This window comes from Calothrix sp. CBUCES-K 9914 (genome assembly GCF_059640475.1).
This window is the reverse complement of record NZ_JBXXZH010000053.1, coordinates 1-44329: the sequence shown is the minus strand read 5'-3', so window position 1 is coordinate 44329 and position 44329 is coordinate 1. Positions and strand designations below refer to the sequence as shown.

Genomic DNA, 44329 nt, shown 5'->3' with positions numbered 1-44329 from the left:
AATTTTATGGCAACCGCTACGCTGGAGTCCGGTATCGGGGAAGGTGGAATTTACAGCGGAATGCCTCTGCAAGACTTCTTATTTTACTTCAAGCGGGTAAATAATAACTTACAGTTCGTTGTTCGTAATGTTAATTTTCGCACCCGTGAAGGCGACCCACAAGCTCGCTCACTCGCGCGTTCGTTTAGCGATTCGGTTCTTTATAATATCTCACTTAAAAGTATTCATCCAGAACGCAAAACGCTTTTGATAGACTTGGGAGACATATTATTAACCGATGTATCGGGGTTATCGGCGAGCATAGGGGTTGCAGCTGGTGGCGACCAGTCGTATTTTGGAAATGCCAAAGCTTTTCCACAAAACCTGGAAATCGAATCAATTATGAACTTTGTTGGGGGTAGTGGTAATACTCGCGGTAAAGAACTCGGACTGCCAAATTTTGATACCCTAGCTGACAGTCGTGGGTTTACATTACGAGTTCACTACAGCTTATCGCAGCTACCTGAGAATAATTATCGTCCTCGTTTAGCTGACGAACGTGTTGGTTATTTCGTTACAGCGTACCAAGATTTATCCAGCGATGAGCGCAACGACCCATTTGTTCGCTATATCAACCGTTGGAACTTAGAAAAGCGAGACCCCAATGCTTTAATCTCACCACCCAAAAAGCCAATTGTTTTCTGGATAGATAACGCAGTTCCCCTTGAGTACCGTGATGCTATTCGGGACGGTGTTTTGATGTGGAACCAAGCGTTTGAGAAAGCAGGATTTAAGGATGCGATTCAGGTCAAGCAAATGCCTGATAATGCAACTTGGGACCCTGCTGATATTCGCTACAATACAATTCGCTGGATTAACACGGTTGATGGATATTTCGCAATGGGTCCATCTCGTGTCAACCCACTGAATGGTGAAATTTTGGATGCGGATATTCTAGTTGATGCTAGTTTTGTACGCGCGTTAAAAAACGACTATCGGCAAATCGTTCAACCCAACTCTGTACAAAACAGAACTTCGATATCAGCGTTGATGCAAAACCGTATGTTGTGTAGCAACGGACTCGAAGCTAGAGCTTTTGGAAATAAAACTACACCTCAAGACTCTTCCAGTTTTCTTAATCGCATTTCTCATCTTGCTGGTGAATACGATTTATGCTATGGAATGGAAGCAGTGAATCAGTTCGCTTTTGGCAAAATGGCAATGACGATGTTACCTGGCGCCATTTCAACGAGCGAACAAGTCAAGACGTATATTAATCAATATCTACGATTAATTATTGCTCATGAAGTTGGGCATACTTTAGGCTTGCGGCATAATTTTCGTGGCAGTACAATGCTGAAACCCGAAGAAATGAACGATACCGAAATTACCCACAAACGTGGTTTAACGACATCGCTAATGGATTATATTCCTCCAAATATAGCTCCTAAAGGCACCAAACAAGGCGATTACTTTCCCACTATGGTTGGACCCTATGACGAATGGGTTATTAAATATGGATATACGCCAATTCCAGCCACAACAACAACCACTGAAAAGCCATTTCTTGAGACAATAGCTAAAGAATCGAGCAAACCTGAGTATAGCTACGCAACCGACGAGGACATGTTCGACCTCGACCCAACAGTCAACGCTTGGGACAACAGTGGCAACGTACTGCTTTATTCACAATGGCAACTTGATAACTCTCGTCAACTATGGGATTTAATCAACAAGCGTTATCCTTCAGATGATGAAGGTTACAGCCAAATCAGCGAGCAGTTTGGTACTGTTTTGGGTAACTACTTCCAAAATATTTTCTTTACCACCAAATATATAGGTGGTCAATCTTTTTACCGTGTCCGTGCGAACGACGGTGATAAACGCTTACCATTCCAACCCGTTCCTGTTGAAAAACAGCGACAAGCTCTAGCAACTTTACAAAAATACGTTTTTGCCGAAGATGCTTTCAACTTCCCACCGGAACTTTTAAACAAACTAGCACCTTCTCGCTGGCGCCACTGGGGAACAAGAACGCGCGTAGGCAGATTAGATTATCCCATACACGATTTGGTACTGTTTATCCAAACATCGGTATTAGTTGACTTATTATCAGGAGACCGTCTCTCACGTCTTAAGGATATTGAACTCAAATCAGTATCCGATAAAGCACTGACAATACCTGAACTATTTGATACTTTACAGGATGGAATTTGGACAGAAGTAGTCAAGTCAAAAAATCGAGAAATCAAAATTTCAAGCTTACGACGCGGCATACAACGTCAATACTTGGAACTTCTAACCTCAATGGTACTGCGTAAAGAAAAAGACTCTGCAAGAGTTCCTGAAGACGCGCGCACCATAGCCTGGTATAAGTTAAAACAGCTTGATGAGAAACTCAAATCTGTTGACTCAAAAGACGAGTATACCAAAGCACACATCTTAGAAACGCGCGACAGAATCGAAAAAGTCCTCAGCGCGCGAATTCAATCAAACTAAAATAGTTAAAAGTGCGCTCGTGCGCACTCATTACTCAGCACTACTTACTCACTCTTCCACAAATAGACTCGCTTATCGAACCCACCTGTAGCAAGAGTTTGACCGTCGGGACTAAATGCGACTGCACTTACCCAATCTGTATGAGCATATAAACTAGTTACTAATTCACCTGTGCTTAAATTCCAAATTTTGACTCCATCACGTCCCGCACTAGCTAAAATTTCGCCATTTGGATGCAGCGCAACTGCGTTTACCCAGTCGTTATGTCCGGTTAATGTTCGCTCAAGTTTTGCTACGTTGAGGTTCCACAGTTTTACGGTACGGTCACGACTTGCGCTGATTAATGTTTGTCCGTTTTGACCGAATGTCAAGCTACTAACTGTATCAGAATGTGCAATATACGCGCGGATAACTTTACCTGTACTCAAATTCCATAGCTTGATAACTCCTTTGCTGTCACCACTTGCTAAAGTTTGACCGTCAGGACTAATTGCTAAGGAGAAAATTAAATTATCATATTTTACTAAAGTCGCTAATGGGCGCCGTTGTAATAAGTCCCATACACGAATACCATCAATCGCACCGCTAACCAGTAGTTTACTATCAGGTGTGACTGCAAGTGATAGGACATTAGTAGTGTGATCTACAAAAGAGCGTAAAAATTCGTTGTTTCTTAAGTTCCAAATATTAATACTCGCGTCATTACTACAGCTAATTAAATTTTGTCCATCTGGTGAAATTACTAGTGACTCTACCGCTGTTTTGTGCGCGCGGTCAATAATTCCCTTTTTCCTTCCTTTTAGAACATCCCATAGGTAGATATGACCATCGTCGTTGCCACCACCACTCGCTAAAACTCGACCCTCTGGACTAAAAGCAAGCGATTTAACGCTTCCTGAATGTGCCATGAGAGTATATAGTAATTGCGGATTGACAAATCTACCTGTTATTTGTGTTTGGGGAGTATTTATTATAGTAGGTGTAGCAGGAGCATTTTTGCTTGCCAATCCTTGTAATTGAGAAAAGTAAAGAATAATAGCCGTTACACAGCAAAGTATTATTAGTTTACTTAGTTTACGCTTGCTCCTCACTGTTGTTCCTCTTTCAATATACGTAGCCATAACTTCAAGTATATTTCTCATTTGAGCTATACTCATGCGTGCAAAAGTACTACATAGGTTGATATAGAGGTATTTATATTAATACTGCTTAACTTTAAAAATAAATTATAAACAAACACCCATTGAATACTGATTTCAAAAAATTATAAATTAATCGAATAAGTAATAGTAAAAAAATATCAAATTAATCAAAGATTTTATATTGCGATTCATGAGTGATGTTTTTTTATCATTGGGTTTGGAAAAAGTTGTTATGTCCCCCACAATCATCTCAAAATTAGGTAATGGTGTTAGCGATAGTCGGCACTTTGTTGAAATAGTTTATGTTGCACTCGTGCAATTTTTGGATCAACGTCCCACAGTTAATAATAATCCACCTGTGCTACGAACTGTTAGCATGGTTTTACGCGGCGCCATACCACTTAAAGAACCATATAAAGTAGGAGAAACTAAATCCGAGAAAAGAAAGTTGGAAGAAAAACGAAATGCAATTGAACTGGATGCTAGAATGGCAACCGAAGTTACTGAAATTATGCGCCGACTTTTAACAGAAGAACTCGTGCAAGCAAAGTCAGCATAATTGTTTCCATACAAAATAATGTAGAGACGCATTCACGGAGTGTACCGTAGGTCAATTTTGCGTCTCTACACAATGTGGTTACAGATTGTAAGTGTGTATTACACTAATTTCAAATCAGCGTATTCTGCCAGTAGGTCATCTGATGTTAGAGTGTCACCAGGCGCCTGGGGAGTCCACAGCACTTCAATAGCTAATAATCTGTCGCTACTCACGCTACCTATTTGACGTAGTGCTTGACGTAATTCATCGACACCATTAATAGCTGGCATCTCGTATTTACCAAGTGTAGCTGCCAAGAGTGTTACTATTATATATTCTCCAGGGCCTTCGCTAAATAAACGTGTGGGATTGTCAAGTTCACCGGAAGAAGGTAAAGCATCTTGACGCGCGATGTTTCCCTTGAGTTGGTTGTTGACGTTCGATAAAGTTTCTTCAGTAAACTTACTGCGTTCTGCTAATGCCAAACGGTTAAATTCTGCTTCTGCGGAGTTTAAACGTGCTTGTTGTGTACTGCCACCTGCATATACCCAATATTCAGGATGACGAAGTAATGCTAAACTTGCTTCTTGTAATACTTCTGCACGTCCTGCGTCTGTATTGGTGTCCGCTGTTTCCGCTATCCGGTTTAGTTCTGTTTGTAAACCACGCGCTGAAGCGAGTAATCCAACTTGTAATTTCGTTACTGATACGGTTGGGTTAGGAGTATTGACTTCTTCATAAGATGAGTCACCACCACTACCAACACGACGGAAAGCTTTAACTATAAAATTAGCAACGGCAAAGAATACCAAAATGCTTAGTAAAGAACCGAATCCTCCACCAATTCCCCAAAATGGTAACAGGAAGGGGAATCCAAATCCACCACCTGGATACGGTGCATAATAACCACCACCATATCCACCACCTGGAGGTGCATAAGTGCGAGAACCACCACTATAAGGACGACCGCTGCTTGGCATTCTAAAAGAACCACCACCAATTCTACCGCCACTACCTGCTGCATAGGCGCCATCGACTTGACTAAATGCCAAACCGAACACTAAACATAGCAAGAGTAAAGATTTTAAAAGTGGTTTAATAGTTTGCTGTACTTTTTTACGCATAACACATTCCTGATTTTTTGCTATCGGATTATTTCGTTATATTATTCCAACCGTTGGTAGGAGTGTTGCGCTTGTTTCAGAGGCGCCGACCGAGAACGAGTTGTTTAACTAGCCCGTCCTTTTATAATTTACCGTCTTTTACTAAGTGACAACAGCGAACTACAGACGGATTTCCGGAGCGAGATAACCGAACATATGTATATATAGTCAGCAATATAAGTTTCTAAATAAGGGGTCAAACCCCTTGGCATATCTAACTTCTTGAGCATACAATGATGCTTGCTTATAACCTGATAACACTTGGCGCCAGTTTTTGCACCGTATTCGCTGGCGCTTTTATTATATTTATTCCAAGTTAAGAATAGAGAAAGTTTTGGATAACGTACCTTAATTCTGCTGTGCGCTGTAGGTGTAAAACTTATCGAAGGCGCCTACCGTTTCAAATTTATAAGAAGGTACCCAGTCATTTACCTTCAATTCAGTACGGTAAATACTGAAAATCATAAAATCCTGTCTGTCGGTACTCGCAGCAATGAGATCACGTATTTGCGGACTAGCCGTATCCACAATCTTATCACATTGATTATGAATAAGTTTTTCTAATATGCCTAGACTTTTCTTACACACGTTAGACTTAAGATAGCTCGAAAGCTCTTTCACAGCATACTGTTGGTACAAAGTTTCGTTAGGGTTACTTTTTACCATCGCTGCTGCCAATAAAGATAGCGTTACAACTCCCACACCTGTAATAATCGCTGATTTCATGCTCTTAGATTAGTTATTAGCTATAATTATCAGACTTAGAATACAAGTAGTCCGTTCCTTTTGAACTTCTCTTGATCTTTTTATTATTTTTGTGTTATAGTGTCTTATGACATGGCGAGCGTGGCCAAGTGGTTAAGGCAGTGGTTTGTGGTACCACCATTCGTGGGTTCAAGTCCCATCGTTCGCCCTTAATTATACAACAAAACAAATAACAATGAACTGTATAGGATTACAAGTTTACAATTCTGTACAGCTTTATAGTTATATGTTGTTTTTTTTGCTGCAAGGTCATCTGTTGGTATAAAATCAATATAATCACGATTAGTATCTAAATAATACCTAGAAGATAAATCACCGTGATTCCGCAAAAGACCATTAATAATGTAGTAGATACGTTAGGAATATTATGGTCTTGAAAAATTGCTTTTTCTTCGTTATTAGTCATATCTATCCCCTTTAATATTTATCACTCAAATGCTGCAATTATAGTTACATCGGCGCCCGTCGTGGAACCTAAATTATTTAAAACTTGACTTAAGTTTACTATTGTTCAAATTGGTTGAAATCGGTTAATGCCTTACCTACGTATATTTCAAAAATCAAATAGAAACCCTATAGTTAATAAATCTTAATTAAATGTATATTAACTATATATATATTTTTTCTCAACAATACCTTTGAATTAATGAACCGCAAATCTTGTTGACGCTTCAATGATTTATCTCTTTAGTTAGAGTAAAAAGTAGTTTTAGTTATTGTAAGTATGATTTTGAGCGAAGCAATATAAACAAGAAACAAAGAAATAAAACTAATATTTTCTCGTGATTTTGCCAAAAATTGCTTCAATAAGGTCAATAATCAAATTTGTAGGTATATTATGTCAGAATTGTTGCAAGCAGTCCTTAACGGTGATGAAAAAAATGATTTGCGTTCGTTGATGAGTGAATTACGTTCGTATGATAAGCGTTATTTACTGCGGAACGACATATTAAGCTTATACGATACTTTTTGTCAAAAAAATCAAAAAAATATACATTATCAAAGTTCACATTTAAGTAAGTTAATTTACTACACTCAAGAAATTATTCAGGAAGACTCAAATCTTTGTTTTATCATTCGTTCCAAAATAGCGAGTCAGAAGGTTTACTTACTGACATCAGATTTGCGTATCGAAACAATGACCGTACAGCAACTTTTGGATATGCGTGACCGTTTGGTTAACCGCTATCATGCAAACGAAGGAGACTTATTAGAAATTGATTTTGGTCCATTTTACGATTATTCACCTACTATCCGCGACCCTAAGAATATTGGTAAAGGTGTTCAGTTTCTCAACCGTTACCTTTCGAGTAAACTTTTTGCCGACCCGAAACAATGGCAAGAAAGCTTGTTTAATTTCCTGCGTCTACATCAATATCGTGGTATCCAATTACTAATCAACGCGCGTATTCAGTCGCAGCAGCATCTCTCAGAAAAAATTAAAGCAGCTATTGCCTTTGTAAGCAACCTAAGTGAAGATGAACCATATGAGAATTTTAGTTTAGACTTGCAAACTATGGGGTTTGAACCAGGTTGGGGAAATACCGCTGCACGAGTTCTCGAAACACTTAACATTTTAGACGAATTGATCGACTCGCCGGCGCCTCAAACGCTGGAAACCTTCATTTCACGTATCCCAATAATATTCAATATTGTATTGGTATCACCTCATGGATGGTTTGGACAAGAAGGAGTATTGGGAAGACCAGATACAGGAGGTCAAGTTGTCTACGTACTCGACCAAGCTAAAACTCTGGAAACGCAACTCGAAGAAGATTGTTATTTAGCAGGACTAGGTACACTAAACGTACAACCAAAGGTAATTATCCTCTCACGTTTAATTCCCAATAACGACGGTACACTATGTAACCAGCGTCTCGAAAAAGTCTACGGTACTCAAAACGCTTGGATATTACGAGTCCCGTTCCGTGAATTTAACCCAAATATGACGCAAAATTGGATATCTCGGTTTGAAATTTGGTCGTATTTGGAAACTTACGCTATTGATGCAGAACGAGAATTATTAGCAGAATTTCAAGGTAGACCAGGTTTAATAGTCGGTAATTATTCGGATGGTAACTTGGTTGCTTTCTTACTTTCACGTCGGATGAAAGTGACTCAGTGTAATATTGCACACGCTTTAGAAAAGTCTAAATATCTGTTCAGTAATCTTTACTGGCAAGATTTAGAAGACAAGTATCATTTTTCAATGCAGTTCACAGCTGACTTACTGGCAATGAACGCTGCCGACTTTGTTATTAGCAGTACATATCAAGAAATTGTTGGTACTCCAGATAGCGTTGGTCAGTACGAGTCGTACAAATGTTTTACAATGCCAGAATTATATCATGTGGTAAACGGAATTGAATTATTTAGTCCTAAATTCAACGTTGTTCCACCAGGAGTAAACGAGAGTTACTACTTTCCTTATACTCGTGACTCTGAGAGAGTTGAAAATGATAGACAGCGACTCGAAGAAATGCTGTTTACTCTCGAAGACTCATCGCTTATATATGGAAAACTTGATGACCCTAATAAACGTCCTATTTTCTCAATGGCACGTCTCGACCGTATCAAAAATCTTGCAGGTTTGGCTGAATGTTTTGGAAAAAGTCAAGAATTGCAAGAACACTGTAATTTAATTTTAATTGCAGGTAAACTGCGGGTTGAAGAGTCGGGTGATAATGAAGAACGTGACGAGATAGTTAAACTTTATCAAATAATTGATGAATATAACCTTCATGGTAAAATTCGCTGGTTAGGTGTGCGACTTTCCAAGACTGACTCTGGCGAAATTTATCGTGTTATTGCCGACCATAAAGGCATTTTTGTTCAACCTGCGTTATTTGAAGCTTTTGGTCTGACAATATTAGAAGCAATGATTACAGGAATGCCAACTTTTGCAACGCAGTTTGGTGGACCTTTGGAAATCATTCAAGATAAAGTCAACGGTTTTTACATTAACCCGACTAACTTAGAGGAAACAGCGAGTAAAATTTACGATTTTGTCAGTAAATGCCAAATAAACCCTAATTATTGGGATGAAATCTCCACGCACGGTATTGAGCGAGTATACAGTACCTACACATGGAAAATCCATACTACTAAATTACTTTCTCTCGCGCGTATATATGGTTTCTGGAATTTTACATCTCAAGAAAACCGCGAAGACTTGCTACGTTATATCGAAGCTTTGTTTCACCTCATTTACAAACCTCGCGCGCAACAGTTGCTAGAGCAGCATAAATATAGGTAGATGGCAACGGATGATTTCAGGATGTAACGGATAGTTGATTTTAAACTGTAAGGTGGAATGGCACTGACTTAAGCATTTTGAGGCGCCAACGTGCATTGGGTAGGGTGCGTGAAAGCTATTACTATCAAGCAATTTAACGCCAAATACAGTGCTTTCACGCACCATTAATACGTTAAGTAAGCAACATTCAACTGTAGGGTGCGTGACGCTAGCAGCATTGCGCTTCGTTTTAAAATTTTAGTAGCGTCACGCACCCTACTTTTGTTTATAACCAATAATTTACCCGTTACATCTGTTGTATCCGTTGCAAACCAATTACTTAGTTAATTCATTCCAAGTGTTTTGTCCAACAATTCCATCCACAACTAGATTACGCCGATTTTGAAACGACTTGACGGCAACCTCAGTCAAGGCGCCAAAAAAACCATCTACCTCTATACTATAACCATTAGATGCTAGTAGTTTTTGTAAAACTCGCACTGTAATTCCGGAGTTGCCAAACTCAACTGTTGGAATTACATTACTTCTTCTTTGGTTTATTGTTCCTACCATAGAATTAGTGTCAGCATCTGCAATTATTTCTCTTTGTGCAATAAACACCGATGCTGACTGTAAGTCCGGTTCCAAATTACTTGATAATTTTTTAGAAACAACTTTAGCCAGAAAATCACTTAATATTTTTCTAACGTCTTTTTTAAGTGAAAATACAGGTAAAGCAAAAGTATCATCAAACTGCAAAAATTCAGGTGGAGTAACTTGAAGTGTTGCATTTGAATTAAGTAAATACGCTGATGATTTTTGATAGAAGTCGTTTTCGTGCTGAACCAAAAGCTGTTGTGGCAAATTTGAAGCAACTTTTTGCCCAACTTCTAATACGCTTGTCATCAGCAGCCCAATATCGCTCATTATATATTGTTTTACTACCTCACATTTCCATTGACATAAAAAAGTGTGTCAGTCCGGAAAAGTACGCACTCACAGTTAAAAATTCATATATACATCATAAAAGCCTACAAGATTACACTAATTCTGTAGTGATTATTACTTGAACAAAAAAAAGACGTATTAATTTACGCCTTTTCAATAAATATTTTCCAAATTTTACATTTGCCAGCTTAACTTTAAGTCATAACTTAAACTATGGGCGAGGAGAGAATCGAACTCTCACGCCTTTACAGGGCGGCAGATTTTGAGTCTGCTGCGTCTACCAGTTTCGCCACCCGCCCAGGTGTGCAACCTCATTATTATAATCTACCTTCGTATGATTTTGCAATAGTTTTTGATATTCTTTGCTAGAAGACCAGCGGTCGATTTCGCGAGCGCGCAGTACGGGAACTGGGTGAGTAAGTTGAGCGGTGCGAGCAGCTTTGACAGTTTCTCCGATTTCGGTTTTACTGATATCATCGTAGGCGCGCGCTTGAGCGATAAAAGCATCAAGATTAAGTTGTGGCGCCAACTTTGGGGAACCACCAGCAAGTTTCATCAGTACGGACATCACAACTTTAGGGTCACCTGTTGCTAACAATGCTGCACGGTCACAGGTAAATTCAGCACATCGTACCCACTCTAGAAGCTGCGCTTGTATCGCTTGGGCAAGAAAGGCGCCAACTGTAGGAACAACAGCAGCTGCTAGTATAAGTATATTAATGGGAGTTAAATAAACGCTGTGGTCACACTTAAGGTGTCCTAACTCGTGAGCTATAACTGCCTGAATTTCTTGAGGGGTAAGCATATCAATTAACGAAGTATGAACAACAATGAATGGTTGTTTACCTCGCATTGCAAAAGTATAAGCGTTTGGCGCCGGATGTTGTCGAATATAAAGTTGTGGTGGTTCGATATCGAGCATTTTGCAAGCGTCTACCAGGAGTTGATGCAATTCTGGGAGTTGGTTTTCTCCAACTAAGACGCTTGAGGCGATATTTTCAACATAGAAAACCTGTTCAGCCAGAGGTCCGAGAAGATTACGCACTATCATATCAAGTCCTGGTACTTGCTTCAGCGCTTTAGTTGCTTCCAGGTCAAGAGGATGGCGGAACGAGTCGGCTTTTAAACCAACTAATTGATTCTTTAATATAGACATAGCAAGCTAGATTTCTACAAGTAGAACTTTTATTATCTTTAATGTATGTAAATATTATAGCGACTGCTCAAGCACACTTACCCAGTAATCAATAGTAATAATTTTCTTATAGTTTAAGACGCGATAGGAAGCGTCTCTACAATTGTAAAGACGCGACAAATCGTATCTTTACACTTTTAATTCAACACCAGTTTCCGAGTTGACGGCATCAGCATCAGCATCAGCTTCTGACACGCGCTTGATTTTAGCCCCGACTGAAAGTAATTTCAAATCAAGACGGTCATAACCACGGTCTAAAAACTGTAATCCCTTAATAGTTGTTTTGCCGCTAGCAGCTAACCCAGCTACAACTAAAGCAGCAGCAGCACGTAAATCAGTACCAATTACTGGCGCCCCAGATAATACAGGTACTCCTCGCACAAAAGCAATATTACCTTTGACGCGAATATCAGCTCCTAAACGGTTTAATTCCGAAGCATGGCGCAAGCGATTTTCAAATACAGTCTCATTTATTAAACTATCGCCTTCTGCTACAGCTAGCAACGCCATAAATGGAGCTTGCATATCGGTCGGGAAACCTGGGTGTGGCAACGTTTCAATATCGGCAGCTTTGAGAGAATCTGCTGGCTTGATACGCAGGCAGTCAGGTGCTTCCTCAATAATAGGAACCCCCATTTCTCGCAGTTTAGCAATAACTGGTAATAAATGTTCGGGTGCTACTGGTGACAATAATAAATCTGAACGTGTAATTGCACCTGCGGTTAAAAACGTACCCGCTTCTATTCGGTCAGGAATTACAGTGTAATCGGTTGAGTGGAGTTTGTCTACACCAACTATAGTAATAGTGCTAGTACCAGCTCCAGTAATTTTGGCGCCCATTGAATTACAGAAGTTTGCTAAATCAACTACTTCTGGTTCACGAGCGGCATTCTCGATCAAAGTTTCGCCATCAGCTAGCGTCGCTGCCATCATTAAGGTTTCGGTGGCACCAACGCTAGGAGAGTCTAGATAAATCTTGGCGCCTTTAAGCCTACGATTAGTACCGGGTACATACGCATTACAAATACCATGTTCGATTTGTACTTCTGCTCCCATTGCTTGTAGACCCCGAACATGTAAGTCTACAGGTCTGGCACCGATAGCACAACCACCAGGTAAAGGCATTTGGGCAACACCCAACCGCGCTAAAATCGAACCAATTGCAAAAAAGCTAGCTCGCAACTGAGTGACAAGTTCATAAGGAGCTTTGGAAGTAGCAAAGTCTCTAGCGTTAATATCCAATACTTCGCCCGAGCGCTTAATACCAACACCCAAAGCCAATAAAACCTGGCTCATGCGCTCCACATCAGCCAGCATTGGCACATTGCGAATGCGGCAATCTTCAGAACAAAGTAAAGCACCAGCCATTAACACCAGCGCTGAATTTTTTGCCCCACTGATTTTGACATGACCCTGTAAAGGATGCCCTCCCCATATTTGCAAGACTGAGGAGTCTGCTTCGGGTGACGACTTGGCATCTGATAAGCCGCTAACTAAACTGATAAGCCTACCCTCCAAAAGAAGAAGTAATATTTAGACGTTGGAAGTTGGTTAAGATTCTACAGTAAACAATTAATTTGTCCACATTTTTAGATTACATCTAGTAAAAATAATTAGCTAAAAAAACAAATACGCGCCTGATTGACAAAAAATAGTAAGTAGGCGACAATTATAGACTGTGAGTAACAAACAAGCCAGCGGAACTGGCGGAATTGGCAGACGCGCATGATTCAGGTTCATGTGCCGCAAGGCTTTCGGGTTCAAGTCCCGAGTTCCGCATCTAAATAAGTAATGAGTGCTGAGTGCTGAGTAGAAAGTAAAACTCAGCACTCAGCACTCAGCACTTTACACTATTTATGTTGACAAGTTTACAAAATCCCTTAGTAAAGCAAATTCGCAAGCTACACTCTTCTAAAGAGCGTCACAGTCAGGACTTGCTATTACTCGAAGGAACGCATTTGCTTGAAGAAGCTGATGCCGTTGATTATCCTTTGATCACTTTATGCTGCACAGAAAAATGGCTTGCAACGCATTTTGAACTGTGGGAAAAAGCTTCCCAAAAATGCGCGCGTGTGGAGGTTGTCAGTGAAGAAGTATTGAATGCATTGGCAACAACAGTACAACCAGATGGGGTTGTTACGACAGCAAAGCGGAATTATCAAAAGGAAATACCATTTTCTGGTTTAGTACTAGCATTGGAAACAGTACAAGACCCAGGAAACTTGGGTACAATTATTCGCACCGCAGCAGCAGCAGGCGCCTCTGGGTTATGGCTTAGTAAAGGAAGTGTCGATTTAGACAATCCGAAAGTCATGAGAGCAACAGCGGGGCAATGGTTCAGAGTACCAATGGCAGTAAGCGAAGATTTAAAGAACACTGTTGCAACCGCCAAAAACGCTGGTATGCAAATAGCAGCAACATTACCAGGTGCCACACAAACTTATTGGGAAATAGACTGGCGCCGCGATAGTTTAATTTTATTAGGTAACGAAGGTGCAGGGTTATCAGAAGAACTAGCGGCAATGGCGGATATACAAGTAAATATACCCCTAAGTCCAAACGTCGAATCATTAAACGTTGCCATTGCATCAGCATTACTGCTATACGAAGCAATGCGGCAGAAAAGTTTGAGAATCAGTTAAAGATAAGCTGAAATTTAGCTATACTCATCTTTTTTTTGCTTGCTCTCAAAGTATTGTTCAATGTCAGCAACAGCATCCTCCCAGGCAGCCAAGTCGATGTTGAGTTCGTCTGGGTCAGGAGTGGATGGTTGCTTTTCTTCGTGCAGCACAACTTCCTCCTCCACAAGAGAATTTTCTTGGAGAATATCCTCTAGTTCGTGAAGGGCTTTAAGAAATTCTTGGTCGGCAGCGACTCGCTGTTCTTGCTGATTTGGCTCCATCGTCTTTAAATGAGAATGGTTATAAATAAATAATTAACTACTAATTTCCTTAATTATTATTCCCACTTATACCAAAAAAGTATCAACATACATCAAAATTGACAGTGTTATTACCATTATTCCTCAATACGATACCCAAGTTCAGCTAATCGAATCCGCGACTGGCGCCATTTTGGCTGCACTTTGACAAATAGTTCGAGGTATACTTTGCCTGCAATCAGTTTTTGAATTTGTTCACGCGCGGCACTACCGATAGATTTGAGCATTGTTCCACCTTTACCAATCAAGATACCTTTTTGAGAATCACGCTCAACGTTGATTGTAGCGATAACGCGCGTAATTGCGGGTGTCTCTTCAACCTTTTCAATGGCAACAGCTACAGAGTGAGGAACTTCTTCGCGCGTTAGCAAAAGTATTTGTTCGCGAATTAATTCACCCATAATAAACCGTTCAGGCTGGTCGGTAACTAAATCAGGTGGATAGTAATAAGGTCCAGGTTCTAACTGTGCAACCAATTTTTCTTCGAGTTCTGATAGTCCTTGACCATTTTGGGCTGAAAATTTCACAGTTTGCCACCCATGTAACTCAGCCAACCGCATATAGCTTGTATCAATTGCTTCAAATGCTACGGGTTGTTCATCGATTTTGTTCAATCCTAGAATCACAGGTGTTTGACTGCGACTAACTAAGTCAGCAATATAAATATCACCAGTACCGCAACTTGTTGAAGCATCGACAACAAATAATACAACATCAACCGATTCAATGGCTATTTTGGCATTTTGTACTAAAACTTCCCCTAATTGATGATGCGGTTTATGAATTCCTGGGGTATCGACGAATATTAACTGCGCTTTGGGTGTAGTTAATATTCCCCGTAAACGATTCCGTGTTGTTTGCGCTACGGGTGAAGTTATAGCAATTTTTTGACCTACTAATTGATTCATCAAAGTAGATTTACCGACATTGGGACGACCAATAATACCGATAAATCCAGACTTAAAATCAGGAGGTGCCTGGGGAATCATCACCTCTTCTGATAATAAATACATGTCACTTTCAATACTGCTCACCGATAACTCCACCCTATTTATATTTAGATTTTTCTTGCTTCTTGGTAAACACTACTATACAATTTTAGCCTATTATTATCGTTTATATAGGCGCCTGCGTGAGGTGCTTACTTCGACAAAACCTGTCCTACCCCAATCACAAATTCACCTTCGTTAACCGCTTCATTAATAGAAATATCATAAACTAACCCCGAAGCTTGCGCGCGTATGTCTATAATTGTGGGTAACTGACCCTGCTTATTAAAACTTAATACTTTATAAATAATTTCTCCAGCCTTGACAAAACTACCCAATTTGACTCTATGTTGAATCATACCACCTGTAGGTGAATAATATTTGATAATATTACCGCGTTTTATCAACAGCATTTGATTATTTAATGTTATATTCTCAAGTAAAGCAGGCAAAACGCTACTACTGATACAGCCTTTTTGTATCAAATAATTTTGAACACCCTTAACACCTTGGGTTACAGATTCAGAAATCATTTGCATTCCTGTACCAAGTTCAAGAGTCCAAGCTTCAATATCAAACTTAATTTCTCTTCCTAAAGATTCTAAGCACCGTTCCAAAGCTAGCCAAGGTTTAATAAAAGCTTCATCAAACGCATCTCCATCGTACTCGTCTAGTAAGATGCCAAAATTTAGTAAGAAATATTCAGCACTTGGTTCACGATTATGAAAATAATAGAGGTAATTCAATCCTTGATTAGTCGAACTATGTAAATCAATTACATAATCAGCATCTAAACTCAGCGACTGTAGCAGATAGCGAAACTTTTGAGTAAAGGGAACACTACTGGAAGAATTAATTTTTTCTAAAAGTTGGGAGAATTTTTCCTTAATGATGGTTAGATAATTATGTCTGACGACCTCTATTTCCAGTAGAAGTTGAGATTCAGCAAAAGCTGCTAAATCATCAGCTTCTTTCTCATAGTCCCAGAAGATTCGGTTCCAGTCCTTAGCTTCATAGCTGCAGTAACGTCCCGGAGAGAAGTGCTGCGCGCGTTCGTTTGTTCCCATCGGGTTACAAACTGGAACCAGCCAAATTTCCCCAACCAAGTCAGTAGAATTTATTTTTAACAAAAATTCTATCAACTGGTGAATTACTGCATTACCGGAAATTTCTGCACCATGTAAGTTCGATTGAATATAAACTTTTTTACCAGATTGGGCGCCGATAAACTTATAAACTTGTAGCGACAATATATCACCTGAAGCCATATGTCGCAAAGGAATAGTCTCTATAATTGGCAGCATTAAAGATTTTTGATTACTATCAACGTGAACTAGGATATCCTGGGGCGCGAAACTCGACGGAAAAAGGTTCTACTGGTGCTTTAGATGGTGCCTGCGTATTAGGTGATTTACGATTATTATGAGCGGCGCCTTGCTTTTTGAGTTTAGTATTTGGTTTAGCCTTGGGTCGATAGCTAGAACGATGTTTAACCTTACGCTTAGACGCACGATTATAAGGATACTCCTTAAAGATGCTAGGACGAGGATTAAGTTGAGCTTCTACAGGCATATTAATTGATACACTAACACTAGTAGCTATTGTTAGCGTTGTTAGTGAAGCTAGCTTTTTAATCCAAGTTGTGCAATCAAGTACATTCATAGACATATTATGGCTTCAAGCATTCGTACACATTTATGCAAAGTCTTATTATAATTTGATATCTCATGCCTCTAGAAGTTTTTTAGGAACCCACTACTCAAACCCCATATAAAGAAAAGCCTCGCAAGAAAAACTACGAGGCTCTCAATATATCAAAAGTTAGAAGCTGGAACAGAAAAGCCAGCCTGCACTAGTACAAGTTGGCAAAAGTAAAAAGTAAAAAGCCAAAAGAAAGCCTATTTCAATACTTTTCTAACTATTTTAAATGGTAGTTTCGATTTCTGCGCCCCCTGTACTAGTTTGATCATCCATACGGCAGTTGCCTTCCGGTGCTACGCTTGGGGTTGAGTTAACTGGCAGTGGTGTGATTTGTCCACCTGTTGATGGTGATGAGGTGGGTGTTACTGGTGGTAAAGCACAAGAAGGAATAGGCAGGATTTTGAATTTACGTTTCTGATACTGATAAACTTGAATTATTAGAGAACAAACAGCACGATTTTTATCGATTGCACATCGCTAAAAACTCTGATATGGTCACTGTCTTCTTTGATGCGGTCGTAGAATTCAATTAGCGTTTTCGCTGTGAGTTATGCCTCCAATTTTAATTTTTTCTTGAGAGTCGAGCTTGCACCAAATGCACCAACAGCAAGTAATCCTAACATAGAAGCGGGTTCAGGGACTGATTTAGAATCCACCAAAAACGAAACTTGGTCTATGTGTGGTGATTTGACACTATCATTTTGATCTCCTTGGAATGCTACGGTGATATCTTCACCCCCTATAATGCTCAAATTAAATAAATTCTTAGTCCAATTTTGTCCATTCATGGCGATTTCTTGATTCAAGAGGTTGCCAGATTTTGACCCAACAACAGAAACTTTACCAGTACCACCGTCGCGACTCCATGCGTCAAAAGAAAATACCGCAGAGGTTTGAATATTGTCTAAAAGTTTAAAAGTCTGGAAAACTTTTTCGTTTTTGTCTAAGTTTGTTTCCAAGTGTTTACCAGTTCCCAGACCATCGCTGCCAATTGCAGGAGAGCCAATTTTTCCCTGATTCCACAATTCAAATTGACCATTACCAGTTGTTTGCCAGCCAGGGACATCAGTGGTTCTAGCCCAGTCGCTGCTAAAATCTGTTTGCTCAAACTCGCCATTAGTTACCATTTGCATGGATGCAGCATTCGCAGATTGCATTCCGCTAAAGCCCAAAGCAGCACCAGCCGCAGCAGCAACAACCAATTTGCCAAGTAGTTTCACGCTCTTATCTTCCTTCTATATAAAAATTGCTCGATTAAGCTAAAGGCATCTGCTTGGTAAGCATTTCGCCTCTATATCTCAGTGATAATTCAAAACTCTCATAAGAGCAATAGATATTTTGATACCAGTGCAAAAACTTCAATAAACTTTATTTGCTAAGTAAAAAAACGATGCAGTTATAATCACGTCATGAATATAAAGTATTATTTATTACTAGTTTTTTAAAAAAAAATAAGTAATAAGACGTATTGATAAAGTAATTTAAATGAAGTTTAGGCTAGGCTCTGTAGTAGCATTGCAACAGAAAACCGATTTAAGCACTGTCACACGAATACTACAAAAGTATTTATGTGCTGAAACCTTTAATCTTTCGTCAAGAGGTTACTCGGCGATTTCATTCATTGAGCTACTATAACCATCAATAAAATCCTTATAAAATAAGACTTTTAAGCTTAACCTAGTTTTCTGTTCTAATGATGCTCCTACCCCTTAAAACATTTTTGCTTGTTGTTCGGGTGTCACTCGCTTCGCTCAAATTGTTAGGGTCGATGGGGAGTATTATCTCCCCATCGACCCTAACAATTCTGAATTTTGAATTGTTGAGGCCATACCCATACCAGTATCGCTAACACGAAAAATAGTACTAGTATTCTGACGTATTTAGAACCATTGTACCAATAAACCAATCAAATATAGCCTGATTAACTATAGGTATCACAATAAGGCAATTATGCAGCGACTACCAAAAATACCTAAGTTCCAGGCAAGTTTCGCAAACGCTCGCTTTGGTGAGTACGGTCAGCTAATGTTTTTAGAAGCGGGCCATGCGATGTAAATTCGATAACACTAACTGAACCGACTGGACAACCTAAACGATAACGAAAACGGCCAACATCAATACCCATGAGGCTACATAAGATGATGCGAATAGTAGCTTTATGCGAAACAATTAATACATCACCATCTGTGTAACGCTGCTTAATTTCCTCAACAACCTGCATCGCGCGTGAAGCGATAGCTATCGCCATTTCTCCACCAGTCGGTGCATACCAAGCAGGGTCAGCAAGCCAGCGAATATAATCATCATGAAATTCAACGCTGACTATATCTGGTGTTTTTCCTTCCCACTGACCATAATTTATTTCTTTTAAACCATCGCGAAGTTCGGGCTGTAGATTAACAGCATCGCACAAAGGCTTTGCCGTCGCAATCGTTCGCCGCATTGGACTGCAAAAAATTGCTTTCCAATGGGTAGAACTGTAAGCTTCAGCAAAAACCTGTGCCATTTCGGTTCCATCAGGTGTAAGTTCTGCGTCAATGGAACCACAGTAAGAGTTACTGCGACTGCATTCAGTTTGTCCGTGACGAAGAAAGTAAAGCGTTAAAGCCATGTTATGAGTTAGGATTTATGAGTTAGGGGTTAATCCTAACGCATAGTACCATTCCCTTACTTAATTCTTCGTGTTCCGGTAAGGACAATTTTATAGTTAATTTGTTCTGGCTTTGCTTTTTGATAACAGGTATCAATTGGTATATCAGCAGCACATTTTACTTCTTTTGCTAAACTCGATTGAATGTGCTGCGAAACCTATAAGACAAGTTAAAGTAAAAGATGCTGACAAGGTAAAACAAGCCAGTAAAAACACATTGGTATTTTTGTTAAACATAATACTTTGTCACGGAATTAGGATGAAGAAAAAGTATTCCAGTTATATTTGCCACCGTCAAGTGACTTATATGACAGTTTGCATATCTTTTTCTCGTCCTTGCTTCTAAACAGGGTTTATATTATTGATATTTGGAGTATATTTATTTACCACAGAGGCGCAGAGAACACAGAGAAGAGAATAAAAGCGTAATTACTAGATTTAAGATTGATGTCAACTCAAAATCTATAAGTCAGAATATACAGAGTTTACACATCTGACTTACACACATAAATATGACAGTAACCGCAGCAAATCCTTATCTCGACGGAAATTTTGCCCCAGTAAGCGATGAAATTACTGCCGACACATTAAAAGTAATTGGTGCAATACCCCCTGAGTTATCAGGGATGTTTGTCCGCAATGGTCCTAACCCCCAATGGGCACCTATTGGTCAATATCATTGGTTTGATGGTGATGGGATGCTGCACGGTGTCCATATTAATAATGGTAAAGCGACATATCGTAACCGCTATGTCAAAACGCGCGGTTGGAAAATCGAAAATCAAGTAGGCAAAGCTGTATGGAGTGGAATGTTGGAACCTCCACAACCAAATAATCCACATGGTCCTGGTAAGAATACAGCAAATACTGCACTTGTATGGCACGCAGGTCAGCTACTTGCAACATGGGAAGGTGGGGCGCCGCACGCGATTGAGACACCTTCGTTAGATACAATTGGTGAGTATACCTATAACGGTAAGTTAGCATCTGCTTTTACGGCACATCCAAAAGTTGACCCAGTAACGGGTGAAATGATGTTTTTCGGTTATGGGTTTGCACCGCCTTACATAAAGTACAGTGTAGTATCTGCAACAGGCGAACTTTTAAGAACTGTACCCATAGATATACCAATGGCGGTAATGATGCATGATTTTGCAATTACTGAGAACTATACAATATTTATGGACTTGCCGTTAACGTTCAGTATGCAGCGAATGCAGCAAGGTCTACCTGGACTAATGTTTGAACGTGATAAACCTAGTCGCTTTGGTATTGTTCCGCGTCATGGAGATAACAGTAATATTCGTTGGTTTGAAGCTCCTGCTTGCTATATTTTTCATACCCTCAACGCTTATGAAGAAGGAGACGAAGTAGTACTTATTGCTTGTCGCATGAGTTATACAAATGTTTTAATGTCAGAAAAGACAGAGGGAGATGGAGGTGTTCCCCGCTTATATCGCTGGAAATTTAACTTAAAAACTGGAAGCGCGCGTGAGGAAATGCTCGACGATACACCAGCAGAATTTCCTCGCATTAACGAAGACCTACAAGGACGAAAAACTCGCTATGGATATAGTGGAAAATTGACTCCAAGTTCTGTACCTTTATTCGATGGTGTAGTAAAATACGATTTGGAGAAACAAACATCGCAAATACACCAATTTAAAAAAGGTTGTTACGGTGGCGAAGCAGCATTTGCACCTTCCCAAAATGACATTAAAGAAGATGAAGATAAAGGGTGGTTAATTACTTTTGTATTTGATACTAATACAGAAACTTCAGAGCTTTTAATTATCAATGCTCAAGATGTAAATAGTACACCTGTGGCGTGCGTTCTTATTCCTCAGCGCGTACCTTACGGTTTCCACGGCGCCTGGGTTTCATTGTAATATTTAGGAGGTAGGGTGTGTGAAGGCTATAAAAATTACGAAATAAAACAAAAGATATGGTAGCCTTCACGCACCGGAACAAGGAGCTAGATATTTTGAAGCGGAATAAGGAAATTATTTATAAATTAAATTAAATTAAATTAAATTAAATATGGTGCGTGACGCTACTAGATTATTCTTTTTGTTCATAATTTTTATAGCGTCACGCACCCTACGGTATAATTCTCCAAAGTTTAATCGTCCCATCTTCGCTACCACTAGCAAGTGTTTTACCATCTGTTGTGAAAGCAATAGACCAAACACGGCTGTTATGACCTTGGAGAGTACGAATTTCTTCACCTGTAAAAGGGTTCCATAATTTAATCGTTGTGTCACTACTCGCACTAGCAAGCATTGTAGAGTCAAAACTAAAGGCAACAGACCAAATTATATCGGTGTGACCTCGAAGCATTCGGTACTCTTGACCGTTTGATACACTCCAGAGTCTGATGATTTTATCTGCACCTGCTGAAGCTATCTGATTTCCATCAGGACTAAAAGCAATTTGGGTTACAGTATCGTTATGACCTTTTAAGGTACGAAACTCTTCTCCAGTAGAAACATTCCATAGCTTAATGGTTTTATCGCTACTTCCTGCTGCAATTGTTTTACCGTCAGGACTAAATGCAACTGAAGTAACTCTACTAACATGACCCCGAAGTGTACGAATTTCTTCTCCTGTGGCTATATTCCAGAGTTTAAGTGTTTTATCAGCACTACCAGTAGCAAGTGTTTTTCGGTCTGGACTAAAAGCTAGGTCTGCAATAGCGTCACTATGACCTACAAACGTGCGAATTTGTTGTCCGGTTTCAAGGTTCCACAGTTTTGCTGTTCTGTCACTGCTACCACTGGCAAGAGTTTTACCATCAGCACTGAAGGCAACTTTCATCACGCTTTGACTATGACCTTTTAGCGCGCGAATTTCTTCACCAGTATCGATACTCCACAGTTTGATAGTTTTGTCAGTACTACCGCTGGCCAAAATCTTTCTATCTTGGCTAATTGCAACAGACATTACATAACCAGAATGCGCTGGAATTGTTTGCTGCAAAAAAACGCTGCTGGGTAAACTACTAATTAAGAATGTTGGCGCCGTTGGAAATATTCTATACCGCATGTAGCCGTATACTTGTGTACCAATTAAACTTACCAGTAATACTACACTACCTAGAAATAAAGATTTTGTTCGTTTAGAATTTTGCTCAAACGCTATACGTATAGATGTAAATTTACCGACAAGTTGTGCGAACGGTGAAGGTTTGGATAATCGTCGTGATGAAAATGGACGTTGATTATTTTTTGCAGTAAATTGTGAAGAAGGCAGAGGAATTTGTGCTGATGATGAAGTGGCGCCTGTAGCGAATGAATCTAAATCCCTTTGTACTTCTTCAGCAGACTGATAGCGTTGATTGATATCTTTTTTAAGTAGTTTATCAAAAACCTCTCCTAATTCATCCGAGACTTGATAGCGAAGATACTGGCGCCATGAATTCACCCACCCATATCCGTATTCAGTCCACAACTGGAACGGTGAAACACCCGTGAGTAAATGAAAACACGTGGCGCCGAAACTAAACAAATCACTAGCTGGATACGCTTCGCCACCGTTAATTTGTTCAATCGGACTGTATCCAAACGAACCAATTGTTGTTCCAGGTTTAGATTGAACTGTAGCAGTCAACTGCTTTGAGGCGCCGAAGTCAATCAAAACTATATCACCACCACGTTTGTGTATTCCAGATGTTGAGGAGTATCCTGATGCAGATGATGCAGAACGAAAAGTAGTGTATTGAAGCAAACGACGCATGATATTTTGAGGCTTAATATCGCGGTGAATAACACCATGTTCGTGAATAAAACTGAGTACAGGTAACACGTACATAAATAATTCACGAATTTGAGCTTCACTAAAATAAGTGCGCTGTTGCAGTTCTTTAAATAAATTCTGACCCTCAATAAATTCTTGGACGAGATACAAATAATTATCTTGCTCAAAGTAAGCAAGTAACGTTGGGATTTGTGAATGTCTCCCAAGTTCTTGCAAACGTTTAGCTTCTTCCTTGAAAAGCTCAATAGCCTTATTCAAAGCCCACGTACCTTGGACTTTGGGTGCTAGTTGCTTGACGACACAGCGTTCATTCAGCTTATCAGCATCTTCTGCCAAATAGGTTTTGCCAAAACCTCCCTCATCGGAAAGTACTTTAGTAACGCGATAGTGACCTCGAAGCAATGTGGTCAGAGGTGCGCTACAACTCTGGCAATACTGATGAGTGTCAGGATTGATGGGACTAGGGCAATCTGGGTTGAGGCAGCAGAGCATCTTCACATCAACTAAGTGACATTATAGATGTTAATGATAGCGCTGCCAAACAAATATCTCTGCTATTTTGGCTAATTTTTAATTATTTAATTTATTGCTCTTGCAGGCGCCAGACTTTGATTTGATTATTAAAGCTGCTACTTGCTAGATTTTTGCTGTCCGGACTAAAAGCAACAGACCAAATACGGTTATTGTAGCCAGTAAATGTTGTTATTTCCTTGCCTGTTTGTAAATTCCAAAGTTTTATGGTTTTATCTGTACTTCCACTTGCAAGTGTCTTACTGTCTGGACTAAATGCAACAGACCAAACACTATCAGTATGTCCTTTGAAAGTGCGTATTTCTTCACTAGTTTCAAGATTCCAAACTCTTACAGTTTGATCCCATCCAGATGAAGCGAGAGTTTTACCATCAGGACTAATAGCAAGCGAAGTAACTGCACTATCATCATGACCTGCTAGCGTCTGAACTCGCTGCCCTGTGTTCAAATCCCAAATTTTTATTTTGCCGTCAAATTGAGTACCTGTAGCAATTATCGCTTGATGACCCCGTTTGCTCAAAGCAAAATCTGAGGGTAGAACTGTAATCACAAGACTATTAATAACATCACAGTTACCCTTTATTGTCCTGATTAATATTCCTTTCGTTACATCCCACACTTTAACGTTTTGATCCCAACTGCCGCTAGCAATAATGGCGCCATCAGGACTGAAGGCAACAGACTGTACCGACGCAGAATGACCTTTCAGGATATGAACTAGTTTTCCTGTAGTGGCATCCCATAATCTTACAGTTCCGTCCAAGCTACCACTCGCCAGTGTCTTACCATTAGGGCTAAATACAATTGTATTAATTTCTTGAGCATGTCCAACGAGTGTGTTTTTGAGTTTTCCTGTAACTGCGTCCCAAAGCTTAACAGTTTTATCATTGCTAGCACTGGCAATTGTCATACCATCAGAACTGTAAGCTACTGCCGAAACTAAGTCTAAATGTCCTGCTAGTGTTAGAACTGGTGTAACCCCTGTTGCATGAGCATGTAGAACAACGCGCGAGGAGATATTTGTTAAGGGTTGCCAGTACCATACTGCTCCAAATCCCAACAAAGCTATACTCCAAGTGAGAAGTTTATTGGAAGCAATACAGCTTGTAAAGTTTACAACACTTATTCGGGATGAAGACTTGTTGAGAGGCATAGTAAATACACTGTTGATAGCTGTGGTCAGTATTTGTACTAGGTTAAACTGTAAATTTAATAGGGCTAATTACGTATAATTAGTGAACACAACACAAAATACATAAAAATTTAAAGGCAATTTTACGTATTTTTCTATCTTAAATATAAAATTATCAATTATTAGAAGTTTATTTAGTTACATACCCTTACTGAATGTATAAATGCAAGCATCGCGCTAATAGCCCAAAAAGCTTTTAATAACTGCAATGCAAGAATAATTCAATATATGGGTACTATCGTTTTAGAGATTTTTGGTTTACGCAATCTTTAAAAATCTAGATGGACTTTGCATAATCTTTAAGAAAACTGGCAACGGATGATAAACGGATGTAACGGATAGGTAATTTTAAATAACAATTGTAGGGTGCGTGACGCTACAAGTCTTATATCTACGTTGAAGTTTTCTTATAGCGTCACGCACCAACTCATAATTATAACAGTAATGATTGTGAATATTTGTAACAAATGACTTATATAAAATTTCGCACCCATAGTACTACTGGTTAACTTGAAGCTACAGTTTTTAATTTTCCAATCGGTTCAAATCGTTATATTTGGTACTACTGGTTGAGTGAACCAGTAGTACTTCGCTCCTTGATTTGCTTTATCGTTGGCGCCCAAGCTCGTACTACTTGTTCACAATTCTTAAAGCGCTTTTAAGACGTTTTTAATCTGTCCCAACCTGAACGCACGGTTTATCCTGATGTTACCATTAGCGGATTACACAAAGCTTCAACTATTAGATTAGACCATTTAATAACACTGCGTCGGTCAATAGTGATGCGTAAACTGGGAAAATTGTCTTTAGAGACACAAGAACAAATTATAGAGAAGTTGTACAGTTTATTACGAGTATGAATTAAAGATTAATTCACGTTAACTACTGTAATTTATTTGGATACTTTTCTTTTCTAATTTGACTGGCGCCATATTCGCAGTGTTCTATCGGCGCCACCACTAATGATTATTTTACCGTCTTTACTAAATGCGAATGTTTCTACACTATCTCCATGTTTTGCTAAGGTACGGATATTCTTTGCTGTAATATAGTTCCAAATTTTAATGGTTTTATCCCTACTGCTACTAACTAAGGTCATTCCATCAGGACTAAAATTGACTGCGGTTACTTCTGCTGTGTGTCCTTCTAAACTACGGGCAAATGTTCGAGTTTGAACGTTCCAAAGATTTATCGTTTTATCGCTGCCACTTGCTAGGTATCTACCATTGGTGCTAAAAGCAAGCGAGTTTATCTCAGCACTTCCTGTGAATGCGTGAACTAGGCGCCCGGTTTCTGTGTTCCAGAGTTTGATACTTCCATCAAAACCACCGCTAGCTAAAATTTTACCATCTGGACTAAAAGTAACTGCCCGCACTGCTCCCGTATGTCCTTTTATGGTGCGAATTAATTCACGTGTGTATAAGTTCCAAAGCTTGATAGTTTTATCATCGCTTCCTGAAGCTAGTATTTTTCCATCTGGACTAATAGATAAAGTGTGAACTGGAGCAGTATGTCCAGTTAATGTATTGATTTCCTGACCGTTGGCTAAATTCCAAAGTTTAATGGTGTTATCATCACTGCCAGTAGCTAAAATTTGACCTTCAGGATTAATTTGGATTACGTTGACACGGTTGTTATGTCCAAAAAGCGTTGAAATTGCCTGTCCTGTTGCTAAACTCCAAAGTTGAACTGTGTTGTTGTTAGTACTGGCAATTGTATTTCCATCTGGTGTTATTGCTATTGATACAACGCTGCTTTCATAACCCCTAACTGTAACAGCTAAATTAAAATTGGGCATGACGCTACTCATTGAATTAAGCTGTTCTGCTTCGACTGATTCTTGGTCTGGCTGACTGCGGTTATATGGATTAAGTGCATTAAAATGAAACTGCTTATACCAAAATTGTCCTAGTACTAAAAGTAATACGCCTGCAACGCTGATACAAGCAACTTGAACCTTTATGTTACGACTCAACGAAAAGTAAGACGAAGTTGGTTTGAATTTAGGTAATTCTTGGTGCAAGTCTTGAATAACTTCATCAGCAGATTGGTAACGCTGATGTATATCTTTTTTCAAGAGCTTATCTAAGACCTTCGCAAAATCATTGCTGACGCTCACCTTTAAATAATCATGCCAACGGCTTACCCAAGCATAACCATGTTCTGTCCACAACTTAAAAGGAGAAATTCCTGTTAATAAGTGAAAAGCTGTTGCACCTAAGCTAAATAAATCACTTGCTGGATGTGCTGTTCCATCGCGAATTTGCTCTATAGGGGAATATCCATGTGAACCTATTGAAGTTCCTGTTTTAGAATATACCCTCGCAGTCAATTGTTTAGAAGAGCCAAAATCTATCAATATTAACTTTCCATCGCTTTGACGACGCACTATATTTTGTGGTTTAATATCGCGGTGAATTACACCACGTTCGTGAATAAATTTGAGAATCGGTAACAAATCGAGTAATAACTTACGTATATCCTCTTCGTGATAAGGCGGATGTAACGACTGGACTTGGCGCCGCGATTGCAATTCACGTAATAAATTTTGCCCGTCTATAAATTGCTGAACTAAATATAAATAGCTATTTTCTTCAAAGTAAGCTATTAAAGTAGGGATTTGTGCATGTTCTCCCAACTCCTGTAAACGCTGTGCTTCTTGTTGAAATAATTCTATTGCTTTCTTTAGTGCCCAACTGCTATCAGCTTTGGGTGCTAATTGCTTGATAACACACAGTTCATTTAATTTATCAATATCCTCTGCTAAATAAGTTCGACCAAAACCACCTTCATTACTAAGTACCCGCAGCACACGGTAACGATAGCGCAATAATTCTACAAGCGGGGCGCCGCAAGTTAAACAGAACTTCTCACCATTAGGATTGAGCGGGTTTGGACAATCGGGATTTAAGCAGCAGATTGTCATTTGAATTAATTAAAATTGTGCGATGGGCAACTAAAATTTGGTAATGGGAATCAAAAATTAGGCGTTGAGTAGAAAGAATCTTTTTAATCATTCTCTGTTCCCCATTCCTATTCCTTGTTTCCAAATTAACTTTATACATGTCGTATTTAGAACAACGACATTTATTCAGTAAGATAATTTATCCTTGTATTATACAAAAACATTTTAAAAAACAAGCATTTTTCTTTGTACAACTTTCACAATTAAATATTCATATTTTTGAAATAATTTTGTATCTATTTCGACAGTTTTTTGTCATCTTATAAATTATTACTATGCTAATAAAACAATATATTCTTTTCTAGGTTAGTTGTTTTGCAACCGCAATTTTTTAATTAAGAAAATATAAATTTTAGAAGGTGATCCCCCCTAACCCCCCTTATTAAGGGGGGAACATGAGTTAATTGTTAACTTTCTTTATTAAGTGGGGGGAAATGAGTCTATTCTTAGCCCCCCTTATTAAGGGGGGTTGGGGGGATCAACTCTGTATTTTGTATTATTGAGGCGCCATCATCATTAATAATATAGACCATGAGTCTTGATTTAAACTCAGTAATAGTAGTAGTTATGACATAGAATTAATATCCATCCACTGAATATTACTAGGCTGTTCTATTACTCTAATGTCTTGCCATTGAATTTCTTCAGAATGGGGCAGTTCATAGGTATTAGCCGCCTCTTGAGTTATTGCAAATTCTATCTCGTTCCTGTCCTCTGTTATGCTAGCTTGTATATCTAATAGCATTTCTGGCTCAAGCCAGGATTTTCCCGCACTAGAAAAATCTTCTAAAGTTCCAATTTCAAAATCTAGAATACGACACTTTCTAATAACTTCAGGAGATGAGGTTACAAAAATTACCTTGGACTCTAATATTTGTGAAATTTTTAGCAAACTTAGCAAATAGCGTTCTAACAAATTATTGCTATCAAGAGGGTATTGACTCTTATTTATATAATAAATAGCTTCATCAACAAAATGAACGCTTCCATCGTAAGAAGTGTAAAATAACAAATTATTTGACTCTATTGGTTTAATTAAGGAATTTATAACTACGTTTGCTGCTTCCGTAGCCACTTGATAATTGCCTTGGCTAAGATGGATAAGTTGAAGATAAAAATATCTTGGCAATATAACATCTTTACTAAAAAATGTAAAAATATTAGTGTTATTAATGCATAAATCTGGTTCAATACCATATAAAATTTTCATTAATCCATACTCCTTAATTGCAAGGTATTACTTATAATTATACAAGATTGATTTTTTTTGTTTAAGCTCACTCTTCCGGAAATAACTACATTTCTTTCCAAATAAAAAGTTGGATTTTTAAATTGGTGAAAACTGTTTGTAGATACATAGGCATAAAATCCTTTTAAACTTTTTCGCCTGCACGAAATATTTCTTGACTAACTCTGTCTTTTTGACCAATTATATTTGTTAATTGGTTGTCTATAGGTAATTGTTCATTTCTATCAAATAATAAATCTTCATTAGAAACTAAATTTGCAGCTTGTTCTTGTGTTGAGATATCTGTCCATTGTATATTTTGTGAACTATTAGTAGTTGATGATTGAGAATTATTTGATTGATTTTACGATTACTTTTCTTGCTCAATTAAGTTTCCAATAATTCCAATAATTATAAATATTCCAATAATAACCCAAAACAAAGGTTGAGAATGAAACTGTATAAAAATGGTTCTATCGTACATAGCGTGCTAAATTTTAATTAAAATCTATAAATATGCTTGATTTACAAGGCTTACAGACGCTTTTAGTTTTAATTTTGGACAAGAATACCGTTCTGAAGGTAATAATAGCTGTAAGATAAGCCCAGCAAGAGTTTTAAGCTTATTTTTCCCTAAATTAGCACGCTAAGTACGCAAGAGCCCCGTTTTTATATGAAGACGCATATAATTAGCCTACGCTCGTCTGGCTTTGTATCAATAGCCCCAGGCATACTGCCTGTGGGCGTTATATGCAGCCTCACATAAAATTGGTATTACACTTGAACAGTTATGTCTGTCTCCTCTTACAACTTTATTTTAGAAGCACTTTTCTATGCAGCTTCATATTAAATTGGTATTATGCTAAATCTATTTATAAAAAGCTTTAAATGCTTGCTTTACAATTATTGTAAAGTTTAGCTAAAATTTAATAGCTTTTATAAAACATAAAAGGTATTGAATAGCCAAAATTTTTGTTTACATGCTTTTACTTGACTAAGACCATAATCTTTTCGCTTAATTTGATTGAGCTTTTACTGTCTGCTTAAATTTCACAGGTTTCACTTTTTTCGCTTCTATACCTAAAAAATAGTCAATATCTTTTCTTACTGGGTCATAAACAATTGACACACACCAAGGATGATAAAAAAACGCGCGCTGTGTTCTCATGTCTGTTCCTGACATAAACACTCCTAAATTAGGGTGAGAATGATACCATCCCACTATATTTGCTTCTGGGTGAGTTTGTTTGGCATGGTTCATAATCCCTTGCCAAGTTTCTGGTGTAAATTCTAAGTGTACTCCTGTGCCTATTGTTCTCGGTGCTGCAACTGCTGCCGTAATTTCTACGTATATTCCATGCTTAGAATCAGTATAAGCTTGACCAAATAGAATACCACCATGTTCAACACTTACATCTGCTTCTAAATGTTCAGTTAGGCGGTCATATGCTTCTTCTAAAATGTAAACTTTAGGCAATGGGAGATTGATTTCTCGTTCTTTGATAAATTCCTCAATAGATTTTGGGGTTGGTTTATAAACATCTTCGCATTCTACCCAGCTAATCTGATTTAATTGAGGTAAAACAACCGTATTTTCCGCTGTTTGATTACTCTCTTGTGGTAGATTTTCAACTTCTGATGTATCTTGTGTTTCTTTGGGATAAATCAGGTAATTAATAAGTTCAAAAATTTTATCCAATGGTTTCAAAATTGTTTTAAAAATCATTCCAAATAATTGTTGTTGAGGTTTGTTTTGCTGCTTTGAAAGTTTGCTTATCTACTGGAAAACGGCGCCTATTATTTTCTGCCCATGCTTTAGCTTCAGCATTTGCTGGGCTTTTCAAATTCGTTACGTCGTCTGAATATTGAATAATTTTGCCTATGCGGATGACTAACTCGCAAAGATTTTCTGCCATCGTCCAGTAGTTGCCCAGGCAGACTTTCATACTTCCATACACGTTAGGATGAAATATTGGTGTAAGAAATTTAGCTGAAGGCTTATCTTTTGGATAAGTATTGCCCAGAGTTATCTCTACTTGATGACTTGTGCGGAATATAGGCTCACTTCCGTTTAAACGTTCTATTCCTTTACAGTGATATTCGATAATATACTGATGCGGTGGTTTTCCTTGAGTTGAAATAATAGCAAGCGTACCTCCCGACCCAGAAACTAGTTGAGATAATTCTTTAAAGTCGTTTTCTAAACGTTTTTCTCTAATACCCATAATCAACCTGCTTCCAAAATTGGATAAACTTCAAGCACATCATTTTGCTGAACTCCCACTCCTCCAAGGGTTGTTCCAGGGTCTAACTGTTGTCCTGTGCGCTCCAGACGTACTGCGTAGTTTGTAGTTGTTGGTAAATTCCATTTTTGCTGAGTAGCTTCAAGTAGTTTTTCGACGCTAAAAGCAGTAGGTAATGAAACAGATGCTTTGCGTGTTTGGTCTGCTGAACGAACAATTAAGGATACTGAGTCTGACATTGTTACTCCTATGTTTGGCAAAATTGAATTGCTATTTGACCTTTCGTTGTTTCGCAGTGCAATATCTCGTTCTTGGGTAGACATAATTCTTTGAGTGTCATGTTTAACCCAGAACTACTAAGGGAAAAATTTCTGATGACTTGAAAATCCCTTTCGTGGCTACACTTTGGGCAAGTGAGTTTGGATTCTGGAAATTTGCGTAGGGGAGTATTTACTCGCTCTTGATAACCGCAGTCTGGGTTTAGACACTGCATTGAGTCAATAACTTCGTTTCTTAGCCAAAGTAATGGTTCTGTAAAACCGTCTTTTTCGAGATTTTCCAAAATTTCTTGGACACTGAGATTTTCGTTATAGTTGACGTTTATTGTTGGTGCAATATTTATCTCATGAGCAATACAAGCTTCTTGACGTCGAATTTGCACTTTGAAAGCCATCCAAGGATTTAAGCCGAGAAAAACTTTTTCACCTGGATTGAGCAAACCTGGTTTACCATGCAAGAATAAAAGAGCTTGTTGCACTTGCATGGCGCCTACAATCGAAGCAATTGGCGCCGTTGTTGGCATTGCTACTTCTGGGATATTGCGTTTTAAACCCTGACATGAGTAGCGCTGGTTACGTCGCTCCCACATTTGGTTAAAAATGCTGCACTCGTAACAAGCTGCTTCTGTATTGGGGTCAAAGAAACTTACTTCTCCTTCAGCTACACCAATACCCCCATTTATCCAAGGAATCCCCGCGCGGTAAGCTAGTTGATTAATGCAATAGCGAGCGTTGACGCTATCGAGACAAGCAATAATTACATCATGCGCGCACATCTCCAATACCCAAACCAAACTCTAAATCACTGTGGATAGCTTGAATTTGTATTTCTGGGTTAATTTCTAGCACCCGCTGACGAGCAACCTCTACTTTTGGCAAACCAATATCAGACTCGCGAAACAAAACAGAGCGCGTCAGGTTAGTAACAGAAACCGTATCAAAATCAATTACGGTAATATTACCGACACCCAGCAAAGCTAGATTCTTTAATACTTCATTGCCTAAAGCACCTGCTCCTGCAACTAATACCTTTGAACCTTTAAGCGTGTTTTGCTCCCACCAGTCAATTAAATGATGCCTATCGTAGCGGCTCTCTTGAACTTCTGTTATTACAAAAGAGTCCATATTCGCATCCGGAAACTTCTATTTATACAGTTCCCACAATCAAATAAGAAAATTACAATAAATATACTGAAATTTTATATAATTTTAAGATATATTTCCAAAAAATATTAAGTAAATATGCTTAAACCGTGTGTTTATTAATTTAGAGAATATAGCATTCCTAGATGAATTGTAAAAAATTCCTAAATGTAGAGACGCGACATGTCGCGTCTCTACAATGCGCGGATTTTACGAATAATTTAGGACTGCTATATTTGATTGTGTCGTACTTTGGCATCATTAATATTTATACGCCAAGGTTTATTTCCTGTAGTTATTACACAAAACGACCGTCAAGAGTATATCCTGACCTCAGAGGCAGCTGATGCAGGTAATTTAAGGTGCCTAATAACCCTTTTCTCTCGTTTACAAGAGAAAATATTGATTAAAGGACTAGGATTACCCACGTAATTTATTATAAAAAAGCGAGGGAAGTATGGTACAAGCTACTTATATTTGGCAGCCAATTGAGGATTTACCAGAAAATTGGGCAGAATTTGCTTCTCCTGAGTTAGAAAGTCTTGCAGAAATTTAGAAATCTCACTCTAGTAAGCTTCAAAAATCTAATGCGTTAAATAGTTTTAATGAAAAGCTTAGTAGGGAGTGGGCTATTGAGACTGGCATCATTGAAAATATTTATTATATTGATGAACCAACAACACAGCTTTTAATTGAAAAAGGAATTAATGGTGATTTGATTCCTTTTTGTACAACGGATAAACCAGCACTTGAGATTATTTCAGTTTTGAATGCTCATCAAGTAGCTTTAGAAGCGTTGTTTGATTTAGTACAACAAAAGCGTAAACTTTCGCTTTTTTACATTAGAGAATTACACCAAATTATAACACAGCATCAAGAAACGGTTAATTCTGTCGATGCTTTTGGACGTAAAACACAGGTTGCTTTATTACAAGGACAATGGAAAAAACATCCTAATAATCCAACTCGAAAAGACGGGACATCTCATGAGTACTGTCCTCCTTTACAAGTACCAACTGAAATGGAACGTTTAATCAATATGCATTTAGAACATATTAAACAACAAGTTCCACCAGAAATTGAAGCTGCTTTGTTACATCACCGTTTTACACAAATTCACTCTTTTCAAGATGGAAATGGAAGAGTCGCGCGCGCATTGGCATCGCTAGTTTTTATTCAAGCAGGTTGGTTTCCTTTAGTTATTACTCGCAATGTGAGAGACGAATATATTGATGCTTTAGAAGCAGCAGACAAGGGAAATTTATCTAATTTAGTTAATTTCTTTGCAAAATTATAAAAGAAAGTATTTACTAAAGCTTTAAGCCTTTCTGAAAATAGTATTACTGAAAATGAAGTTATTCAACAAGCTATTATAGCTGCTCGTCTATACATAATCATAATATTAATATAATGTTGGGTTGGCGGAGCGTACACCAACCTACTAAACTCTATCCGTTACATCCGTTGTATCCGTTGCAAGGTATATCTTATTTTTTAAATGTATTATATTAAGCAAGGAGTTAATGTTTAAAATCAAGCGGTATTGATGCAATTTACGGTAATGGGTTGCGCTTTCGCATGGCTTGTTTTTGCTTTAGCTTTTCTCGCCATTCACGAATTGCTATTGCTGTTCTAGTAATGTGTGTTTTATATCCTTCCGGAATTTCTACACTGTTACTACCACTGCTACTACTGGCGCCAAGACGTTGGCTAGTCATACAGTTATTCAAAGTTGGCAAATATGACTCCATCCCCAAGTCCCACATTACGTCTTCAGCATTTTTGTAACGCTCTTCAAGAGGAATTTTTATCATTTTGGATAAAACTTTGCCGAAGTGGTCGCTTATTTGCACTTCTTTTTGCCAAGCGATTTCTCCATTATGCGGGTCGTAATCAAATTCTAAAGGCGCCTTACCTGTCAGCATAAACAAACAAGTTACTCCAACTGCATAAATGTCGCTTGCATAAACTGGACGCAGCGAAAATTGCTCTGGAGGTGCAAAACCCATTGTTCCAACAAAATTTGTTGTAGCACTTTTTGAATTACCGTCGCTAGTTTTGGCAAGCTCTTCTTTAACGGCACCAAAATCAATTAGTACTAGTCTACCATCATCGTCGCATCGCAGTAAATTATGTGGTTTAATATCGCGATGAATAACCCGATGCTTGTGGATATATTGCAGTACAGGCAGCAATGAGCGCAAAAATTGTTTTACAACTCCCTCGCTCTTTGACCCTGTTTTGCGAATTTCACGCGCGAGTGTCGAACCACGTATATACTCTTGCACAAGGAAAAACTCACCATTCATATCAAAATAGTCCAATAACATTGGTATTTGAGAATGATTACCAAGTTTACCAAGAGTTTTAGCTTCTTTTTCAAACCGAACACAAGCGCGTTGCAAGCTTTTTGGTTTTGTGACTTTCGGACAAAGTTGCTTAATTACGCAAAGTGGATTTCCGGGTAGAATCATATTTTTAGCCAAAAATGTGACTCCAAAACCACCTCTACCTAAGACTCGATGAATTTCGTAACGGTCGCGGAACAGTTGCTTAGAACCGCACAACTGTCCAAGCTGGGTTTCGTGCAAAATATCATCGTGAAAATCAGACACTTTGTAAGATAAACGATTCATTATTGAATTGCTGGTGTTAAATTAACAGCTGCTTTGCAATGTCTTTAATTTATCCACAAATAGAGCTATATGCCAGTAGCATTACCGTATCTTTGCAAAAACCTAATGTTTTATGGAAGTATCCGGAATTAAACACTGATTGAATGTAAATTATGTCACAAATGAGTGCTGAGTAATGAGTGCTGAGTGCTGAGTAGGAACTCATAACTCATAACTTCTACTTCTTAACTTACTTAGCACTCAGCACTCAGCACTTTCTACTTCTTAACTTACTTAGCACTCAGCACTCAGCACTTTCTACTTCTTAACTTACTCAGCACTCAGCACTCAGCACTTTCTACTTCTTAACTTACTCAGCACTCAGCACTTTCTACTTCTTAAGGGACTTCAATTGGAATTAAACCATTTTCTGGCAGGTAGCTTTGGAATATGCCTTCATCGCTAAATACTAATACTAGCCTTACAGGATAGTCGGGGGGTACTTGTAAATCCGCCCAAGGTACTGCGATTTCTAGACAATTATCTATGGCTACTTGCGCGCGACTGCTGCGACATTGCCAATGAAAGTTTTCTCCTGCTTGCTGAAACTGAACAGATTGGGTAATTAAATTTATTTCTAAGTGGTGATGGTAGTGGTAATTTAATGGCGCCGTATCTGGAAGCGATGCTAAAGGTACTGGACTGTTGTGCATTGTGCGGTCTGGGTAAAACCATAGTAAGTTTAACTCAGCAGGAATATCTTTTCCTGGCTCTACTCCAACTTTAAAGTCTAAGCGTAAGTAAAAATTGAGGTGGTCTACACCATACCACAATCTTTGTATGGCACTGCTGTTGTGCATTGTACCTCTGGCGCCGCCAATTTCAATACGTCCAGCTTTATCCCAGTCTTGTTCGTCACCTTTACCATTAATAACTGGATGGATAAAGCTTTTTGGACGAGAGTCTCCACGCGCTGCGTGACTTTCTAGGGGTTGGCGTAAATAAGAAGGTATTGGTTCATTAAGCGCTTTATAAATACCGTATAAATGCTCACGAAATAACTGGTCGAAAATTTCGTCTTGGTTCGAGGAATGTCCCTCTCCAAACCACCAGAACCAGTCTGACCCCTCGGCAGCATACAGTGCTTCCCAAGCTTCTGGGTTATTTTCCTCGGTTGCTTCTGGGTGACTTGCTAAAACTGCGCGCGCTTCTTTAAGATAATCCCACGCCCGGTTTTTTACTGGGTCGCCTATCCAAGTAGTAAAACTACCGTCAACCCACGAACCGCTATGAAGTTGCTCACCCGGTATCGTCGCATTTGCGGGATATTGCTCTAAAAATTCAGCAACAGTTACAAGTTTAATATGAGGTTCGTTACTCAAACTTCTATACAAAGCTTCTAAAAAGGGCTTACCATCCTGCTGGTAATATTCCCAACAATTTTCACCATCTAGAGCAATTGTAACTAACCAAGGCTGTTCAGGTTGCCGTTCACGCTGCATTTTCGCAATAGCTTCGAGGTGTCCTACTAAATCTGCTGCAGCTTGTTTGGCAGGCATTGAACCATAAGTAAAACCTATCAAATCTGATAACCTGTGGTCACGAAAAACTATTGATAAATCACCTGCTGGTGTTTGTAAGCGATATGGTCGATATAGCAATTCTGGTTCTAAAACGTTTCCTGCGGCGTTACGGTTGAAAAATCGCCTTAAAGTCCACCCTAACACAGCTTCATCCGAACATATCCACTGAAATCCCTGTTTAATAATATACGGTAACACTGCCGGACTAACCGATTGTTCTGAAGGCCATAGTCCGCGCGGTTCGCATCCAAATCTATCTAAATATAAATCCCACGCTTTACGCAAATGCCTTGGAATATCTTCTGCCCACTGAAACCGAGACTGTGGAAGTGTCATATTTGGCACTGCTACACGTCCTGAATTTGTATCAGCAAGTAAAGGCATTATTGGGTGAGTGTAAGGAGTTGTCGTAACTTCCAACTGTCCCGTCTCTTGCATTTTACGATGCTGAGGAATAATGTCAGCCAAAATCGCGCGCTGTTTCGAGTAAATGCGCTGACGGTCACTCAATGTAAACCCTTGACCCTGCTTCAACCAACCTGCTATTTCTGGGTCATCCCAAAACAAAGGATCAATCCACGCCAAATTGTGCCAAGCTAACAAATCACTATAATCGTCTAATTGCCAATTTTGCAAACACCAACTTGCACCATTTTTCTGACGCTGCTCGTACAACTGAGAATAACGAGGGTGTGGGTCAATTAACGTATGGTGATTAGCATCAAAAAAATGTTCAATAATAAACGCGCGTTGTTCGCGACTCAGATTTTCTGTAGGTGTTAGAGTCGCTTCTAAATAAGGGTCAAACGCAGTTCCCGCAATGTAATCTTCGAGTTGCAATATTAATGACGGTACTAAGTTCACAGTTTGGCGTAACTTTGGATACTTTTCTAAAAGTAACACTAAATCTAAATAGTCTTTTGTACCGTGTAATCGTACCCAAGGTAAGCGGTATTTTTGACTACTTGTACTCGTAATACCAATTTGAGGAGATTTATACAATGGCTGATGCTGATGCCAGATAAAAGCTACGTAGAGAGGATGAGACATAGAGGTAGGGTGCGTGACGCTACTAACAATTTAGAACGAAGCTAACCATCAGGTGGCGTCACGCACCAGCGTTAGTACGTGACGCTACTTTTGACTCGTTGATAAGGTGCGTGACGCTACTAGATCGCGATTATCAGTTTCAGATTTTTGGTAGCGTCACACACCCTACATGACTTGTTCAACTTCGGCAATTTCGGGAATCATTTCTCGAAGACGGCGCTCTAAACCCATACGTAGGGTCATTGTTGAACTGGGGCAACTACCGCAGGCACCTTGTAGCCGCAGTTTCACAATCGGACCGTCGAGTTCTACAAGTTCTACATTACCACCGTCCGACATCAGGTAGGGACGCATTTCATCTAATACTGTTTCAACGTTGTCAACTGTGAGTTCCATGAGTTTTAGACCTGGTAAGTTAATTGTGGTGATTCTTGAAAATTACCTTTTTAGGGATTTATGACAAAAAATATTTCATACTCCATCTCTCATTCTAGGAAAATCTTGCCCATATAGGGCGCCCCAAGTACCGGGTAAGGAATGAGGGATATCTCTACATCTTATCTAGTTATTAGCTATTATCAGTTGAACTTAATACAGGCTGCTGATACAGGGGAACTGTAAACGTTACCGTGGAACCTAGTCCTTCACCAAGACTATAAAAGTGAACCTCACCACCCATCGCTTCAACGAGTTTCTGAGATATGGCAAGTCCTAAACCAGTACCTCCATACTGACGGGTACGCGAACCATCGACTTGTGAGAAAGATTGAAATAGTTTGTCTTGTTTATCCAACGATACTCCAATGCCTGTATCAGCGACGCGCACTTTCACCATGCCTGGAAATTCTCGGTCTTGGAATCGCATTTTTTTACGCACAACATCTGCACTCAGCGTAATACCACCTTCATGGGTAAATTTAATCGCGTTTCCTACCAAATTTATCATTACCTGCTTTAAGCGCAGATAATCTCCGAAAACAACAATTTTATCTGCGGTATCAGGTAAAAGCATCTGGAAGCTCAGATTTTTCTGCTCTGCTTGCAACCGCATCGAATTATTCACGTCTACAAACAATTCGTCCAGAGTCACTGAACTTAGCTCTAAATCGTTTTTTCCTGCCTCAATTTTGGCAAAATCAAGAATATCTTGAATTATGCTGAACAAATGTATTGATAACTTGTGAGATTCTTGTAAATACTCGCGTTCTTCTTCAACGCTATCAGTCATATCGTCCAAGATGAGCTTGAGAAAACCCATTATTCCATTTAGGGGAGTTCTAATTTCATGAGAGACATTAGCAAGAAACTCGCTTTTGCGACGGGTTGCTTCTTCAGCCTGAAATCTGGCGGCGCCTAATTCTTTATACAATGTAGCGTGTGCGATTGCTGTTCCCAATTGGTTAGAAACTTCTTTGGCAAGTTCGAGTTCTTCGGCAGTTAAAGATGTACACTCATCGCATAAAGTTATTGCAACAATTGCATTTGGCTGGTCTTGATGTGATGTCACGACGGACAGAATGTGTTCTTGCTGGAAGTATGGGTGTTGAGATTTTACGACAACTGGCTTCAGGGTAAACAGTGCCTCTGCTAACCCAGGTTCAGAATTGATGTCTATCTCCAAGCCCAACATTGAGGTTTTATTGGGTTTATAATATTCGGCTATGACTTTAACACTCTTGGCGCCAGGTTTGTAAGGACAAATAATACACCTGTCTAAACGCAACGCTTTACCTAAACTATCGACAGTTTGCTGCCATATCACGTCTAAATCGAGTGTGCGACGGATACTACTTGTAATCCGGTTAACTATTTTCTGGTGCTGCTGCGAGCGCAATGCCAAATCTGTAGTAGTTGTTAGTGATGGCGCCACTGTTTCATGGGTTCTGTCAGCCACCTGCAAAAGCCTTCCCATTATCAAAACAGTAGTTGCTGCATTACCCAATGATGGCATCACAGGAGTAAAAGCTAACTCCAACTCATATAAATACTGATGATAGCCAAACCAACACTGACATCGCTCAGGGTTCAATGTCGTCATAACCCTTTGTACCCTCTGCAAATAAGCAACTTTATCAACAGGGGCAAACGAATCATCCTGATTTAAAGAAGCAATTATTTGCTCAGTATTAATACTTAAACTTTCTGAGTTATGCCAATAAAAACTTAAAAAACGTCCCGCCCAATCTTGGGTGTAAACCAGTTCGGCTCCTAAATTTGCCCATGAGCCATCAGTGTTACTAGCAATAGATTCCAAATTTCTTGACAATAATATTTGTGGCAGTTGGGAATTGACAGTAATGCTCATGGCTCAAGTTCAATAGATTAATAGCAACCAAAAGGTGATTTAGCTAGCTAGCTCCCTAAAGTTTGGCATAAATTTTTACAGGTGAGGTAGAGTCAGCTGAAAAATTTTTGGTTGCTCTTGAATCCAGCATTACGCAGCTTAAATGTAAATAATATTCTCCTTAAAATGAAAAGTAAAGTTGGCTAATCATTCCACTCACCTCTTGGGGGCATTGTTCGACGTACAGGGTTGCGCGTCAATTCATCGTCTCTTGGTACATCTCCCCGCAACCACTGGCGAATAGCCACTTCTATGACCTTACTAGGGTCGTTGGTAAGATGCTGAATTTGTTGAAGCAATTCTGAGTCAAGACGAATTGCTATCTCGACTTTATCAGCGACCACACGGTCAGCATCAGTTGTTCTATCTTTCATATTCATAGGTTGATGTACCTGAAACTGGTTTCTATATAATTGCTGTTTTTACCTGTTCGTGCTTCTACATATGAGAATAAACAATTCGGGCAACACCCTCGTTCAACACAAATCGAAGCGGACATTCACTGTTTATTGTACGCTTCTAATTGGCAAATGCCAGAGTCCACAATCGTTTAAATAAGTAGCAGGCGCCTACTCTTCATGAATCCTACCGCTTATTTTGTAACTTTTGCTACAGTTTAAAAAAAATTAACTTTATTTAAACTCTTATAACCAGAGGAGTATAGGTGAGGAATATGTTAAATTTTCTACTTAAGGTTTTTTTATATAAAAATATTGAGTGCTAGTAAAGGTTAAAACCTAGGACTATCGAGCAATAACAGCGTTTAGACAAATAAAGCATTAAAATACGTTAAGTATCTTCTTTCTTGGTTGCTAAAAACGGCAAATAAAAGTATATGACTGACGTTCCCGCAGCGCGCATTCGCAATTTTTGCATTATTGCTCACATCGACCACGGGAAATCAACCCTTGCCGACCGCTTACTACAAGCCACCGGGACTGTAGAACAGCGGCAAATGAAGGAGCAATTTCTCGACAACATGGACTTGGAACGGGAGCGCGGCATTACAATTAAGCTGCAAGCTGCCCGGATGAACTACAAGGCAAAAGACGGTCAGGAGTATGTACTCAACTTGATTGATACTCCCGGACACGTGGATTTTTCGTATGAAGTATCCCGCAGTCTTGCCGCTTGTGAGGGGGCTTTATTAGTTGTAGATGCTTCTCAAGGTGTTGAAGCGCAAACCTTGGCAAACGTTTACTTAGCCCTAGAACATAATTTAGAAATCATTCCAGTCCTTAATAAAATTGATTTACCAGGCGCCGAACCGAGTCGGGTAGCTGGAGAAATTGAGGAAATTATTGGTTTAGATTGTAGTGGCGCCATTCTCGCTTCTGCAAAAGAGGGTATTGGTATTGATGAAATACTCGAAACGATTGTAGAACGAGTACCACCGCCAAAAAATACTGTTGATGACAAATTGCGCGCGCTAATTTTCGACAGTTATTACGACAGTTACCGAGGAGTAATTGTATACTTCCGGGTTATGGATGGTACTGTCAAGAAGAAAGACAAAATTTACCTAATGGCATCGGGTAAAGAGTTTGAAATTGACGAATTGGGTGTTTTATCACCTAGTCAAAAACCCGTTGATGAACTTCATGCTGGGGAAGTAGGTTATGTATCTGCCTCAATTAAAGCTGTTGGTGACGCGCGCGTTGGGGATACAATTACTCTTTCCAATGCAAAGGCGCCGGAAGCGTTACCAGGTTACACCGAAGCTAACCCAATGGTATTTTGCGGGATGTTCCCTATTGATGCCGACCAATTTGAGGATTTACGCGAAGCTTTAGATAAGCTAAGTCTTAACGATGCAGCCCTACACTTTGAGCCAGAAACTTCGAGTGCAATGGGTTTTGGTTTCCGTTGTGGGTTTTTAGGACTACTGCATATGGAAATTGTGCAGGAACGTTTAGAGCGGGAATATAATCTTGATTTGATTATCACGGCGCCTTCGGTGGTTTACAAAGTGATAACTATCAAAGGCGAGGAGTTATATATAGATAACCCCAGCCACTTACCGGCACCTAACGAACGGCAACACATTGAAGAACCCTACGTTCAAGTGGAAATGATAACCCCAGAAGTTTATGTTGGCACACTTATGGAGTTATCACAAAACCGTCGGGGTGTATTTAAAGATATGAAGTATCTTACACAAGGACGGACGACTTTAACTTATGAGTTACCTTTGGCGGAAGTTGTTACGGACTTTTTTGACCAAATGAAATCAAGGTCGCGCGGTTATGCAAGTATGGAATATCACCTAATTGGCTACCGTGAAAACCCACTGGTTAAGTTGGATATAATGATTAACGGCGACCCTGTAGATTCACTGGCAATGATTGTTCACCGTGATAAAGCTTACGGTGTGGGACGGTCAATGGCTGAAAAGCTTAAAGAATTAATTCCACGTCACCAATTTAAAGTACCTATTCAGGCTTCGATTGGTAGTAAGGTTATAGCCAGTGAACATATTCCAGCATTGCGGAAGGACGTACTTGCTAAATGTTACGGTGGTGACATTAGCCGGAAGAAGAAACTTTTGCAGAAGCAAGCTAAGGGTAAGAAGCGGATGAAATCTGTTGGTACTGTAGATGTACCACAGGAAGCTTTTATGGCTGTGTTGCGGTTAGATCAATCTTCTTAGGATTTTAGATTGGGCAATTCTTGCAATAATAAAAAATCTTGTAGGGTGGGCATCCTTGCCCGCCCTTTGTTGTATTATTTTTTATTTCCCTCATTTCCCTCACCCTCAAGGATACTGCTGGCGAATCAGGGGTAACACCCATCATTTTATAAAAACAGACGTGTAGAGACGCGACATGTCGCGTCTCTACATTCGCGGTTCAGGACGTAAAATCGTGATGCTGAGGGGTCAGACCTACAATTCGCCGATGGCATCCTTGTAGGAGCGCAAAGTGGGCGGTGTCGGTTTCCGTCCCGCCCAACTTTGCAAGAGAGAGGGGTTGGGGGAGAGGTAAGATAAATCATTGTTTAGTAGGTATTTTGATTTCAAAGCAGGCGCCATTTCCAGGCTGAGAAATACATTTTAAACTTCCCTTATGATTGATCTTATATTTAGAACTTATATTTATGTCTCTTCTTTTACACAATTTTTTAATAAGGGCTGGGTGGGCACTGCCCACTTTACACCTGCACTTAGAAGTATGGTTTATCCAAGAGAACGATTGTGATTTGGTCGATTGCTTTGAGAGCTTGTTGATAAGATTGAATTTTATTTTGCTGCAAAAATAGTTCTGCTGCTATTTGCAAATCAGCTCTGGTGCCTTTTTTATCTCCCAAGAATTCGCGAGTAGTAGCGCGAAGTTGGTACGCTTCAGCATATCTAGGGTTAATTCGCACAGCTTGATTGAAATCAACTATACTTCGTTTCAAGTCTCCTTGGCTACGGCGAGCAACACCTTGGTTTAGATAAGCTTCGGCGTATTGGGGGTTAATTCGTAGGGCAGTTTGGAAACTAGCAATTGCATTTTGATATTGTTGTTTTTGGCGAAGGTAAGCAATACCCTGATTGCGGCGGTAGAAGATAAGGAAGCGAAGATGCTTAATGCGGCAATGGTTGTTTTTAACAATACCTTCGCCAAAATAAAGAGGGCCTTCTGTAGTAGAGTTATGTTTACTAAGACTACAAC

General features: G+C 39.2%; 35 protein-coding genes and 3 tRNA genes. 10 read left to right on the top strand and 28 right to left on the bottom strand.

Features of this window, described 5'->3' with window-relative positions; all coding sequences use genetic code 11:
• Positions 1-2478, top strand: a 2478-nt coding sequence (locus AC2JBO_RS14685; RefSeq protein ID WP_496954389.1) for a zinc-dependent metalloprotease, incomplete at its 5' end; no start/stop codon positions are given.
• Positions 2479-2522: 44 nt separating this feature from the next.
• Here the strand turns inward: AC2JBO_RS14685 and AC2JBO_RS14680 are convergent.
• Positions 2523-3620, bottom strand: a complete 1098-nt coding sequence (locus tag AC2JBO_RS14680) for a WD40 repeat domain-containing protein (protein WP_496954388.1) — start codon at positions 3618-3620, stop codon at positions 2523-2525.
• A 190-nt stretch (positions 3621-3810) separates the two neighbouring features.
• Between AC2JBO_RS14680 and AC2JBO_RS14675 the strand changes: the two genes are divergently transcribed.
• A complete protein-coding gene (locus tag AC2JBO_RS14675) occupies positions 3811-4179 on the top strand; it encodes a hypothetical protein (RefSeq protein ID WP_496954387.1) in 369 nt (122 codons plus the stop codon).
• Positions 4180-4277: 98 nt separating this feature from the next.
• Here the strand turns inward: AC2JBO_RS14675 and AC2JBO_RS14670 are convergent, their stop codons facing one another.
• Both AC2JBO_RS14670 and AC2JBO_RS14665 read right to left on the bottom strand, forming a co-directional pair.
• Complete coding sequence (locus AC2JBO_RS14670) at positions 4278-5282, bottom strand: DUF1517 domain-containing protein (protein WP_496954386.1); 1005 nt, start codon at positions 5280-5282, stop codon at positions 4278-4280.
• A gap of 387 nt (positions 5283-5669) precedes the next feature.
• A complete protein-coding gene (locus AC2JBO_RS14665) occupies positions 5670-6047 on the bottom strand; it encodes a DUF4359 domain-containing protein (protein WP_496954385.1) in 378 nt (125 codons plus the stop codon).
• Between the two features lie 114 nt (positions 6048-6161).
• Between AC2JBO_RS14665 and AC2JBO_RS14660 the strand changes: the two genes are divergently transcribed.
• Both AC2JBO_RS14660 and AC2JBO_RS14655 read left to right on the top strand, forming a co-directional pair.
• A tRNA-His gene (locus tag AC2JBO_RS14660) sits at positions 6162-6234 on the top strand.
• A gap of 690 nt (positions 6235-6924) precedes the next feature.
• A complete protein-coding gene (locus AC2JBO_RS14655; protein WP_496954384.1) occupies positions 6925-9342 on the top strand; it encodes a sucrose synthase in 2418 nt (805 codons plus the stop codon).
• A gap of 315 nt (positions 9343-9657) precedes the next feature.
• Here the strand turns inward: AC2JBO_RS14655 and AC2JBO_RS14650 are convergent, their stop codons facing one another.
• The 4 genes from AC2JBO_RS14650 to murA all read right to left on the bottom strand — a co-directional run bounded on the left by AC2JBO_RS14650 (position 9658) and on the right by murA (position 12982).
• Positions 9658-10248 carry a peptidoglycan-binding domain-containing protein gene (locus tag AC2JBO_RS14650; RefSeq protein WP_496954383.1) on the bottom strand — a complete coding sequence of 197 codons (591 nt, stop codon included), beginning with the start codon at positions 10246-10248 and terminating at the stop codon, positions 9658-9660.
• 235 nt (positions 10249-10483) lie between these two features.
• Positions 10484-10568: transfer RNA gene (locus AC2JBO_RS14645), tRNA-Leu, on the bottom strand.
• Complete coding sequence (locus AC2JBO_RS14640; protein ID WP_496954382.1) at positions 10547-11425, bottom strand: M48 family metallopeptidase; 879 nt, start codon at positions 11423-11425, stop codon at positions 10547-10549. The genes AC2JBO_RS14645 and AC2JBO_RS14640 overlap by 22 nt, the downstream gene beginning before the upstream one ends.
• A 168-nt stretch (positions 11426-11593) precedes the next feature.
• A complete protein-coding gene (murA, locus tag AC2JBO_RS14635) occupies positions 11594-12982 on the bottom strand; it encodes a UDP-N-acetylglucosamine 1-carboxyvinyltransferase (protein WP_496954381.1) in 1389 nt (462 codons plus the stop codon).
• A 179-nt stretch (positions 12983-13161) separates the two neighbouring features.
• Between murA and AC2JBO_RS14630 the strand changes: the two genes are divergently transcribed.
• Both AC2JBO_RS14630 and AC2JBO_RS14625 read left to right on the top strand, forming a co-directional pair.
• Positions 13162-13243 (top strand) — tRNA-Leu (locus AC2JBO_RS14630).
• A gap of 77 nt (positions 13244-13320) precedes the next feature.
• Positions 13321-14106, top strand: coding sequence for a TrmH family RNA methyltransferase (locus tag AC2JBO_RS14625; protein ID WP_496954380.1), 786 nt, complete (start codon positions 13321-13323; stop codon positions 14104-14106).
• 14 nt (positions 14107-14120) lie between these two features.
• Here the strand turns inward: AC2JBO_RS14625 and AC2JBO_RS14620 are convergent, their stop codons facing one another.
• The 4 genes from AC2JBO_RS14620 to AC2JBO_RS14605 all read right to left on the bottom strand — a co-directional run bounded on the left by AC2JBO_RS14620 (position 14121) and on the right by AC2JBO_RS14605 (position 17062).
• On the bottom strand, positions 14121-14366 hold the full coding sequence (locus AC2JBO_RS14620; protein WP_496954379.1) for a hypothetical protein: 246 nt from the start codon (positions 14364-14366) through the stop codon (positions 14121-14123).
• 116 nt (positions 14367-14482) lie between these two features.
• Entirely contained in the window at positions 14483-15418 is a 936-nt protein-coding gene (era, locus tag AC2JBO_RS14615; protein ID WP_496954390.1) for a GTPase Era, read from the bottom strand.
• Positions 15419-15546: 128 nt separating this feature from the next.
• Positions 15547-16698: a succinylglutamate desuccinylase/aspartoacylase family protein gene (locus tag AC2JBO_RS14610; RefSeq protein ID WP_496954378.1), complete on the bottom strand. Its 1152-nt coding sequence runs from the start codon at positions 16696-16698 to the stop codon at positions 15547-15549.
• A gap of 19 nt (positions 16699-16717) precedes the next feature.
• Positions 16718-17062 carry a hypothetical protein gene (locus tag AC2JBO_RS14605; RefSeq protein WP_496954377.1) on the bottom strand — a complete coding sequence of 115 codons (345 nt, stop codon included), beginning with the start codon at positions 17060-17062 and terminating at the stop codon, positions 16718-16720.
• A gap of 313 nt (positions 17063-17375) precedes the next feature.
• Between AC2JBO_RS14605 and AC2JBO_RS14600 the strand changes: the two genes are divergently transcribed.
• Positions 17376-17513, top strand: coding sequence for a hypothetical protein (locus tag AC2JBO_RS14600; RefSeq protein WP_496954376.1), 138 nt, complete (start codon positions 17376-17378; stop codon positions 17511-17513).
• A gap of 130 nt (positions 17514-17643) precedes the next feature.
• On the opposite strand, the gene AC2JBO_RS14595 is transcribed toward AC2JBO_RS14600, so the two are convergent.
• Complete coding sequence (locus AC2JBO_RS14595; RefSeq protein ID WP_496954375.1) at positions 17644-18315, bottom strand: PEP-CTERM sorting domain-containing protein; 672 nt, start codon at positions 18313-18315, stop codon at positions 17644-17646.
• 752 nt (positions 18316-19067) lie between these two features.
• A complete protein-coding gene (locus AC2JBO_RS14590; RefSeq protein ID WP_496954374.1) occupies positions 19068-19706 on the bottom strand; it encodes a histidine phosphatase family protein in 639 nt (212 codons plus the stop codon).
• A 551-nt stretch (positions 19707-20257) separates the two neighbouring features.
• Here AC2JBO_RS14590 and AC2JBO_RS14585 point away from each other — a divergent pair.
• Complete coding sequence (locus AC2JBO_RS14585; RefSeq protein WP_496954373.1) at positions 20258-21634, top strand: carotenoid oxygenase family protein; 1377 nt, start codon at positions 20258-20260, stop codon at positions 21632-21634.
• Positions 21635-21845: 211 nt separating this feature from the next.
• Here the strand turns inward: AC2JBO_RS14585 and AC2JBO_RS14580 are convergent, their stop codons facing one another.
• From AC2JBO_RS14580 to AC2JBO_RS14540, 9 genes are all read right to left on the bottom strand, one after another.
• Positions 21846-23993 (bottom strand): protein kinase domain-containing protein, encoded by a 2148-nt coding sequence (locus tag AC2JBO_RS14580; RefSeq protein WP_496954372.1) that lies wholly within the window; start codon positions 23991-23993, stop codon positions 21846-21848.
• A 91-nt stretch (positions 23994-24084) separates the two neighbouring features.
• Positions 24085-25185, bottom strand: a complete 1101-nt coding sequence (locus AC2JBO_RS14575) for a WD40 repeat domain-containing protein (RefSeq protein ID WP_496954371.1) — start codon at positions 25183-25185, stop codon at positions 24085-24087.
• A 952-nt stretch (positions 25186-26137) separates the two neighbouring features.
• Positions 26138-28150: a protein kinase domain-containing protein gene (locus tag AC2JBO_RS14570; RefSeq protein ID WP_496954370.1), complete on the bottom strand. Its 2013-nt coding sequence runs from the start codon at positions 28148-28150 to the stop codon at positions 26138-26140.
• Between the two features lie 604 nt (positions 28151-28754).
• Positions 28755-29399, bottom strand: coding sequence for a hypothetical protein (locus tag AC2JBO_RS14565; RefSeq protein ID WP_496954369.1), 645 nt, complete (start codon positions 29397-29399; stop codon positions 28755-28757).
• A 1033-nt stretch (positions 29400-30432) separates the two neighbouring features.
• Positions 30433-31143: a Mov34/MPN/PAD-1 family protein gene (locus AC2JBO_RS14560; RefSeq protein ID WP_496954368.1), complete on the bottom strand. Its 711-nt coding sequence runs from the start codon at positions 31141-31143 to the stop codon at positions 30433-30435.
• Positions 31133-31642, bottom strand: a complete 510-nt coding sequence (locus AC2JBO_RS14555; protein ID WP_496954367.1) for a ubiquitin-conjugating enzyme E2 — start codon at positions 31640-31642, stop codon at positions 31133-31135. The genes AC2JBO_RS14560 and AC2JBO_RS14555 overlap by 11 nt, the downstream gene beginning before the upstream one ends.
• Positions 31643-31644: 2 nt before the next feature.
• Complete coding sequence (locus AC2JBO_RS14550) at positions 31645-31899, bottom strand: ubiquitin family protein (protein WP_496954366.1); 255 nt, start codon at positions 31897-31899, stop codon at positions 31645-31647.
• A gap of 8 nt (positions 31900-31907) precedes the next feature.
• Positions 31908-32714, bottom strand: a complete 807-nt coding sequence (locus tag AC2JBO_RS14545; protein WP_496954365.1) for a HesA/MoeB/ThiF family protein — start codon at positions 32712-32714, stop codon at positions 31908-31910.
• The gene (locus AC2JBO_RS14540; RefSeq protein WP_496954364.1) at positions 32701-33063 is read right to left on the bottom strand and encodes a HesA/MoeB/ThiF family protein; all 363 of its coding nucleotides are present in this window, start codon (positions 33061-33063) and stop codon (positions 32701-32703) included. The genes AC2JBO_RS14545 and AC2JBO_RS14540 overlap by 14 nt, the downstream gene beginning before the upstream one ends.
• A gap of 733 nt (positions 33064-33796) precedes the next feature.
• Between AC2JBO_RS14540 and AC2JBO_RS14535 the strand changes: the two genes are divergently transcribed.
• On the top strand, positions 33797-34378 hold the full coding sequence (locus AC2JBO_RS14535) for a Fic family protein (RefSeq protein WP_496954363.1): 582 nt from the start codon (positions 33797-33799) through the stop codon (positions 34376-34378).
• Between the two features lie 256 nt (positions 34379-34634).
• On the opposite strand, the gene AC2JBO_RS14530 is transcribed toward AC2JBO_RS14535, so the two are convergent.
• From AC2JBO_RS14530 to AC2JBO_RS14510, 5 genes are all read right to left on the bottom strand, one after another.
• A complete protein-coding gene (locus AC2JBO_RS14530; RefSeq protein WP_496954362.1) occupies positions 34635-35717 on the bottom strand; it encodes a protein kinase domain-containing protein in 1083 nt (360 codons plus the stop codon).
• 377 nt (positions 35718-36094) lie between these two features.
• Positions 36095-38329, bottom strand: coding sequence for a glycoside hydrolase (locus AC2JBO_RS14525; RefSeq protein ID WP_496954361.1), 2235 nt, complete (start codon positions 38327-38329; stop codon positions 36095-36097).
• Positions 38330-38494: 165 nt separating this feature from the next.
• On the bottom strand, positions 38495-38725 hold the full coding sequence (locus AC2JBO_RS14520) for a NifU family protein (protein ID WP_496954360.1): 231 nt from the start codon (positions 38723-38725) through the stop codon (positions 38495-38497).
• 172 nt (positions 38726-38897) lie between these two features.
• Entirely contained in the window at positions 38898-40634 is a 1737-nt protein-coding gene (locus AC2JBO_RS14515; protein ID WP_496954359.1) for an ATP-binding protein, read from the bottom strand.
• A gap of 182 nt (positions 40635-40816) precedes the next feature.
• Complete coding sequence (locus AC2JBO_RS14510) at positions 40817-41053, bottom strand: hypothetical protein (protein ID WP_496954358.1); 237 nt, start codon at positions 41051-41053, stop codon at positions 40817-40819.
• A 455-nt stretch (positions 41054-41508) separates the two neighbouring features.
• Between AC2JBO_RS14510 and lepA the strand changes: the two genes are divergently transcribed.
• The gene (gene lepA / locus AC2JBO_RS14505; protein WP_496954357.1) at positions 41509-43323 is read left to right on the top strand and encodes a translation elongation factor 4; all 1815 of its coding nucleotides are present in this window, start codon (positions 41509-41511) and stop codon (positions 43321-43323) included.
• A gap of 512 nt (positions 43324-43835) precedes the next feature.
• Here the strand turns inward: lepA and AC2JBO_RS14500 are convergent.
• Positions 43836-44329, bottom strand: a 494-nt coding sequence (locus tag AC2JBO_RS14500) for a tetratricopeptide repeat protein (RefSeq protein WP_496954356.1), incomplete at its 5' end; no start/stop codon positions are given.

What these genes read in the sequence shown, in the direction of transcription:
- AC2JBO_RS14510 (WP_496954358.1), bottom strand. Translation starts at nt 41,053, where the DNA reads ATGAATATGAAAGATAGAACAACTGATGCTGACCGTGTGGTCGCTGAT.
- AC2JBO_RS14675 (WP_496954387.1), top strand. Translation starts at nt 3,811, where the DNA reads ATGAGTGATGTTTTTTTATCATTGGGTTTGGAAAAAGTTGTTATGTCC.
- AC2JBO_RS14555 (WP_496954367.1), bottom strand. Translation starts at nt 31,642, where the DNA reads ATGGGTATTAGAGAAAAACGTTTAGAAAACGACTTTAAAGAATTATCT.
- AC2JBO_RS14515 (WP_496954359.1), bottom strand. Translation starts at nt 40,634, where the DNA reads ATGAGCATTACTGTCAATTCCCAACTGCCACAAATATTATTGTCAAGA.
- AC2JBO_RS14560 (WP_496954368.1), bottom strand. Translation starts at nt 31,143, where the DNA reads ATGATTTTTAAAACAATTTTGAAACCATTGGATAAAATTTTTGAACTT.
- AC2JBO_RS14545 (WP_496954365.1), bottom strand. Translation starts at nt 32,714, where the DNA reads ATGTGCGCGCATGATGTAATTATTGCTTGTCTCGATAGCGTCAACGCT.
- AC2JBO_RS14650 (WP_496954383.1), bottom strand. Translation starts at nt 10,248, where the DNA reads ATGAGCGATATTGGGCTGCTGATGACAAGCGTATTAGAAGTTGGGCAA.
- AC2JBO_RS14620 (WP_496954379.1), bottom strand. Translation starts at nt 14,366, where the DNA reads ATGGAGCCAAATCAGCAAGAACAGCGAGTCGCTGCCGACCAAGAATTT.
- AC2JBO_RS14520 (WP_496954360.1), bottom strand. Translation starts at nt 38,725, where the DNA reads ATGGAACTCACAGTTGACAACGTTGAAACAGTATTAGATGAAATGCGT.
- AC2JBO_RS14525 (WP_496954361.1), bottom strand. Translation starts at nt 38,329, where the DNA reads ATGTCTCATCCTCTCTACGTAGCTTTTATCTGGCATCAGCATCAGCCA.
- AC2JBO_RS14580 (WP_496954372.1), bottom strand. Translation starts at nt 23,993, where the DNA reads ATGCTCTGCTGCCTCAACCCAGATTGCCCTAGTCCCATCAATCCTGAC.
- AC2JBO_RS14540 (WP_496954364.1), bottom strand. Translation starts at nt 33,063, where the DNA reads ATGGACTCTTTTGTAATAACAGAAGTTCAAGAGAGCCGCTACGATAGG.
- AC2JBO_RS14605 (WP_496954377.1), bottom strand. Translation starts at nt 17,062, where the DNA reads ATGTCTATGAATGTACTTGATTGCACAACTTGGATTAAAAAGCTAGCT.
- AC2JBO_RS14680 (WP_496954388.1), bottom strand. Translation starts at nt 3,620, where the DNA reads ATGAGAAATATACTTGAAGTTATGGCTACGTATATTGAAAGAGGAACA.
- AC2JBO_RS14575 (WP_496954371.1), bottom strand. Translation starts at nt 25,185, where the DNA reads ATGCCTCTCAACAAGTCTTCATCCCGAATAAGTGTTGTAAACTTTACA.
- AC2JBO_RS14610 (WP_496954378.1), bottom strand. Translation starts at nt 16,698, where the DNA reads ATGCTGCCAATTATAGAGACTATTCCTTTGCGACATATGGCTTCAGGT.
- lepA (WP_496954357.1), top strand. Translation starts at nt 41,509, where the DNA reads ATGACTGACGTTCCCGCAGCGCGCATTCGCAATTTTTGCATTATTGCT.
- AC2JBO_RS14585 (WP_496954373.1), top strand. Translation starts at nt 20,258, where the DNA reads ATGACAGTAACCGCAGCAAATCCTTATCTCGACGGAAATTTTGCCCCA.
- AC2JBO_RS14530 (WP_496954362.1), bottom strand. Translation starts at nt 35,717, where the DNA reads ATGAATCGTTTATCTTACAAAGTGTCTGATTTTCACGATGATATTTTG.
- AC2JBO_RS14590 (WP_496954374.1), bottom strand. Translation starts at nt 19,706, where the DNA reads ATGGCTTTAACGCTTTACTTTCTTCGTCACGGACAAACTGAATGCAGT.
- AC2JBO_RS14550 (WP_496954366.1), bottom strand. Translation starts at nt 31,899, where the DNA reads ATGTCAGACTCAGTATCCTTAATTGTTCGTTCAGCAGACCAAACACGC.
- AC2JBO_RS14665 (WP_496954385.1), bottom strand. Translation starts at nt 6,047, where the DNA reads ATGAAATCAGCGATTATTACAGGTGTGGGAGTTGTAACGCTATCTTTA.
- AC2JBO_RS14655 (WP_496954384.1), top strand. Translation starts at nt 6,925, where the DNA reads ATGTCAGAATTGTTGCAAGCAGTCCTTAACGGTGATGAAAAAAATGAT.
- AC2JBO_RS14565 (WP_496954369.1), bottom strand. Translation starts at nt 29,399, where the DNA reads ATGAAAATTTTATATGGTATTGAACCAGATTTATGCATTAATAACACT.
- AC2JBO_RS14570 (WP_496954370.1), bottom strand. Translation starts at nt 28,150, where the DNA reads ATGACAATCTGCTGCTTAAATCCCGATTGTCCAAACCCGCTCAATCCT.
- AC2JBO_RS14640 (WP_496954382.1), bottom strand. Translation starts at nt 11,425, where the DNA reads ATGTCTATATTAAAGAATCAATTAGTTGGTTTAAAAGCCGACTCGTTC.
- AC2JBO_RS14625 (WP_496954380.1), top strand. Translation starts at nt 13,321, where the DNA reads ATGTTGACAAGTTTACAAAATCCCTTAGTAAAGCAAATTCGCAAGCTA.
- era (WP_496954390.1), bottom strand. Translation starts at nt 15,418, where the DNA reads ATGTATTTATTATCAGAAGAGGTGATGATTCCCCAGGCACCTCCTGAT.
- AC2JBO_RS14670 (WP_496954386.1), bottom strand. Translation starts at nt 5,282, where the DNA reads ATGCGTAAAAAAGTACAGCAAACTATTAAACCACTTTTAAAATCTTTA.